The following is a 57,671-nucleotide window of genomic DNA, read 5'->3' on the forward strand; positions in this document are numbered from 1 at the left end:
ATTTTTCAAATCTCACAAGCTTTTTCTAATCTTTTTTTCGAAAATTTCTTTTCGTTTTGATTAGCGGCTTGTCAGTATTTCAGGGAACGTCTTTCGTTGTTGCGGGTGCAAAAGTAGAACCTTTATTTACATTTACAAGCCTTTTTTTTATATTTTTTCCATCTTTTTTACATTTATTTCTTAACTTCCTGATAACACAAGTTTTACAATTCAAACTTTTTTAAAATATTATCAGGTTTTTCTGCATCCCTTTGCTTTTTCCTTATTTTATACCCTTTCACCAATACCGTTTTTGAAGAGTTTTTATATTTTACAGTTGTTTTGACTGGTTTTGCCGCAAAGGCACTAAGACGCAAAGTCTGGTTTTTCTACCGTTTTATTAATCTCGCAGAGCCGCAAAGGCGCTAAGTTTCTATTTTTGGGATGTTTTACTTTTGAAAACTCATGCCCTAGCCCCGATAGAAGTGGAAATCCTTTTATTTTGGGGTTCAGAATAAAAGATTGAAACGGATAGCGGGAAATAGCTCCATCAAAAAAAACTTCAATTCTTAAATTCCAAATTCCAAACTTAAAGGCTTCGACTTCGCTCAGCCGGACAATCAGCATTCAAAACCTAACAACAGTTTCATTCAAACCTTATAGCCTTTTTACTCTTATATATATTATAGTAGAGTTTTCTACTTGTATATGTATATAAATAAACCCCGCAGGTTTTAAAATCATGTCTGGCTATAGAAATAATAGCTACTCTTATATTAGCATACCTAGCTTCTTACATAATAAAGCAATCTTCTACATATATATATTGTATGTATTTTTGTAATCACTTATATTTGCATTCACAAAATTATAAACAATGATCAAGATTACTTTACCCGATGGGTCAATTAGAGAGTTCGCTCAAGGCGTAACTCCAATGGAGGTCGCTAAAAACATTAGCGAAGGTTTTGCAAGAAATGTTATTTCTGCATCTTTTAATGGTACAACTATTGAAACCGAGACTCCATTAACGACCGATGGTAATCTTATATTATATACTTGGAATGATGCTGAAGGTAAAAAAGCTTTCTGGCATTCGACTTCGCACGTAATGGCGCAAGCTCTAGAGGAATTGTACCCTGGGATTAAATTAACTCTTGGGCCGGCAATTGCTAATGGGTTTTACTATGATGTGGATTTTGAAGACCAAAAGATCTCTGAGGCTGATTTTAAAAAGATCGAAGATCGTGTTCTTGAGATTTCAAGAGGTAAACATGAATTTAAAATGCGTCCGGTTAGTAAGGCTGATGCATTAGAGATGTACAAAGACAATGTTTACAAGACTGAATTGATTTCTAATCTTGAAGACGGTACGATTACTTTTTGCGATCACTCTACTTTTACTGATTTATGCCGTGGTGGACATATTCCGAATACTGGAATCATCAAAGCTATGAAAATCATGAGCGTTGCCGGTGCTTACTGGAGAGGTGATGAAAAAAACAAGCAGTTGACTCGTGTTTACGGAACTTCTTTCCCTAAACAAAAAGATTTAACTGAGTATCTTGAACTTCTTGAGGAGGCAAAACGTCGTGATCACCGTAAATTAGGAAAGGAACTTGAATTGTTTGCTTTCTCTCAGAAAGTGGGCCAAGGTTTACCTTTATGGTTACCAAAAGGTGCTGCGCTTAGAGAGCGTTTGGAGCAATTTTTAAAGAGAGCTCAAAAGAAAGCAGGTTACGAGCAAGTTGTGAGTCCACATATTGGACAAAAAGAACTTTACGTAACTTCTGGTCACTATGCTAAATATGGTGCTGATAGTTTTCAGCCGATACATACTCCTGCTGAAGGTGAAGAGTTTTTATTGAAACCAATGAACTGTCCTCACCACTGTGAAATTTACAATGTAAGACCTTGGTCATATAAAGATTTACCTAAGCGTTATGCTGAATTTGGTACTGTATATAGATATGAGCAATCTGGTGAGTTACATGGTTTAACTCGTGTTAGAGGTTTTACTCAGGATGATGCACATATTTTCTGTACTCCGGAACAATTAGATGAAGAGTTCAAAAAAGTAATTGACTTAGTATTATATGTATTTGGTTCGTTAGGTTTTGAAAACTTTACTGCTCAAATTTCATTGAGAGATCAAGAGAATAGAGAGAAATATATTGGTACAGATGAAAACTGGGAGAAAGCTGAAAATGCAATTATCAATGCTGCAGCTGATAAAGGTTTGAATACTGTTGTAGAATATGGTGAAGCTGCATTTTACGGACCTAAGCTTGACTTTATGGTTAAGGATGCTTTGGGAAGACAATGGCAGTTAGGAACAATTCAGGTTGATTATAACCTTCCTGAGCGTTTTGATTTGACATACAAAGGTGCTGATAATGAATTACATCGCCCGGTTATGATTCACAGAGCTCCTTTTGGATCTATGGAACGTTTTATAGCAATTTTACTGGAGCACACTGCAGGAAATTTCCCACTTTGGCTAATGCCTGAGCAGGCTATTATATTGTCTTTGAGCGAGAAATACGAAAATTATGCTAAAAAAGTTTTAGATTTGCTAGAAAATCACGAAATTCGCGCCCTAATTGACAACCGAAATGAAACTATCGGTAAGAAAATTAGAGATGCAGAAATGCAAAAAATTCCATTTATGCTTATCGTGGGTGAGGAAGAGGAGAAAAACGGTACAATTTCTATTCGTCGCCACGGCCAAGAAGGAAAAGGTAATATCACTGTTTCTATCGAAGAATTTGCTTCGATTGTAGACGAAGAAATAAAAAAGACATTAAAAGTATTTACAGTTTAACTTAAATTAGAAAGTCATAGCAATAAAAAGTAACAGAGGTTTTCAACCTCGAGTAGAAAAAAAAGATGCACACAGAATAAATAACAATATTCGTGGTGTACAGGAAGTAAGGTTAGTAGGCGAGAACATCGAACCAGGTGTATTTAAGCTTGCAGAAGCTTTACGTCTAGCAGATCAGTTTGAATTAGACTTGGTTGAAATTTCGCCAAATGCTGAGCCGCCGGTTTGTAAAATCATGGATTACAAGAAATTTGTTTACGAACAAAAGAAGCGTGATAAGGCATTAAAAGCTAAATCTTCGCAGGTTGTAGTAAAAGAGATTCGTTTTGGTCCTCAAACAGATGAGCATGATTATGAATTTAAAAGAAAGAATGCTGAGAAGTTCTTAAAAGAAGGAGCTAAATTAAAAGCATTTGTTTTCTTTAAAGGACGTTCGATCATCTATAAAGATCAAGGACAAATTTTACTTTTACGTTTGGCAACAGATTTAGAAGAGCATGGTAAAGTGGAAGCTATGCCGGTTCTTGAAGGAAAGAGAATGATTATGTTCATTGCTCCTAAGAAAAAGAAATAAGTCGTAAAGCCGAAAGTCTTAAAGCCGAAAGTCAAAAACTGACTTTTAAACTTTAGACTTTTAAACTTTCAGACTAAGATATAAGTAAGTAAGAATAAATTAAAACACTAGGAAAAATGCCTAAAATGAAAACTAAATCTAGCGCTAAGAAACGTTTTAAAGTTACTGGTTCTGGAAAGATTAAAAGAAAGCATGCTTTTAAAAGTCACATCTTGACTAAAAAATCTAAAAAACGTAAATTAGCTTTGACACACTCAGCGCTAGTTCACTCAACAGATATGAAAAGCATCAAACAACAATTAAGAATTATCTAATAATTCTTTAGGTTAAAAAATTATTTATATAACCTTGGAGTATGGCTTTCAAGTTCCTTTGATTCAATTCAGGACGCCTGCTACAAAAACACATTAAAATTATGCCAAGATCGGTAAATTCAGTTGCTAAAAGAGCAAGAAGAAAAAAAATAATGAAGCAAGCCAAAGGTTTCTTTGGTAGACGTAAAAACGTTTGGACAGTTGCTAAGAACGCGGTAGAGAAAGCGATGAGCTACGCTTACCGTGACAGAAAACAGAATAAAAGAAATTTCCGTTCATTATGGATTCAACGTATTAACGCTGGAGCTAGATTAGAAGGAATGTCTTATTCTCAATTCATGGGGAAAGTTAAAGCTAACGGAATCGAATTGAACCGTAAAGTTCTTGCAGATTTAGCTATGAACCACCCAGAAGCTTTCAAAGCAATACTTAATAAAGTAAAATAAACGTTTTATAAACTCAATTTAGATTACTTACTTATCATAAAGAAACCATTCGTTAATTCGGATGGTTTTTTGTTTTTACAATAATCTGCTTTACCTTTAATCCTCTCATAAAACAATTGTAAAATGTTTACGGCACTATTTGATCATATACAAAAATTCATAACATTAGAGCCTTCAGAAATTGATACACTAGAAACGTGTCTTACTATTTCGAAAGTAAAAAAGAAAGAACATCTATTACAAGAAGGCCAAGTTTGTAACACTTTGTATTTTATTCTTAAAGGCTGTTCCAGACAATATATTATCAATTCAAAAGGTACAGAACAAACTTTGCAATTTGCAGTTGAAAATTGGTGGATAACCGATTATTTGAGCTTTCACAACACTACTCCATCGCACTTCTATATTCAAACGGTTGAAAACTGTGAATTAATCGCAATTGAAAAAGGGACTTTAGAATCTCTATTAATTGAAATTCCGAAACTGGAAAGATACTTTAGGATAGTTTCTCAAAAATCATTTGGAGCTGCTCAAATGCGTATTAAATTTCTATTTACAATGTCTGCCGAAGAAAGGTATCATCACTTTAATAATCAAAATCCAGAATTTGTACAACGTGTGCCTCAATACATGCTTGCCTCCTATTTAGATTTTTCTGCAGAATTTATGAGTAAAATCAGGGCTGGAAAAGTATGATTTCAATTTCTTGAAGTAGTTCAAGTTTTTAAAAGGATACATTACTGACCTTTGTAATGAACTTTTAAAACACATAAAAATGAAATCAAGAATTCTTATCCCAGAAGCTGCCCCACAAGCTTATCAAGCTTTAATTAACTTAGAAAAATATATCTCTACTACTTCATTAACTCCAGTTCATAAAGAATTAATTAAAATACGCGCTTCTCAAATTAATGGTTGTGCTTATTGTATCAACATGCACACTGCTGATGCAAGAAAACATGGTATTTCTGAACAGAGAATATACTTAACGAGTGCATGGCGTGAAGCTGATGTTTATACTGAAGAAGAAAAAGCTATTTTAGCTTTAACAGAACAGGTAACTTTAATTAACAATCATGTTACTGACGAAGTTTATCAAAATGCTGCAAACTTATTTGATGAAAAATATTTAGCAGAAATTATCCTTGCAATTATTACTATTAACTCTTGGAACAGATTGGCAATTACTACAGGATTAAGAGCTGTATAATTCCTTTATAAGGATAATTTTTACAACATTTTTAAAATTCTAAACCCTCCTTTCAGAGGGTTTCTTTGTATTTACCTGTAAATGAGCCTTAGATAAATAGAAATTCAATCATTTTACAAAAACAGGTATTTATACTCTTTCATAGGAATTTAGGTTTTCTATTTTTGGTTTATGATTTCAAAATATACTACAATAAATTCATATTCTATGGCAGTTTCTTTTGTCTTTTTTGCGTGCCAGAAGGAGTATTATAAATATTCTAATTTAAAAAACTCACAACTCAAAAATATAACAAGTATAAATCTTCATCGGATTTTTCATTAGTTATTTATAAGTACGGGGAAATACGGAAATCCGTACGAAGGCTATAACTAAGAGAATTAATTTTGAAAAAAGAATAGGTTTCAATCTACTATAAAATAAAATTTGTATGTTCAAAAAGGTTTTAATTGCAGAGGACATAGACAGTATTAGTGCAACAATTATAAAAGTTCTTGAAGAATTAGAAATTCCGGTAATTCATCATGTAAAATATTATGATGATGGTTTATTAAAAATCAGAAAAAGTCTTCTTGATAATGAGCCATATGATTTACTAATTACCGATTTATCTTTTAAAATGGATCATCGAAACACCAACATTTTGAACGGTGAAGAGCTTATTAACTCCGTGAATAAAATACATCCACAATTAAAGAAAATTGTATTTTCATCGGAAGATAAATCATATAGAATAAAAAAGCTTTTTAATGAATCAAAGATCACGGCTTATGTTTCTAAAGGAAGAAACAGTATTGAGGAGTTAAAAATTGCTATGCAAAAGGCTTATAAAAATGAAGAGAAAATACTTTCTTCAGATTTGAGCTTTAGTTTTAATGATAAATCTTTAATTGAAATTGAATCTTATGACATTTCTATTTTAACCTTAATGGCAAGAGGCTATATTTTAGGAAACATTTCAAATGAATTTAAGGCAAAATCGATAACTCCAAACGGAACCAGCAGCATTGAGAAACGAATTAATAAATTAAAAATATATTTTAAAGCTAATAACAATGTGCACTTAATTGCTATAGCCAAAGATTTCGGCTTAATTTAATTCTATTAAACTTTATGAAACTTAAATATAAATTTAATCTGATATCGAAGATCAACACAGCCAGTAACAAAATTATCATAAAAACATTACTGCTTTGTCTTTTCTTGTCTATATGTTTTGCTTATGTTTCTGAAAAAACGGGCTGGCTTGAAATAGACTGGAAGATTATTTTTATACCTGCACTTCTTGTTTTGCAAATAATAATTATTGGAAAAGCTTTACAAAATAGATATAAAAAGCTTTAAGTATTTTGATTTAAAAATATCGAAATGCTTATATTTGATTTTTTAAAGCCTTATGAAAATTCTTATAAATTACGTTCTCTTATTATTCATTTCTTTCCATTCTTTAGCACAGACTAAAATTATTTCCTGGAATTTGGAAAACTTTGGAAAATCTAAATCACAATCTACTTTAAATTTTATAGCTAATACGGTACGCGATTATGACATTGTTGCCATTCAGGAAGTTGTTGCCGGATATGGCGGTTCGCAGACTGTTGCAAAACTTGCTGCACTGCTAAATGAAAAAGGGGCAAAATGGGATTATACTATTAGTGATCCTACAAGTGGAACCAGCTATAAAAAAGAACGCTATGCTTTTCTTTGGAAAACAAATAGAGCAAAATTAAAAGGAGAGCCATGGCTTGAAAAAAAGTATAATCTAGAAATTGATCGTGAGCCTTATTTTGCAACTTTTGAAGTAAATAAAAAAACATTTACTCTGGTCAATTTTCATGCAATCACAAAAAGCAAACAGCCGGAAACTGAAATTAAATATTTTAAATTTCTGCCTCAGCAATATCCCAATCTCAATTTAGTATTTACAGGAGATTTTAATTGTCCGGAGTCCCATACTGTTTTTAATCCGTTAAAGAAAATGGGATATACTTCGATGCTGCAGAAGCAAAAAACTACTTTAAAGCAAAAATGTAATGGAGATGTTTGTCTTGCTTCTGAATTTGATAATACTTTTTACAATCCAAATAGATTAAATCATATCGATTCAGGAGTTATTTTATTCTATAAAAAATTCAATACGCTTCAGGATGCCCGAAAAATATCCGATCATATTCCTATTTGGCTTGAATTTTCGCTGAATTAAATTATGTTTTGAGCTTTTTCTTTTTTGCTGCTGGGAATAAAACGTTATTTAAGATCAAACGATATCCTGGAGAATTAGGATGTAAATCTAAAACAGTTGGCGGATCTCCAACCTGATGCTGAAAATCTTCGGGATCGTGCCCTCCAAAAAAGGTAAACATTCCTTTTCCTTTTTCTCCGTGAATGTATCTTGCTTCACCATTTAGTTCGCAGGTTCCCATCACTAATACATTTGATTTTACTAATGTTTCATTAAAAGAAGTCGTTTGTCCCATAAATCCTTTTACTAATTGGGTATGATTTTGACATAACATACTTGGAATTGGGTCCCATTTTGCAGAAAATTCCATTAAGGTGAAGTAATCTTTTTCCATTGGGACTCTTCTTTTACCAGTCATATCAATATCCGAAAACTCATAAACTTCTGGTCTTCGCTCTAAAATAAAGTCTTTGAATGCAAAAGAGTTTGCATAATTTAGTTTTGATTGATAATTAGATTCACTTGGGTCTCCATCAAACATGGTTTCGCAAATATCAACACCATCTGCTGCAAGCGCAATATCAAAACTATCAGTTGCTGAACACATAGCAAACATAAATCCGCCGCCGATAACAAAATCTCTTATTTTTTTTGCTACTGCGCCTTTTTCCTGAGATACTTTAGAGTAACCCAATTTAGTTGCTAAAGCTTCTGCATCCTTTTTCTGCTCGATATACCAAGGTGTATTTTTATAAGCAGCATAAAACTTTCCATATTGTCCGGTAAAGTCTTCATGATGTAAATGCAGCCAATCATACAGTAATAATTGATCACTTAAAACTTCTTCATCATATATTGGGGTAAATGGAATTTCTGCATAAGTTAATACTAATGTTACAGCGTCGTCCCAAGGTTGTTTTCCTTTTGGAGTATAAACGGCAATTTTTGGCGCTTTTTCAAGAACAACTGATTCCATATTTTGTGATGGACTTGAAATATCATTTAAAATTGAGGCTTCTTCACTATCTGACAGTATCTCAAAACTAACGCCTCGAATTTTACATTCTTTACGAATTTCATCCGCATCCGGTAATAAAAAGGAACCTCCGCGATAATTAAGTAACCAACTGGCTTTGTAATCTCTGCTCAAACACCAATAGGTAATACCGTAAGCTTTTAAGTGGTTTTGCTGCGTTGTTTCATCCATCGGAAGTAAAATAAACGAAGCTTTTGCATTAAGGCAAAGCAATAAAATGAAAATATAAACTAAACTTTTTTTCATCAAAAAATATTTTAAGTAAAGATATAAAGGAAGCTTATAAAATCACAATAGAAGACTGGTTTTATAATAATATAAAACTGTTAATTAACAAGAATACAAAAAAGTTGAAAGATTGAAATTTTGTAAAAAACAGGTAAAAATACGTAAACTATGACAACTTTTTCTGCCTAAATTTGGAATCTAAAATCGACCAAATTAATCGATTAAAATCAAACCAAATGAATTACAACCAAAATAATCAACCAAAAGAATTTAGCATAATGCAAAAAATAGGTATTTGTGTACTCGTTTTTACAATAATCGTTTATTATGTTTTATCCATTCAATTTTTAACAAGTTAAAATTATAATGTCAAAACAGCAATTTCATTTTGAATAGCATAAACAACTAAACCGGCAATATTTCGTGATTCTGTTTTTAGCAATAAATTATTACGATGTCCTTCTACAGTTCGCGGACTTAAAAAAAGATGTTCTGCTATCTCTGTAGTTGTTTTTTGCTGACAGATAAGCTGTAAAATTTCAATTTCACGTGGAGAAAGAAAACTTGTTTCAAGATTCCCTTTCGAGTTTTTAGAAGATACAATAGTTTCCTGAATAGTTTTTAATACATTTTCGTTGTAAAAAAATCCTTTTCTGTTAACTTCATTAATCGTTTTGATTAGATCTTTTGGAGTTGTGTTTTTAATGAGATATGCCACTGCCCCAACCTGAATCATATTTGCAATAAATGATTTTGAATCATAGCTGGTCAGTGCTATAATTTTAATATCGGGAAAAGATTTTCGAATAATTTTTGTTGCTTCGACGCCATTTAAAACCGGCATTTTCAAATCCATGATAATGATATCTGGCTTGACATCATTATTTTGTAATTTGTTAACCAGCTCTTCACCGTTTGAAGCTTCAAAAATAATTTCAATATTGTCTTCTCTTTGCAATAAAAAAGCTATTCCTTTCCGAAACAATACTTCGTCATCGACTAAGGCGATTTTAATTACGGCATTCATTTTGTTTGTTTTTGGTCATTTGGTTTCCCGAAATTACAAAATATGAATTAATAATAACTACAGAACCTTGTTTTATTGATCCTAAAGCATAATTATTTACTAAAATTTATATTAAAAGGTAAAAATTACAGCAATACCTTTATTTATTTCTGAATCTATTTTTATAGTTCCGTTTAAAAAGGAAACCCGGCTGTCAATATTTTTCATTCCAAGTCCTTTTTGATTTTCGCTGTTTTTGCTGTCAAAACCAATTCCGTTATCTTCATAATAACAAGTATTTATTCCGTTATTATCTTTAAACGCAATCCAAATTTCTGTTGCTTTTCCATGACGGAGCGAATTATTCATTAATTCCTGCAAAATTCTAAAAATGTGCAAATGACGATCGATATTATCATCAAAATCTATTTCATTTTTATAATAGGTTTTAACTGATTTACTGCTTTCAAATTCTTCACATAATTCTTCAACACCGGCATTTAATCCGAATTTCTCAAAAACCGGCGGTAATAAATTATGCGCTATTTTTCTGGAATTTTCTAAGGCTTTTGCAGTTAGATTAATAATGTTATCTGTAATCTCGATGGTTTCTGCTTCTGTTAAATTAGGCGCAGAAAGCAGATGAGTATTTAAAGAAACAATATTAAGTTTTGAACTTATATCATCGTGCAAATCTTGTGCAATACGTTTACGTTCTTCCTCTTGTGTCACTATAATGGCGTGAAGCTGTTCTTTTTGATACTGTAATACAAGATCTTTTTTCTCGAGTTCTTTTTGAATTATTTTTTTTCTGGAGAAATAGAAAAATATTATCAATACAACTGCTACAATTATAAAGAAAAGAGAGATATACAATATAATGGCAACAAGTTCTTTTTCAGGGATTGAATGGGTATTCATATCAAAATTCTATATTAAACATTAAGATTTTAAGTTAACCGAACTTTTGTAAAAACTTTTTATCCAATCGTATAAAATGAAAAACTGATAGATTAAAATTAAAAAAGCATTTAATATCCAGGTCAGATATTTAAGTTCGCTGCTAAGTCCTAAAGAAAAATTTCCAATTAAATACAACACTGTGCTTGCTAGTAAGTAAAAGACAAGACCTACGGTAGTATAATAATAACTTTTATTTTCTGTCAGCATATTATAAAAATGAAACAAGGCATAAATTACAATAAGCAGATTAGTCAAAGTAATTTCAAATAAATTAAACTTAAAAAACTCACTTGAATCTATCCAAAATTGTATCGCTAAAACTAACAATGCTATGGTAAGGCTAATTTTTATAAATATTTTTTGGCTCTTTATCTGAGTTAGTGAATTATAAAAAATTCCAAGTAATATCATTTGTCCAATAAAGAACATATTGACAAAAATTAAATTAGTCATTCCAAGGTGATAGCATAGTTCCATACTAAATTGCATAGTAAAGCAAAAAGCTAAATAAGAGACAAAAAAAACATTAGCTTTTCCCTTTCGGAAAAAGCTATATGAATAGACTATTAGGTTTATTAATAAAACGGTATACGTCGAGTATATTAATAATTCTTCATTCATTTTTTATATGCTGAATATTAATATGGAGGACTAGGACGTGTGCCATCGAACACAATATCATCAGCAGATTCTGCTCTATTTTGCTGAGATGATGAATGCCCGTAAACATCTACATATTTACCCGTTTCTTTATCATATTGTGCACCAACAAAAAGTAAGGTTTTTTCTTGTTGATCATTGATACCAATATATGCACGAACAGCATCTGTATTTAGTGCAAGTACATTTTCTAAGCTTTCTCGTGGAATTAAAAAAGATTTTACTTTGTTTTCTCGGGTTTCGATCGTGGTATCATCCTCGTATCTTTTTTCCCACACTTCTGCAGTAGCCAACGGGATTTGGATTGGCCCCGGAAAGTTTTTTTCGCTCATAGTTTTTGAATTTTAATTAGTTAATAGTTTTAGAATTGTTTATGGTTTTGCTAATCTACCGAATTAATTTTTATGTAGAAATATTATTTTGTGAAATTATATATGGACGTGTTTAATCGCTGAATAAAAAAAAATCTTTACAAGCTGGCTGCTCATAAAGATTTTTTTATTTAGAATTTTATTTAAATTAAAATGGAACATCACTGTCGTCATCGTCATCATTTAAATTGCTTCCAAAGGCTTCATTTGCCGAAGGAAGATTATTAGTTATAAACGGATTATCATCATGATTCATTTTTGATGGTAAATCATCATAACTTCCCGAAAATTCATCAAGATTATCAAATTTTCCTAAGTGTCCTAAAAATTTCAAACGGATGTTTTCAATACCACCATTACGGTGCTTGGCTATCATAATTTCGGCTTGACCAGCTGTTGGCGAAGCTTCTTCATCATCCCATTCCTCAATTTTGTAATATTCTGGTCGGTATAAAAACGAAACGATATCGGCATCCTGCTCAATTGCTCCAGATTCACGAAGATCTGATAGTAACGGACGTTTACTAGAACCACGTGTTTCTACAGCACGCGACAGCTGAGAAAGTGCAATAACCGGAACGTTAAGTTCTTTTGCCAAAGCTTTTAAGTTTCGGGAAATTGTCGAAATTTCCTGCTCACGATTTCCTCCTCCTTTATTATTTCCTCCTGCAGTCATCAACTGCAAATAATCTATAATGATAATTTTAATACCGTGCTGCGATGCTAAACGACGACATTTTGCTCTTAAATCGAAAATAGAAAGTGAGGGTGTATCATCAATAAATAAAGGTGCTTTCTCTAAATCTTTCACTTTAGTACTCAACATTGTCCATTCATGAGCCTCTAATTTACCTGTACGTAATTTTTCTGATGACAATCCTGTTTCAGAAGAAATAAGCCTCGTAATTAACTGAACAGATGCCATCTCCAGAGAGAATAAAGCTACTGCATGCCCATATTGAATAGCAATATTTCTAGCCATAGAAAGTACAAATGCCGTTTTTCCCATCGCTGGTCTGGCCGCGATAATAATTAAATCACTTGGCTGCCATCCGGATGTTAATTTATCCAAGTTATGAAAACCAGTTTCTACACCACTTAATCCTTCTTTTTTAGAAATTTCTTCAATTTTCTTTTTAGCTTGTAAAACTAAACTTTGTGCAGTTTCAGAACTACGTTTAATATTTCCCTGTGTTACTTCGTATAATTTAGATTCCGCTTTATCCAATAAATCAAAAACGTCTGCACTTTCATCATACGATTCTTCAATAATTTCTGAAGAAATTCTAATCAAACTTCTTTGAATAAATTTTTGAAGAATGATACGCGAGTGAAATTCGATATGCGCCGAAGAAGCAATTTTTTGAGTAAGCTGAATCAAATAAAAATCTCCGCCTGCTAAATCTAATTTTCCGTTTTTCTTTAACTGAGTTGAAACTGTTAAGATATCGATTGGCTGAGTTTCGGTAAAAAGCTGTAAAATCGCTTCAAAAATATGTCGGTGTGCATCTTTGTAAAAAGCATCGGGCTGCAAAATATCAATTACATCGTCAACCCCCTTTTTATCAATCATCATTGCTCCCAACACAGCTTCCTCCAGATCAAGTGCTTGCGGCGGCAATTTTCCTTTCTCCAGATTAATAATAGTGGTTTTATCTACCTTTACAGGATTTACATTCTTGAAATTTTCCATATAGCGAAAGTAACAAAATTTAAAAAAAAATTGTTATCTAGTTATAACTATTAAATGTTTATAAATATTTTGGTTTTGTTGATAACCAAAAAAAAATCCGAAACCGCAGGGCTTCGGATTTTTCATCATATTATATGAATTTATTCTTTATACTCGCCCATGTTGCTGTATTTGTCCATTCTTTGGGCAATTAGCTCGGCTGTTGATAAGTCTTTCAATTCGTTATATCCTTTGGTAATGTATTCTGCCACTGTTTTAAAAGTAGTTTCGCGGTCGTAGTGCGCTCCGCCTAGTGGTTCAGGAATTACATCATCAACTAATTTTTGTTTTTTCATGTCAGAAGAAGTCAATTTTAAAGCATCTGCAGCACGTTCTTTGTACTCCCAGCTTTTCCATAAAATTGAAGAACATGATTCTGGGGAAATTACAGAATACCAAGTATTCTCTAACATATAAACTTTATCTCCAACACCTATTCCCAATGCTCCTCCAGAAGCTCCTTCACCTACAATAATAGTAATGATTGGCACTTGCAGACGAACCATTTCGAAAATATTTCTTGCAATAGCTTCTCCTTGTCCTCTTTCTTCAGCTTCAAGCCCTGGATATGCACCCGGAGTGTCTACTAAAGTTAAAACCGGGATTCCGAATTTCTCTGCCATTTTCATTAAACGCAAAGCTTTACGGTATCCTTCTGGATTTGCCATACCAAAATTACGGTATTGACGTGTTTTTGTATTAAAACCTTTTTGCTGACCAATAATCATAAACGATTGTCCGTTTACTTTACCAAGACCGCCAACCATTGCTTTATCATCTTTAAAACCTCTGTCTCCATGAAGTTCTAAGAAAGTATCTCCACAGATTGCTCTGATATAGTCTAAAGTATAAGGTCTATTTGGGTGTCTTGACAATTGTACACGCTGCCAAGCCGTAAGGTTTTTGTATATTTCTTTTTTAGTCTCTACTAATTTCTTGTTGATTTCTTTACAAGTTGGCGTAACATCAACGTCAGATTCTTTTCCAATTATAACACACTTTTCTAACTGTTCTTCAAGTTCTTTTATTGGAAGCTCAAAATCTAAATATTCCATGGATTTTTGAATTTTGTTTTTAAATCGAACCGCAAATATAAAAATATTATACTATTCGTGTGATTATTTCGTGTTTAAAATGTAAAAATGTAATTTAAAAATAAGGCAAATACTACACTTTTTCTTTATTCTTATAATGTTTAAAAACACCATTTAAAATAACTGTAATAACAATTATTACAGCTCCTATGTAAAATTCGGTACTCATTTTTTCTTTTCCGCCGAGGATAAAATAGGCCAAAAGAATACCGTAAACCGGCTCTAAATTAGTAGTTAACATTACCGTATAAGGAGTTAAACGTTGCATTACTTTTACCGAAGCTGTAAAGGCATAAGCTGTACAAACAGAAGCCAAAATCAACAACAAAATCCAGTTATTTAATGACATTACAAAAAAGTCTGCATTGAATTTTCCTATCACTAAAAAATAAATGGAGATAAAGAAAACGCCTGCACCAAATTCATAAAATGTAATAACTGAAGGTTCGTGATCTGAGATTAATTTCCCATTCATCAGCGTAAATAAAACTCCAAGAATTATCGATATTAAGGCATAATAAACTCCTGTAAGATATTTAATTTCAACCTGTAATATCAATCCTAATCCGGCAATAATGATTAATCCGAAGAAAACTTCGTACCATAAAATCTTTCTTCCGTAAAAAAGCGGTTCTAATAAAGACGCAAAAAAAGCGCCAAGCGAAAAAATCGACAATGTTATGGAAACATTTGATACGTGAATGGCTTTAAAAAAGAAAATCCAATGGAGTGCAATTAATAATCCAACGAAAATTAATTTAGCAAAAGATTGTGCTGATATTTTAAAAGACTGCTTTTTATAAATGATAAATCCGCCAAGAAAAACTCCGGCAATCAACATTCTAAACCACACTAAATTTTCGGCATCAATTGTTATTAAAGCTCCAAGAATAGCGGTAAATCCCCAAATAAAAACAATTAAATGAAGGTTTAAGTAACTTTTTAAATTATCGTTTCGCATTACGTAATAAGTAAACTGCCAGAATTCCAAAAACAATATTTGGGAACCAAACAGCTAATAAAGGTGAAAAAGTAGATTTTTCGGCAAGAGTACCAAATATTTTATCAAAGAATACAAATGAAAACGCAATCGCGATTCCAATTGCTAAATTCATTCCCATACCGCCGCGGCGTTTCATTGCAGAAACGGATACTGCAATAATAGTCAGGATAAACGCAGAAACCGGAATACTGTATTTTTTATAAAGAACTACTAAATAGGTATTGATGTTTCCTGAACCTCTTTTTCTTTCTTTTTCAATAAAATCAATCAATTTGCCTAAGGTCAATGTTTCTGCTATATAAACAACAGGCGTTAAATCTGCAAGTTCAAACTTAAACTTTATCTTTTTTTCAGGTTCTCTTTCAATTACATCGTTTAAATCAGCAAGAGTCCTTTTTGTATAATCATACAAAATATAGGTCTTTAATTTCGGGTCCCATTTGATGCGACTTGCAGTAATTTTATACGTTAGTTTATCTTTTTCAAAATGCTCTAACGTAAAATTAAATGCTGTTTTAGATTCTTCATTAAAACTGTTTACAAAGATAAAATCATGATCATTGATCTGTCTGTAAACATTGGTGTTTTCACCCCGCATGAGTTCCTTTCCATTTCCTTTCAAATAAGTATACCTAAAATTATTATAACCTTCACTTGCAGCCGGAACAATAAAAAATCCCATCAGCAAAACAAAAATCGAAACAATTGTTGCACCTATAATATAAGGACGTAAAAAACGCGTAAATGAAATTCCTGAACTTAAAATTGCAATAATCTCTGTATTATTTGCCAGTTTAGAGGTAAACCAGATTACCGATAAAAACAGAAATATCGGAAATAAAGAGTTTATAAAATAGATCGTAAAATTGTAATAATAGAACGCGATATCCATAAATGGAATCTTGTTTTCGAGCATCTTATTTACTTTTTCAGAAACGTCAATTACAATTCCAATCGGCGCAAACAAAAGCAGCATCACAGAGAAAGTTCCGAGATATCTTTTTAAGATGTATTTATCTATTATTGACAGCATATGTTTTTTGTTTTTTTTTGTTTCAGGTTTCATGTTTTAAGTTCTCTACAGAACGTGAAACATGAAACCTGAAACTTGAAACTCTTTTTTTAAAGTCTTTGACTCATATTTTTAACCATCATTTCTTTCCATGGTCTAAAATCGCCTGCTAAGATATGTTTTCTAGCTTCACGAACCAACCACATATAGAAACCAAGATTATGAATTGTCGCAATTTGTTTTCCTAAATATTCGTTAGCGGCAAATAAGTGGCGTAAATATGCTTTTGTGTATTCTGTATCTACAAAAGTATGTCCCATTTCATCAATGGGAGAAAAATCAGCTTCCCACTTTTTGTTTTTAATATTGATTGTTCCGTTTGCTGTAAACAACATACCGTTTCTCGCATTACGTGTTGGCATAACACAGTCAAACATATCAATTCCTAATGCAATATTTTCTAATATATTAATAGGAGTTCCTACTCCCATTAAATAACGAGGTTTATCTTCAGGAAGAATTTCGCAGACTACTTCAGTCATTGCATACATTTCTTCTGCAGGTTCTCCTACTGATAATCCTCCAATTGCATTTCCTTGTTGACCAGAATTTGCAATATATTCAGCTGACTGACGACGCAAATCTTTATAAGTACTTCCCTGAACAATTGGGAAAAAAGTCTGCTCGTAACCGTATTTGTAAGGTACTTTTTCTAAATGATTAATGCAGCGGTCCAGCCAGCGGTGTGTCATGTGCATTGATCTTTGTGCATATCTGTAATCACAAGGATAAGGCGTACATTCATCAAAAGCCATAATAATATCAGCTCCAATAGTACGCTGAATTTCCATTACATTTTCTGGAGTAAAAAAGTGGTAAGAACCGTCAATATGCGATTTAAACTTCACTCCTTCTTCTTTAATTTTTCTGTTTGAAGAAAGAGAATAAACCTGATATCCACCCGAATCTGTCAAAATATTACGATCCCAATTCATGAATTTATGCAATCCTCCTGCTTTTTCAAGAATTTCTGTCTGCGGACGTAAATATAAATGGTACGTATTTCCCAGAATAATATCTGGATTAATATCGTCTTTTAATTCACGCTGATGCACTCCTTTTACCGAAGCCACTGTTCCAACAGGCATAAAAATAGGCGTTTCGATTACGCCGTGATCAGTAGTTATACTTCCCGCTCTTGCTTTAGACTGCGGATCTTTTTGTAATAAATCAAACTTCATGTGTTTCTTTTTTCAGTCGGCAAAGATAAGTTAATTTCAGGGAAATTTAATTAATTAGATAATTTGTCCATTATAAAATTGAGTTAATTAAAAAACAATATAAAACCTAAACTACAAAAATTTTTAAATTTGAATAAAATCAACTAAAAATCGTGTACAATGCTGTCAAAGTGAGCGAAGTCGAATTGACAGGCTGAGCGAAGTCGAAGCCTTTCACAATGGAGATAAAAAATAAAATCCGTTTAAAACCGCAAAAATCCGCGTGCCATTAACTCAAACAAAATAAAATGAATCTAGCTCAAAAACTTGGATATCCTGAAAACACAAAACTATTAATCATTCATGCGGATGATGCCGGATTATCACATTCAGAAAATCAGGCAACGATTAAAGCACTTCAAAACGGATCTGTAAACTCATATAGTATAATGGTACCTTGCCCGTGGTTTTATGAAATGGCAGTATTTGCGAAAAACAATCCAAATTATGATTGCGGAATACATTTGACATTAACTTGCGAATGGGAAAATTATAAATTCGGACCTGTTCTTCCAGTTTCTGAAGTTCCGGGTTTAGTCGATCAAAACGGTTATTTTTATAAAATAAGAAAGGATTTTAAAGAAAATGCAAAACCTTCTGAAATCAAAAAAGAACTAATCGCCCAAATTGAAAAAGCTTTGCAATTTGGTATTCAGCCTACACATCTTGACTCGCATATGTGCAGTGTTGGCGTAACTCCAGAAATTTTAGAGATTTATAAAGAACTCGGAAAAACATACAATTTACCTGTTTTCATCCATAAAGATTTTGTAGAATCCATTAGTTTATCTGATGAAAAATATGATTTTGAGAATACTCTTTTAGCAGACAATCTTTTAATTGGATATTATAATGATTTCGAAAAAGGAGAACTTAAAAAATCTTACGAAAAAGCTTTAGACAGTATTACTTCAGGATTTAATGTTTTCCTGCTTCATCCTGCTTTTGATGATTTTGAAATGCAGGGCATTACTGTAAATCATCCCAATTTTGGTTCAGAATGGCGTCAAATTGATTTTGATTATTTTACAAGCGCTGAATGCAAAACGAAATTAAAAGAAAACGGAATTCAATTAATTACCTGGAAAGAGATTGGACAATTAGATGATTTGTCAATTTAGATAATGAGATAATTTTCTATTTTAATGTGAATATTACAATATCCTGTTATTAAAAGTATAAGAAGCAAAAATCATTGATTTCATAACTTTATAAAAAAATATTAAAATAAAGAAATCATGATAAACTCAGAAGAAAAATTAGATCAAATCAGGGATGAACAAATTGAAAGAAATCTGGAAAACCTGGATTATCCGGCAAATGAAGATATTTACAATCAGGAAGATAAATTAGAAGATATTGACCCGGAAGGCATTTCTGGCGAAAGAATCATTAATCAGGACAATCATGAATGGAAACAAAATAGTGATAAACTCGGAAATGATCTTGATATTCCGGGTTCTGAACTTGATGATGATCAGGAAGAAATAGGTTCAGAAGATGAAGAAAATAATTTCTACAGCGAGGGCGATAATAATTAGCTTTATATCGTTCGATTATTCCAAAAGCTCCTTAAGGGGCTTTTTTTTGTTTAGCAAATTACTGGAAATCATAACATCTAAAATGTGGAATTTAAAAATTCTAAACCAAATTGGCTTTTTTTTTAAGATTAATAAAAAAAGAAACAGAATTTAACAATTGTGATAAACTAAAGCAGAAAATCATTTGTCTCCCCGCAAAATAACGATTACTTTTGCAACAGTTTAACTTTTACATATAAAATGAAGCCTAACACACAACAATTAAGCGATTTAACGATCCAAGTAAGAAGAGATATTCTTAGAATGGTACATGCTGTAAACTCTGGCCACCCAGGTGGATCACTAGGTTGTACTGAATTTTTGGTTACACTATACCAAAATATTATGGACCGCAAAGAAGGTTTTGATATGAACGGAATTGGAGAAGATCTTTTCTTCCTTTCTAATGGGCATATTTCTCCAGTTTTTTATAGCGTATTAGCACGTAGCGGTTATTTCCCTGTTTCAGAACTTGCAACTTTCAGATTATTAAACTCACGTTTACAAGGACACCCTACAACTCACGAAGGGTTACCTGGAGTTCGTATAGCTTCTGGTTCGTTAGGACAAGGTTTATCTGTAGCTCTTGGAGCAGCTCAAGCTAAAAAATTAAATGGAGACAATCATTTAATTTATTCTTTACACGGAGACGGAGAATTACAAGAAGGTCAAAACTGGGAAGCTATCATGTATGCTTCTGCTAAAAAAGTAGACAACATAATTTCGACAATTGACCTTAACGGAAAACAAATTGATGGTACAACTGACGAAGTTTTACCAATGGGAAGTATCCGTGCTAAATTTGAAGCTTTTGGCTGGGATGTTCTCGATATCGAAAAAGGAAACGACATTGATGCAATTCTTGCAGGTTTAAATGATGCAAAATCAAGAACAGGAAAAGGTAAACCAGTTTGCATTTTACTACATACTGAAATGGGTAATGGTGTTGATTTTATGATGCATACGCATGCATGGCATGGTAAAGCACCAAACAACGACCAGTTAGCAGGTGCTTTAGGTCAAAACATTTCAACTTTAGCAGACTATTAAAAACCAGCTTTAAGCTTTAAGCAGTATGCTTTATGCCTATTGCCTACAGCCTATTGCGTACAGCAAAATATAAAATGAAAAAATACGAAAATACAGGAAGTAAAGATACTCGTTCTGGTTTTGGAGCGGGAATGACTGAACTAGGTCAAAAAAATGAAAATGTAGTAGCACTTTGTGCAGATTTAATTGGATCATTAAAATTTGACGATTTCAAGAAAAATCACCCGGAGCGTTTTTTCCAAATTGGTATTGCAGAAGCAAACATGATTGGTATCGCTGCAGGTTTAACAATTGGAGGAAAAATTCCATTTACTGGAACTTTCGCTAACTTTTCAACAGGAAGAGTTTACGACCAAATCCGTCAATCTGTTGCTTATTCAGATAAAAACGTAAAAATCTGTGCTTCTCACGCTGGTTTAACATTAGGAGAAGATGGTGCAACTCACCAAATCTTAGAAGATATCGGATTAATGAAAATGTTACCAGGAATGACAGTAATCAATACTTGCGATTACAATCAAACTAAAGCTGCAACATTAGCATTAGCAGATCATCATGGTCCTGCTTATTTACGTTTCGGTCGTCCGGTTGTGCCTAACTTCACTCCTGCTGACGAACCATTCGTAATTGGAAAAGCAATTTTATTAAACGAAGGAACTGATGTTACTATTATTGCAACAGGGCACTTAGTTTGGGAAGCTCTTATTGCTGCTGAAGCTCTTGAAGCAAAAGGAATTTCTGCTGAAGTAATCAACATTCATACTATTAAACCACTTGACGAAGAAGCTATCCTTAAATCGATTGCTAAAACAAGATGCGTGGTTACTGCTGAAGAGCACAACTACCTTGGAGGTTTAGGAGAAAGCGTTTCTGGAGTATTAGCTTTAAACAATCCAACTCCGCAAGAATTTGTAGCAGTACAAGATAGTTTTGGTGAATCTGGAACTCCAGAGCAATTAATGGAAAAATACAAATTAAACAATCAAGCAATTGTTGAAGCTGTAGAAAGAGTTATTAAAAGAAAATAAATTTTTAGTTTTCTTACTTTATAAAAATAAAAAACCTCGAAAGTGATTTCGAGGTTTTTTTATGTCTTATATTTTATTATTTCTTTTGATAAGGATACGATTTATCCAAATGAATTCTTAATCTTCCTGCAGCTGTATAATCTGCTGGTAAAAAACTTTTAGGATTTTCAATTGATTCTGGCTGCCCTTCAGTTTTAAGAGGACCAGTTGGTCTTCTAGGAATTCCTCTTGGCTCCGTTTCGTCTGTATTTGGCGTACTTGGATTGTCTACAACAGGATCAAAAGGATAATACGTACTTGAACCATTAAATACTCCATCTACCCAGCCAATATGGTTTGTTGGTTTTGTAATTTCGTAGTAAGTAGAATAACCATCTCCATCATCATCAGTATCTACACAATCCGGAACACCATCTTTGTCTGTATCATCTGCCACCATTGTTGCCGGCGGAGTTGGATATCTTGCAGTATCTCTAAAATCATAAATATACCCATCTCCATTTAAATCTTCCTGATAATCAAAAACACCATCAAAATCATGATCTAACCTTTGAAGGCTTAACAATTTAAAACTAAACACTAAAGGCGAATAAGCCGGAATAGCATCTTGTCCTGAACCATAATATCCTAATCCGGAAGGTAAAAACATTACTCCCGCACCAAAATCTGTATACGTTATTGTACCATCAGGACCCGGAGCGCTAGGCGTACCTGTTTTAAACTGAGGAAAAATTTCGCCCCATCCATCAATTACAGATTGTGCTGCATACAAATACAATTCAAAACTTCTTCCTACACCATAAGAAGAATCAAATACAGTTCCGTCTAGCAAACTTCCTGTATAGGAAGCAAAAACTTTGTCCGTATTTGTTGGAGAATCTCCACTACCTTTATTTAAAGATAAGTAATACACTTTATAAGTAACATCGTGATTATAAACATCTCTGGATAGTAAAGGATATACTGTTTGATTCATGATTGAAGTTTGTGTTCCTCCTGCCGGAATTTTTTCAATCGTTATATCAAAATTAGCCGTTACTTCTTTTATATAATGAGTATTTAAATATTTAACAATAGAGTCATTGTCAGCTTTATATTGTTCTTTATAATCTCTTAAAGGAACTATTTCCGGATCATCATGGTCTTTACTACAGGAAACTATAGCTATACCCGCAAGTAATAAAATAAAATAATATTTAAATTTATTCATTATTGTTAATTTTTTAGGTGCGCAAGATACAATATTGATTTATTTTTGTAAAGAATTTAACTTGGATTTTAGAAAAATTATGAGAATAGATAAATACTTATGGTGCGTGCGTTATTATAAGACCAGAAACATGGTAACTGAGGCTTGTAAAAAGAACCATGTTACGGTAAATGGGCAAGTTGCAAAACCATCTAAAGAAGTTTTTCCTACTGATAGAATTACTTTTAGAAAAGATCAAATTACACAAATTATAACCGTACTCGATATTCCGGAAAGTCGTGTGGGAGCTAAACTTGTTGATATTTACCGCAAGAATGAAACTCCTGCAGAAGCTTACGAACATTTAGAGTTATTAAAACTCTCCAAAGAACATTATCGTAAAGCCGGAACCGGAAGACCGACTAAAAAAGACCGAAGAGATATTGACGATTATGGAAGTGATTTTATTGATGAGGAAGAAACGGAGTAAATTTCAATTTTAAAATTCCAAAACTTTATAAAAAACACAAAAATTCAAATTGCAAATCCCAAACACTCTAAAATCAAAAGCTCAACATTGGAATTTGGGATTTAAAAAATTTGGAATTTCCTTTATAAAAATTGGAATTTGGATTTTTTATATTGGAATTTAAATTAGTTATATTAGCAAAAAAATAAATCATGAGCAAAAACATCATCTTAAACAATCAGGAAATCGAACACAAAATAAAACGTATCGCTTATCAAATTTACGAGACGTTTGTAGACGAAGAAGAAGTTGTAATTGCCGGAATTGCTTCCAGCGGTTCTGTTTTTGCTCAAAAAATTGCTGCGGTGCTAAGCGACATATCTACTCTAAAAATTTCTCTTTGCGAAGTACGAGTTGACAAACAAAATCCGCAGCTGCCTATTCAGACTTCTTTAACTGCAGAAGAATATTCTAATAAAGGATTAGTCCTGGTTGATGATGTCCTAAATTCAGGAACAACATTAATTTACGCTGTTCGTCATTTTCTGGACGTTCCGCTTAAAAAATTCAAAACTGCGGTACTTGTAGACCGAAATCACAAAAAATACCCTGTAAAAGCCGATTTTAAAGGAATTTCTTTATCTACATCTTTATTAGAGCACGTTCAGGTTGTTTTTGATGAAAACGGAGACAATTATGCCTTTCTAAGCTAAGATTTCTAAAATATCATCAACTGTTTCATCGACGGTTTTATTATCTACCACAACTTTGTTTTGTGCGTGATTGTAATAAAAACTTCTGTCGAATAAATGCTTTGCGATAAATTCTTTCATTTCTTCCTCATCCATATTCGCAATTAAAGGACGTTTACTTTTATTGTGAACTAATCTATTATATAAAGTCTCTATTGAAGCTTTTAAATATATAGATGTAATATCCTCTCTTTGCAATAACAAATGATTATTTGCATAACAAGGAGTTCCTCCGCCTAAACCAATAATGGTGTTTTCTGAAGATTGCAGCAATTCAAGAAACATTTCGTGTTCTAATTTTCTAAAATAAATCTCTCCATGTTGTTCGAAAATCTCATTTATGGACAAATTTGCTTTTTTTTCGATACATTTATCTAAATCTAAAAATGGAATATTTGTAATTTTTGAAAGATTTTGGGCAATTGTTGACTTTCCGCAGCCCATATAACCTAATAAGACGATTTTTTTCATTCTAATAAAACACTATAAATTAGGGGATTGTAAATTTTGTTTAAAAAAAGACAAATTTATAATAAAATTGCTTGCAATTAATAAAATAAACTCCTTATATTTGCACCCGCATTCAAGAAACGAATATGACTCGATAGCTCAGTCGGTAGAGCACATCACTTTTAATGATGGGGTCCTGGGTTCGAGCCCCAGTCGGGTCACAAAATTTGTGATTAACAAAATAAGTTTCTTGAAAGCAATGACTCGATAGCTCAGTCGGTAGAGCACATCACTTTTAATGATGGGGTCCTGGGTTCGAGCCCCAGTCGGGTCACAAAAAGGTCGAGTATTAATTTACTTGACCTTTTTTGCATTTAGGCCACGTGGAGAAACGGTAGACTTGCCATCTTGAGGGGGTGGTGCTCGTAAGGGCGTGTGGGTTCAAATCCCACCGTGGTCACTAAAAAATAAAAAAGCCTGAGAATTTAGATTCTGAGGCTTTTTTATTATATATATCAGTAGATATGGATCATTTTGATTGAACTTCAAAAAGATTGTACATCTTATAAACAGATTTTTTTACTATATTAATTTAATTGATTTTTTAAAATTTTCGAATTCTAAATCTGCTATTTGATTTTGCTCAGAAGATTGATGACAATTAAAATCATAATAGTAGTCATTATGTTCTGCCTTTATAACTTTTAATTCTACTTTTAGTGGCTTATCAAGCTCAACATGTTCAAACATATACTCCGCATCATATTCATAGAATTTACAACCTGAAATTTCATAGGGCTCATATTTTCGGGTTACATTAAAACCATTCAGTAAATTACTGGTGCCCGCTAATGAAAACTCCATTAATTTTTCAAAACTCTCATATTCACAATCTTGTAATTCACTTTTATGTGTGATGTTAAGAGTAATTGTTGGAGAGAATTTTCCTTTATATTCAGGTTTGTCCTGATAATACTTTGTAATAATACATATTGGTTCACCAAGATCTTCATAAACTTCGTCTTTTTCATTCTCCCAGCCATTTGCCAAAATTTGAGAGTCCCTTATTTTCCCAAAATCCTTTATGTCAACATATCCCCATCCTATAGGTTTATAAAATAATATACCTAGTTTTTTATTAACATAAACATCATCATTTATAATAACTGACTGTAATGGATTTATAACCACACCGGTTAAAGCTAAACTAGTAAATTTTAAAAAATTTCTTCTTCCAATTCCCATTTGAATATTATTATATAGATTTTATCATTTCTTTTTCAGCAGCAAATCAAAAACAATTCAATCATTTATTCAAACCCATTTGCTTTTCTCCCCAAATTCTCATTTGATTGATAAAAGGAATTAATTCTTGTCCATTTTCAATAAGCGTATATTCAACACGAGGCGGAACTTCAGGATAAACCTTTCTTGAAATCAACTCATCAGCTTCTAACTCTTTAAGTGTTTGAGTAAGCATTTTTGGTGTTATACCTTCAACAGCTTTTTTTAATTCACCATATCTCATCAAACCATCTTTTAAATACCACAAAATTCTTCCTTTGTATTTTCCTCCTATTCTTTGAAAAGCATAATCAACCGGGCAATATACTTTTATATTTTTTTTCTCCATAACTAATTATTTTGCAAATCACTCATAATCAACAATAGTATACTTTTAGATCCTAAAGAACTAAAATGTACGTACTTGCGATAAAGATATTAAATTACTTTATTTGTTAAGGCTTTTAAGAAGATGAATATAAAAAGTCCGCATTAATTATCTTATTCAATATAGTTTCTCGCAAACCAATACTAATACATATAAATAAAACACTATGAGTAATTTAGCCCCGCAAAATTCAGAAAAGATAAAAGTATTAGAAATCCGGAATTATTTATTAAAACCAAATTTAACCGATAAGTTCCGCGATTATTTTCATTCGAAATTTGTTGTCCCAATGAATGAATTAAGTGGCTACACGTTGGGAGAATTTAAAATTAACGATGTAAATGACCGATTTGTTTGGCTTCGCGGTTTTACAGATATGAAAACCAGATTAGAATTTCTGAATGATTTTTATGTTAATAGCGCAATCTGGAAAGAATATGGCAAAGGCGCAAACGAGATGATGATAAACTCAGATAATGTTTATTTGTTACGACCGTTAAAGAAAGAAATTAATAGTGAACAGCTAAAAACTGACAAAACATTTACTGTTGTTGATTTTTATATTTGTAATAACACACTTGAAAAGGTTATTGAACTATTTGACAATACCTATATTCCTTTTCTTAAAGATTTAAAAATACAAGATGTAACACTTTGGGTAAGCGAAATGACTGAAAATGATTTCCCAAGATTACCTGTTTTTCAAGATAAAAATCTTTTAGTTAGTATTACGCATTACAAAAATGAAAATGAGTTTTATGCCAAACAAAAGGAAATTGATGCTATGCCGGCTGATTTAAAAAATTCGATGCAGGAATTAATAACCATTCAGAATCAATTAGTTCTTTTGAATTTGGACAGCTAAATAGAAATTTATCAATTTCAAGATTTCTTTTACTTTCACAAAAAGCTGATAACAAGAATTGCAAATTCTTATACAAATAATTCGTAAAATATTTTTTTATTAAAGCATCTCAAGTTAAATTAGTTGATTTTTCTTATAAAATTAAAAATCTATGATTAAGATAAATTATAAAATTCAATTTGTTTTATTTGTTATCTGCTTATTCTTTATAGGATTGGGCATATTTGAAGTATCAAATGAAGGATTGAAAACTGGCACTGATCTTTTTTGGCAAATTTCTCACTTTGTTCCATTCGTTATGGGAGCAATAATTTTTGGTGTTAATTTATATTCTAAACGAATTGAGAAATTCAAAATTTAATAAAAAAGCCTCTCAAAGTCATCAAACTTTGAAAGGCTTTAAAATCAGAATAAAATTGTAACCTAAATTTATTCCTTAATTATTTTTTCTACAGAAGTTCCTTTTTCAGAAGTTATTCTGATAAAATACAATCCGTTTGATTTGTTGGATAGATTAATTTTTGAACTGTTTTTGTTTTCAATTACAGACTGAAGAATTCTGCCCTGCCCATCAAATAATTCAATTCTTTTTATGGTATTATCACAATTAATAAACACCTCGCCTTTTGTTGGATTTGGATGTATAGTTATAGTGCTGTCTTTTTCAAAATCCTTATTTCCTAATGATTTAAAAATGGTTTCGGCTGTATTTGTATCAACTGCTTCGTTATAATCAAAATAAATACTGGCATCTTGTTCAACCTCATCTCCAGACTGAAGCGAAGGCAGTGTTTTTATCTTAAATAAAATATTTCCATGACCTCCAACCGGCGGCGCTTTTGAGGTGCTCAATTTAATTTTTGCAAAAACAAATTCGGCTGTATTTCCTTTTATGACAACATGTACTGCATGTGACGCGTCTAATAACTGAAGCGAATTAATATCATATTTACTTTGATCTATAACAACCTTTACAACCACGTTTTCGGCTTCAGCTGTGCCTGTATTTTCAAAATTAATTCCATAATGTAAATAATTACCAATTGTTGATGGAGAAACACTCTCGCCTTCTAAACAAGTAATATCATTTGGATCAAATGAACCCACTATTTCCTGATTAAAAACAAACTGATTATCTGCCGGATTACTATCTCCTGCAATAGGATTTATTGAAGCTGTAAAGTTTAAAATATCTCCAATGTTTGCCGGCGGAACCTGTACCGGACTATTTACATTTAATCCGACATAAATTCTCCTAGTTTCAAATGGAAGTAAATTAGCGTAATTCCAACCAAGATTTCCTGGAGTTTGAACATTTGGTGCCAGCGTTGCTATTCCATAATGCAATACATTTTGATTGTAGGTAAAATTAGCTGTACCATTTAGTGTTTGATTTCCTTTATTTCGTATCAAAATCTCATACCAAGCCATAAATCCCGGTTTTGCAGGATATATAGGCGCAATCACGATTTCTGCATCGCTGTTTGTTCCTAATGCACTTACACAGAAATTTTGCTGTGCGGTGTTATTGTTATTATCTGCAAATGAAACAATCGGTGTTGTTGGCGAAACAGTAAAGAAAGCAGGATTTTCAACCGCTGTTGTTATATTAAAATTTCCGGCATCGGTAAAAAAAGTATATTTTCCGTTTAAATCTGTAAAAGTGGAACTTAGAGAAGAACCATCATTTAAATTCACTTTTACATTAGCTTGTTTTGAATCGGCAGCATCACAGCCATTATTATCCACATCAAAAGCAATTGTTCCGGTTATGGTGTTATAATTTCCGCCTGGATTAAAACTGCAATATGAGTTTACCACAACTGTCGGTAAACCAATACCTACCAAATAACTTTTTGTATCAGCTACATCTGTATCATCCTGACAAACAAAAATTAAATTCGAGTTTCCGTTATTAATAAACAAATCTTCATCTCTCCCATTTTTTGCAAATACCGTTTTAAGATTCGGATTATCATTTGCTGTCAAGGATTGAAAAGCTAAAAAATTCGAAACATCAATATTTTGCAATCCTGTTTTAGTAATATTTAAAACCGTAATATTTGGCGAATCAGAGAAATCAGCTGTCGCTAAAGGCATATCAGAATAAAATACATTTATCAATGCACTGCAATTTGTTAAATCAACTGAATTGATGTTGCTATAACTGCAGTTTAAAAGTTTTAAATTAGTCAATCCAGATAGATTCAATGAAGTTATCGGCGCTTTTTGAACGGCTGTGCCGGCAAGTACAAGCGTTTCAAGCGCAGCACATCCCTGAACATTTATTGAATTCAATGCTTCACTAGTATTACTAATAACTGTAATCGCATTGCAATTTGAAAAGTCGGCGGTCACTAACGGAACATCCTGAATGCTTAAAACTTTTAACTTCGTACATCCTGAAACATTTAGATTTGCAGTTGGATTAGTATCCAATTCTAAAATTTCCAAATTTGTATTTCCTGAAAGATCAACCGAAGGAATTTGATTAGAAACCAAAAAAACATTTTTTAAATTCACAGTACCTGTCAAATTCAAATTTGAAATAGAATTTGTGTTTGCTCTAAGTTGAGTAAGATTTGAAGACGAACTCAAATCTAAAGAAGTTAATTGATTTTTGGAACATTCAATCGTCAAAAGTGCCGAGCATCCTGTGAGACTTAAATTTGTCAATGCATTGTTAAACACATTTAATCCCTGTAATGAACTACAGCCTGATAAATTTAAAGTAGTCAGTAAATTATCCTGAATTAGAAGATTTTGTAAACTGGAGCAATTTGAAAAATCAGCTGTTTTTAAAACCTGATTAGAAGGAAAAGTAGACTGCGGAAAATTAAGCAGCGTGCATCCCGAAGCATTTATATCTTCTAAAGTCGGATTATCCGTTATTAAAAAAGTAGTCAGTTTGCTTAATCCCGAAACATTTAATGTTATTAATTTATTATTTACCGCATTGAAATATTCCAAATTTGGGCAGCCCGTTAAATCAAGTTCCGTTAAAACATTATCTTCTAAATACAATTGGTTCAAAGCAGAAAGGCCGCTGAAATTCAATGAAGCAAAAACCGGATTTTGCTGTGCTACGATATTAGTAAGACTCAAACAATTTGAAATATTCAAAGAAGTCATCAACGGGTTTTCCATAAAAGTAGCGCCCGTTAATCCGTCCATTCCTGAAACTGTCGCAGAAGTCAAAGCTGGACTTTTTACATAAATCGTTTTTAGGTTCGGCATTCCGCTTAAATTGATCGAAGTCGTACTGATACCATTAAAACCCAATTCTGTTACATTCGTGAAACCTTCAATTCCCTGAATATTGGTTACCGCATAAGCATTAGCACCTTCTATCCAAAGTTTGTCAATTAAAGCCGCTTCAGAAACCTGGATCTGATTATCAAAATTAGTATCGATTCTCGTAACAGCAACGCCGCCAGAATAAGCTGTAAAATTTGCCGCACCGCCATTTACAAGCATGTTTTTAAATGTTGGATCGGTAAAATTTAAAATCTGTGCTTTTAGTATTACTGTGAAAAACAGTAAAAATAGGAGTAATTTTTTTCTCATAATTAGTGATATTTTGGTTTTTGGGGAAATCGTTAAAGAGCATTTATTAATTCCTGCAATTTTTCTTTTTTGCTTTGCGCAATCGGAATATTCGAATTATCAGCCATAATCACATAACCGCCATCTGTTTTTATATAAGATTTCAGATAAGACAAGTTGATTAAATGCGATTGATGAATGCGCTCAAATCCATGTTCTGAGAGTAATTCTTCGTATTCCTTAAGCGTTTTAGAAATTAATATGGGTTTGTGATTTTTAATAAAAAACTGCGTGTAATTAATTTTTGCTTCACAGCGAATGATATCCGAAACTTCAAACAAATGAATTCCATCGCTGGTAGAAAGTGCTATACGTTTAAAATTGTCGACTTTTTTTCGGATGTTTTCCAGCAGTAAATCAATGTTTTCGAATGAATTGTTTTTTCCAACAGCTTCTTTAATTTTTGCCATTGTATCTTGCAATTCTTCCGGATCAACAGGTTTTAAGATAAAATCAAGAGCACTAAATTTAAATGCTTTTACAGCATATTGTTCATGCGCAGTGATAAATACAACATGGGCATTTAGTTTTCCGTTTACTTTATTTAGTCTTTCGAGAATATCAAAACCAGTTCCGTCGGTTAAATGAATATCCAGAAAAATAACCTGAGGCCTTAATTTTTCAATCACGGCAATTCCGGTTTTTACACTTTCGGCTTCGCCAACAATTAAAATATCATTTGTATAACGTTCTAAAAGCGCTTTTAGACCAGTTCTCAAATGTTTGTCGTCCTCTATTAATACTGCTGTTATCATTTATTAAAAATTAGGGTATGTATTGAACAGGCAGACGCAAAACGACTTTTGTTCCTGTTTTTTTATTTTCTGATTGTAATTCGGTGATTTCTATTTGTGCAGATTTGGAAGTTATGGATTCCATGATTTCCAAACGTTTTTTTGTAATTCCCAAAGCCATTGATTTATGCGCCGTAACCGAGTTTTCTTTTAAATGCTTCGATTCAGATAAACCAATTCCGTCATCTTTAATCGTACAGATTAGCTGTTCTTTTTCAACATCAAAATCAACTTCAATTTTTCCGGTTCCATCTTTAGGAACAATTCCATGAAGAATCGCATTTTCTACAAAAGGCTGAATCAGCAAAGGCGGTAATCCCATATTAAATTCGACTCTTTCGCTTGATCTTATTTCAAATTCAAATTTGTCATGAAAACGAAGTTTTTCCAATTCCAGATAATTTTGAAGGCTTTCGATTTCTTTATCAATCGGAATTAATGAACCTTTTGAATATTCGAGTGTAAGCCGCATTAATTTGGAGAATTTAGATAAATATTTCAATGCAGAATCGGTTCCGTTCTGAACAATAAAACTCGAAATTGAACTCAAGCAATTAAATACAAAATGCGGGTTCATTTGTAAGTGCAGCGCTTTTTGCTCGTATTCGGCAACTTCTTTTTTCAATGTCAGCTGACGTTTAACCTGCATTCGATTATAAATTACCAATATTAAAGCAATTAAAAGTAAAGCGCCTAAAATGGAGAAAATAACAAACTGGATTTGTCTTTTATTCTTTTCAGATAATAAGGCTTCCTTTTTTCTGTATTCGTAATTCACTTCTGCCAAAGCAAATTTCTGACTTGTTGTTTCATTGATAATACTATCTCGCGCTTGTACATAATTTTTATAATGGTCTAACGCTGCTTTAGGATCATTTAAAGCTTCGTATAATTCGCTTAATAATTTTTCAGAATGATACGTCTGGTCCAGCACTCCTATTTCTTTTGCATAAGCAAGGGATTTCTCTGCAAAAGGCATTGCTTCTTTATATTTTTTTTGATCCTGAAGCAAACCTGCGATATTGTATAAGGAAAGTGAAGCACCAAATTTATTCTGCAGTTCTTCATACAAATTCAATGACTTCATATAATATTCATTAGCCAGTTTTAAATCATTTTCTTTCTTATAATAATCGCCTAAATAATTACACAAAAGTGCATATCCTCGCATATTATCCGTATTCTCAAAAAGCTTTTTAGCTTTGTTATAATACAAAATCGCATTTTTATTCTGACCTGTTTCAAAGTAAATCGCACCAATATTGGTAAGCGTAACAGCAGCATTTTTTTCTCCTGTTTCAGTTTGAATTTTAGAAGCTTTCTTTAAGTATTCTAATGCTTTTGGATAATTTAACTGTGATTTATAAATAATCCCGATATTATTAAGCGCTTTAGAAACATTAGCCTGTTCATCAATTTCCTGATATAACTGCAGTGCTTCTTCGTAATTTTTCAATGCCAGAATTTGATTACTTTGTTCTGAGTAAACCACACCCGAGCTGGCATAAGAACGCGCCAAACCGCTTTTTACTTTTTTGCCTGAATCTTCCTTTAAAACCTTTTTAAATTCTAATTGGGCAGTTTTAAAATATTTTAAAGCATTTGGGTAATTTCCTAAAATGATTGAAGCATTTCCTTTATTTACATAAGCCGTAGCAAGCCCAAAAGTAAAGTCAGATTTCAAACTTAGATTAGTTGCTTTTTGAGCATAAAACAATGTCGAATCAGGATTGATTTCTTTATATAAATCGGCTATTTTATTATACTCATTGACTTTTGAAGTATCAACTTTAGTATAAATAAGCACTCTTTTCAAGCTGTCAATCTTAGCATTTTGAGCGTTCAGCATAAGTCCTGCAAGAAAGAAGAAAAAGAAAATTATTTGACGTAATTTTTGACTCACTATTTTTTATTTTGCTTGTTGTGAGACAAATGTATGATATGTTTTTTAGTAACTGAACATGAATTATTATTTCTCAGGTTTCATTTATTATTTGGTATTTTTCATTTATTACAATTCTAAAAACCTTGGAAATACTAGCCTTACAAGTCATTCCGCAGTTATATTTTACAGACCTAAAATGGATCCTTTTCGATATTTTTTGTAACTTGAGCACTGTTTCTATTTCTTTAAAATTATTTTTATGGCAAGAATACATTTATTTGAATTTGAAGATCAAAAATGGTTTCCTGTTTTTTTAAGAAATTACATAACCGACTTTTTGCAATTCCTGTCAAACAAAACCGGAATGTACAAACCTGTTGTTCCTTTGCTTGTAAATATTCTAAAAACCAATAATGCAGCAACAATTATTGATCTCGCTTCTGGCGGAGGCGGTGGACTTATTTGGCTAAACAATGAATTAAAACAAGAAATTCCAAACTTAAAAATCATTCTGACCGATTATTATCCAAATATCCCCGCTTTTGAATACACTAAAAAACAAGCTGATAATTTTGAATATATAAGCCATTCTGTAGATGCACGAAATGTTCCTGTAGAATTAAAAGGGCTTCGAACTCAGTTTCTTTCCTTACATCATTTTAACCCAAACGATGCCAAACAGATTTTACAAAATGCAGTAAATGCTAAATCTCCAATCGCTATTTTTGAAGTTCAGGAAAGAAGTTTTGCTAGTATTGTCGCCATGATTTTTTCTCCACTAAGCGTTTTATTAACTACACCATTTATCAGACCTTTTAAAATTGGCCGAATTATTTTTACTTATTTAATTCCTATAATTCCACTTTTTGTTTTATGGGATGGTATTGTTTCTTCATTAAGAACTTATTCTGTCGAAGAAATGAATGATCTTGTAAATGACCTGCATAATACAGAATCTTATAACTGGCAGATTAACCGGGTAAAATCCGGTCCTGGAGTGGTATTGTATTTAATAGGAATTGAGAAGAAATAAATATTATCCAAAATACAATTCATAATTAGTAATTATTTTACAAAAGAATTCTTTCACAAAAACAAAACTTTGCTAAATTCGTTTGAAGAATAATTAACCTGCTAATCCCAAATTAGTTTTATGAAAAACCTACTATTATTATCATTTATTATGATAAGCTTTTCGTCGTGGTCACAAACCGCAGAAATTTATTTTAACAGAGCTTTTAACAAAGCTGCAAACGGAAATTACAAAAGCGCAATTACTGATTACACAAAAGCCATTGGCAAAAATTCTAAATTTGTTGAAGCGTATCAAAATCGCGGCGTTGCAAAATACCAATTGAATGACCTACAAGGCGCAATGACCGACTTTAGCAAAACCATTGAACTTGATAATATGAATGCCGATGCTTTTACGGGCCGTGCAAACGTAAACTTCAAACTTTCAAAATTTAAAGAAGCCATTGAAGACTGCACATCATCACTTGGTTTAAACCCAAGAGATTATGTTGCTTACAATTTACGAGGTTTAGCTTACAATAAAATTGGAGACAAAGCCAAATCCTGCAAAGATTTCTTAAAAGCAATCGAATTAGGAAGTCAAAGTGCTATAAAAAACAAAAGCACTTTTTGTAAATAATAAATCAAATTTGTGTTAACAAAAAGTAATCTGCAAAATAATGCCTTTGCAGATTACTTTTTATACCTTATTCATAAAAAAATAGTGTCCGTTTTTTAATAATCTGGTTAGTTGTTACATTTGTTACAAAACTAACCTAACCATGATAAAACACTACTTTTCAAAAACTTACACTCCTTATACCCTTTTCATATTGGTTTTTCTGTTTACAGCCAATGTAAAATCACAAACCTTTACAGACAGTAATTTACCTATTATCATTATTAATACAGACATAGATCCAAACACGAATCAGCCAATTGAAATTCCCGATGATCCAAAAGTTTTGGCAACGATGAAAATCATTAAAAGACCAGACGGAACCCGAAATTATTTAACCGATAGTAATACTGCCGCTTATTTAAATTATAACGGAAGAATTGGCATTGAACTGAGAGGATCCTCTTCACAATCGCTTCCTAAAAAACCGTATGGCTTTACCACTTTAAAAACGAATAATACAAGCAATAATAATGTCAGCTTACTGGGAATGCCGGTAGAAAATGACTGGATTTTAAATTCACTAGCTTTTGATCCTTCTTGTATTCGTGATTATATTTCGTATAATTTATCCCGACAAATTGGCGATTATGCTACGCGAACTGTTTACTGCGAAGTAGTAATCAACAATGAATATAAAGGATTATACATTTTACAGGAAAAAGTAAAATCGAACGTTAACAGAGTAAACGTTATTAAAATGGCTGATACTGATAATACACTTCCAAATGTAAGCGGAGGTTATATTACAAAAGCCGATAAAACAACTGGTGGAGATCCGGTTGCCTGGACGATGTCTTCTTACAACGGTTCTTCTGTAGATTTTATTCATGAATTGCCAAAACCGGAAAACACAACTATTGAACAAAATGATTATATAAAAAACCAGTTTAAAAATCTGGAAATTACAGCCGGCGCACATAATTCTGATTTAGCAGCAGGATATTCATCTATTATTGATGTTCCCTCTTTTGTTGATTATATGATTTTGGCCGAATTAGCTTCAAATGTTGACAGTTATCAATACAGCACTTATTTCCATAAAGATAAAGAAGGAAAACTGCGTGCCGGCCCTATTTGGGATTTTAATCTAACATACGGAAATGATTTGTTTAGCTGGGGATATGACAGAAGCAAATACGATGTTTGGCAATTTTCAAACGGAGACAATGAAGGCGCCAGATTTTGGAGAGATTTATTTACTGACACTACATTTAAATGTTATTTCACTAAAAGATGGAATGAACTTACATTGCAGGGAAAACCTTTAAACTACAACAGCCTTACTCAGTTTATAGACGAAACTGTAAATTATATCAGCGAAGCAAAAGCCAGAGAAAATCAAAAATGGGGAACAATTCCAAACGATGCACTTGAAATTAATAATCTAAAATCATTTTTATCCAATAGAATTTCATGGATAACAGGACAATTAGGAAGTTTTAGCAGTTGCAGCAATATCGAAACTCCTTCGCTTGTTATCACAAAAATAAATTACAATCCAGGCGTTTCAGCAACTTTTCCAACCAGTAATGATCTGGAGTTTATAGAAATTAGAAATACAGGAAACACCACCGTTAATTTAACTGGTATTTATTTAAGCGAATTGGGACTATCGTATCAATTTCCAGCCAATTCAACATTAGCGGCAAATCAGGGTATTTACATTACAAGCAATAAACCTACTTTTGAATCTAAATACGGAGTAACCGCTTTTGGACAGTTCTCCCGTAACTTATCTAATACATCGCAAAAAATAATTTTAGCAGATGGTTTTGGAAACACAATCGATTCAGTAGAATATACAAATGTATCTCCGTGGCCAAATGCAGATGGAAACGGGAGTTATTTACAACTTTCCAGCACTGATCTTGACAATGCGCTGGCGTCAAGCTGGATTGCAGCATCAGATAATAATTTATCTGTTCCTGAAAGTATTGAATTAAAAAATGCCGTTTTATATCCAAATCCTGTAAAAAACACCTTAACCATTCAGGCAGGCAAACCTATTTTAAATTACAAAGTTTATGATGTACTGGGACGTTTATTGTATGAATCTAAACAAGATTCTAATACAATAAAAGCAGATTGGAGTTTGTATCCAAAAGGAATTTACTATATTTCGATTTCCAATGAAAATGGATACAGCACCAAAAAGGTAATCAAACAATAACAGCAAAAAACTGCATGTCACTTTTAAGAAAAATAAATAACCTTCAAACAGATAAAAATTCAGGATTTGGTACTAATGCCGGAAGCTACGGCGGAAGATTTGTAAATAAAAACGGAACTCCCAATATCGAAAAAAGAGGTATGAACCTGCTTCGCCGAATAAGCTGGTACCACACCATGATCGATATGCCCAACTGGAAATTCATGCTTATTTTATTTTCTTTCTATATTATAATCAATTTTATTTTTGCAGTTATTTATTATGCCATCGGTGTTGAACATCTGGACGGAATTTCACCATCAGGAAGTCTTTTAACGCAGTTTGGTCAGGCTTATTTTTTTAGTGCGCAGACTTTTACAACGGTTGGTTACGGACATATCAGCCCAACCGGATTCCTGACAAGTGGTTTATCAGCAGCCGAGGCTTTAATTGGTTTGCTAAGTTTTGCCATTGCAACCGGTTTATTCTTTGGAAGATTCAGCAAACCAACAGCCTTTTTAAAATTTTCGCACAATGCCTTAATTTCTCCTTACGGAGAAGGCAAAGGCTTAATGATAAGGCTTGTTCCTTTTAAAAACACCAATTTTACAGATGCAGTGGCAAAAGTTACTTTAGGTATGAGCATTGAAGAAAACGGTCAGCGAGTAAATAAATTTTATACTCTTAACCTCGAAATAGATCGTATAAATGCGCTTTCGCTGAGCTGGACATTAGTTCATCCCATTGATGAGAACAGCCCTTTGTACAATTTTACCGAAGAAGATTTTAAAAACACACACGGAGAGATTTTAGTTTTCATCACCACTTTTGATGATATGTTTAGCAATACCGTGGCAGCCCGAACTTCGTATACTTTTAACGAAATTATTTACGGTGCAAAATTCCAAATTATGTACAACCGAAGCAAAGATAATACTAAAACGATTTTACATTTAGACAAATTAGATCAGTTTGATACTACAAACTTCTCATAAAGAATCATTTTTATCTAGTTTTTAAGGTTTTTTGAGATTTTATTTTACTTTTGTTTACATAATCGTATCAAATGGTAAACAATATAAAAACTGTTTTCAGTATAAAAGATCTTGAGAATTTATCCGGAATAAAAGCACACACGATTCGCATTTGGGAAAAAAGGTATAATATTTTGGAGCCAATGCGTACTGATACCAATATCAGGCTTTATAATCTGCAAAATCTACAGAAACTTCTTAACATCACATTATTACACGAATACGGCTATAAAATTTCTAAAATAGCAACTTATCCTGAAGAAAAAATTCCGCAGTTGGTCCGTGAAATTATTTCGAAGAAAAACTCTCAAAACTACGCCATTACATCTTTCAAAATGGCGATGATGAATTTTGATCAGGAGCTGTTTTTCAACACGTTTGACTGGCTTATTTCTGAAAAAACATTCAAAGAAGTTTTTAAAGACCATTTTTTACCCTTATTGAAAGAATTGGGATTATTGTGGCAGTCAGAAACAATTACACCTGCAAATGAACATTTTATGAGTCATTTGATCAAACAGAAAATCTTAATTTATACTGAAAGCCTTCAGATTCAAAAACCAACAAAAACAGACCGAATCTTTGTTCTTTCCCTTCCATTAAATGAAATTCATCAAATAGGATTGCTTTATCTTCAATATGAAATTTTATCTAAAGGCTACAAAACCATTTATTTAGGCGAAAGTATGCCAATTGAAAACCTACAGGATTTAACCAAACATTTTGAAAACATCACTTTTGTTTCCTTCATGACAATACAGCCGGATCGCAGCGTTATCAACCAGTATGTCAAGTCAATGGGGCAAAAACTGCTGCAAAAAAATAATGAAATCTGGCTCATGGGTAAAATGGTTGAACATATTGATCACAAAAACCTGCCGGAACGAATCCGTATTTTTGATTCGATGGAAGAAACAATGGAAACAATATAAAAGTTTCGTTTAAAGTTTTTGTATATTTGTTAAACAAAAATGACAAAAACTATTGCAATTATAGGTTCGGGCTTTTCTTCGTTAGCCGCTTCATGTTACTTGGCAAAGCAAGGTAACAAGGTGACTATTTACGAAAAAAACTCAACGATAGGCGGTCGCGCAAGACAATTCAAAAAAAATGGTTTTACATTTGATATGGGTCCAAGCTGGTATTGGATGCCGGATGTTTTTGAACGTTTTTTTAATGACTTCAATAAAAAACCATCAGATTATTACGAGCTTATAAAGCTAAATCCTGCCTATCGCGTTTATTTTGGAATAAATGATTTTATCAGCATTTATGACAATTTAGAAGAGATTAAAGCTACGTTTGAAGAAATTGAAAAAGGAAGCGGTAACCAACTGCAAACCTTTATCGATCAAGCCAAAAGTAATTATGATATTGCCATAAAAGATTTGGTTTATCGTCCAGGAGTTTCTCCACTTGAATTAATTACAAAAGAAACAGCATTAAAGCTTAATCAGTTTTTTAGCAATGTAAGCTCAGATATTCGCAGGAAATTTAAAAATGAAAGGCTGATTCAAATTCTCGAATTTCCCGTTTTATTCCTCGGCGCAAAGCCAACTAAAACGCCTTCATTTTACAATTTTATGAATTATGCCGATTTCGGACTCGGAACCTGGCATCCTAAAACCGGAATGTTTGATGTTATTCGAGGAATCGAAAAATTAGCCGTAGAACTTGGTGTTACCATCCAAACAAATTCTCCTATTGAAAAAATAATCGTTGAAAATAAAACCGCAGCAGGAATTGTTATTAATGGTGAAATTATAAAAGCCGATATTATTTTAAGTGGTGCCGATTATCAGCATACCGAAACTTTACTGGAAAAAAAATATCAGGTTTATTCTCAAAAATACTGGGAAAGCCGAATTTTTGCACCCTCTTCTCTCCTGTTTTTTGTGGGTTTCAATAAAAAAATTGAAAATATTTCGCATCATGCCTTATTTTTTGATGTCGATTTTAATCAGCATGCAGCTGATATTTATGATAATCCAAAATGGCCGGAAGCTCCATTATTTTATGCCAACTTCCCGTCTAAAACAGATCTGACCGCAGCTCCTGACGGAATGGAAACCGGATTTTTCTTAATTCCGCTTGCACCTGGAATTGAAGATAACGAAACACTAAGAGAAGCATATTTCGAAAAGATAATTACTCGTTTTGAGCTACTTACACAACAAGAAATCAGAAATAACATTATATTTAAGGAATCATTTTGTAAAAACGATTTTGAAGCAGATTACAACGCTTTTAAAGGAAATGCTTACGGAATGGCTAATACATTATTGCAAACCGCATTTTTGCGCCCAAAACTAAAAAGCAAAAAAGTACGTAACTTATATTTCACAGGACAATTGACCGTTCCCGGCCCTGGTGTTCCGCCTGCATTAATTTCAGGAAAACTAGCCGCTGAATTAATTCAAAAATCTTTAAGATCTTAAAAAATGAAATCATTATTCGACGCCGTTTCTTTTAAATGCAGCAAACTAGTTACCAAAAACTATAGTTCCTCTTTTTCACTTGCTGTAAAAATGCTGTCACCAAGCATTCGCGATGCTATTTACAGCATTTATGGATTTGTTCGTTTTGCGGACGAAATTGTAGATTCTTTTCATGATTATGATAAAGAAGCCCTGATTGACGATTTTGAAAAAGAATATTATAAAGCAATGGAATTAGGAATCAGCCTAAATCCTATTTTAAATTCTTTTCAGCATACGGTGAAAGAATATAATATTACTGATGATCTGGTTCAGGCTTTTTTAAAAAGCATGAAACTCGACCTTGTAAAATCAACTTATAACACACAAGCCGAATATGCGGATTATATTTATGGTTCTGCAGATGTTGTGGGTTTAATGTGTTTAAAGGTTTTTGTATCAGGAAAAGAACATAAATATCAACAATTAAAAAGCGAAGCCATGCGATTAGGGTCGGCCTTTCAGAAAGTGAATTTTTTGAGAGATTTAAAAGATGACAATACCATCTTAAACCGAACTTATTTCCCTGGCGTTAACCTCAACAATTTCAACGAAGATTCAAAAGCGCAGATCATTAAAGAAATTGAAGAAGATTTTCACATTGCTTATCAGGGAATTGTAAAATTGCCAATCGAAGCCAAATTTGGCGTTTATACGGCATATGTTTATTACAGCAAATTGCTTAAAAAACTAAAAAACACACCGTCCCATGAAATTGGAAATTCAAGAATCAGAGTTTCAAATTATACAAAAGCCGGACTTTTAGCGCAGTCGTTTGTGACTTATAAACTGAAGTTGGTATGATATTCGTTCAGTTTTGTCATTTCGACCGAAGGGAGAAATCGCACGCGGGATTCGACAAAGATTGGTTAATTACATTGCGGAGTTTCTAGTGCGATTTCTCCCTTCGGTCGAAATGACAAACAAAAAAAATAATCTTTAGAGTCAATCTTTTATAAACTAAAGCTAAACTCAAACGATTTTAAATCATAATTTTAATAACAACATTTATAAAATGATTTCTTTTTTAATCTTTTTAGGCGTTTTTCTGTTTATGGAATGTGTGACCTGGCTTACGCATAAATATGTAATGCACGGCTTTATGTGGTATTTTCACGCTGACCATCATCAGCCAAAATACGAGCATACTTTTGAGCGCAACGACATTTTCTTTGTCATTTTTGCTATCCCAAGTATTCTCCTATTTTATTTTGGAGTTCAGGGCGGGTTCAATTATTTGTTTTTCATTGCCTGCGGCGTTACGTTTTACGGAGCCTGTTACTTTTTAATTCACGATGTATTGATTCATCAGCGTTTTAAATGGTTTAAAAACACCAAAAACAAATACCTCATCGGACTCAGAAAGGCACATAAAATACACCACAAACACCTAAATAAAGAAAAAGGAGAATGTTTCGGAATGTTGTTTGTACCCTTAAAATATTATAAAATGTAGCTTATTTGGGTGTTCCAAATGAAACATTTGTAACCATTGATTTAGTTTGAAGATGAAATTATACAAGATAGCAACCGTACAATATGTAAACGCCAAGGTCGAAGACTGCTGGGATTTTTTCTCTAGTCCAAAAAACCTGCAGACTATTACACTCGACAATATGAATTTTGAAATCAAGGATTTTGACGAAAAGCGAATGTATCACGGGCAAATTATAACTTATACTTTGCGACCGCTTTTAGGAATCAAAATTTCGTGGGTTACAGAAATCACAGCCTGCAAAGAAAACAACTATTTTATCGATGTTCAGCGTTTTGGCCCTTATAAATTATGGCACCACAAACACTTTTTTGAACGAACAGCCGACGGCGGAACCAAAATGACTGACGTTGTTCATTATGCGCTCCCACTAGGAATTTTAGGAAGAATTATGAATTGGTTGGTGGTGAAGAATAAATTAAAAACCATTTTTGATTTCCGTTATAACAAAATCGAAGAATTGTTTAATTCAAAATCACAGCCAAAGATTATACAGATAAATGCCGAGCAAAAAAGTATTTAAGCATTTTCTCTATTTGACACATAATAAAGTCGCATAATTTTTAATCTCGCAAAGACGCTAAGTCGCAAAGTTTTGTTGCAAAAACTTAAAAAGAAATACTTGGCGACTTTTCGTCTTTGCGAGCAAATTTCGGCAGTAAAGAAAAAAACTTAAAAAATTAGTCGAGCGAAAACATATAAAATGACAAAACAAAAAGTTTCCTTTTTCTGGTTTAGACGTGATTTACGTTTAGAAGACAATACCGGATTATTTCATGCCTTACAATCCAATTTTCCTGTAATTCCATTATTTATTTTTGATGATGATATTCTGGATAATCTTCCCAAAAACGATGCACGAGTAAGTTTCATTTACGATTCACTTCAAAAAATAAATGCTGAATTAAATACTTTTGAGTCTTCGGTTTTAATCAAAAAGGGAAAAACAAAAGACGTTTGGAAATCACTTCTGGAAGAATTTGATATTCAAAACGTATTCTTCAATAAAGATTATGAACCTTTTGCTATCCAACGTGATACTGCAATTTGTTCTTTATTAAAAGAAAATAATATTGAATGTTTCTCTTTTAAAGATCATGTTATTTTCGAAGAAAAAGAAATTACAAAAGCTGACGGACTTCCGTACACGGTTTATACGCCTTATAAAAATAAATGGCATGAAAAATATCATTTATCAGGATCAGCTCCAGAATATGATTCTAAATCATTTCAATCAAATTTTGCAAAAAATCAATTTCCATTTCCTGAATTAGCAACAATTGGTTTTGAAAGAAGCTCAATAAAAGTTCTGCCGCATAACTTAACACAAATTGCCAATTATAAAGAAACAAGGGATTTTCCTGCTCTTGACAGTACATCTTATCTTTCGCCGCATTTGCGTTTCGGAACCGTGAGTATTCGGAAATTAGTAAACTGGGCAAACAGAAAAAATCAGACTTTTTTAAGCGAATTGATTTGGAGAGAATTCTTTATTCAAATTCTGTTTAGCTTTCCCAATTGTGTCAATCATAATTTCAAATCAGCTTACGACGGAATTCAATGGCGAAATAATGAAGAAGATTTTAAACGCTGGTGTTCCGGAACAACCGGATATCCTATGGTCGACGCCGGAATGCGGCAACTTAACGAAACAGGTTATATGCACAATCGCATTCGTATGGTTGTGGCCAGTTTTTTATGCAAACATTTATTGATTAACTGGCAGTGGGGCGAAGCTTATTTTGCCGAAAAATTACTGGATTTTGAACTGGCTTCAAACGTAGGAAACTGGCAGTGGGCCGCGGGAACAGGCTGTGATGCCGCACCGTATTTCAGAGTTTTTAATCCTGAAATCCAACAAAAGAAATTTGACGAAAAAGGCGAATACATCCGTAAATGGATTCCTGAGTTTGATTTTGGATATAATGAACCTATGGTTGATCATGCCTTTGCAAGAGATCGCGCGATTGCGACATATAAGAAGGGGATCATTAAATAAAATTCCAAATTTTTTAAATTCCAAATTCCAATTATACACAATCTTGTCATCCTGACAAACTAAACAAAAAAACCTTTGTCAAAGTTTAAAACTTTGACAAAGGCGTATATCTATAAATTGGAATTTGGAATTTAAAAAATTTGGAATTTCACAACTTAATACTTCAAATAATTCTCCACAACAATTTTAGCTTTCAAATCGAACATTAAATTATAGAGTCCGAAGAAAGTACGGTTCATGTAAATAAAGTGCTTAGAACCACGATTTCCGTTCATTTTTTTCAAATTTGTATCTTCAGAAAAACGTTTGCCTAATTCTGCAATCGCATTAAAGAAAGATTCATCGGCAAAATCAAAAGTTTCATTTTGAAAAGGTTTCGTGAAAAGTGATAATAAATCATGAAACATATCGGTGAAATATTCCACTTCTGCCGGAGTATCATCTGGACGAAGGATTTCTAATTCGAATAATTTTTTATTAAAAAGCTTCTCGTCTGTAATCACATTTTTATTGATTAACTCAAAATAGGGTGTATAAAACTCTTCTGGAATTTGTTTCATACAGCCAAAATCCAAGGCAATTAATTGGTTTTCATCATTAACCAAAAAATTTCCCGGATGCGGATCTGCGTGTACTTTTCGCAAAACATGAATTTGGTACATGTAAAAGTCCCAAAGCGCCTGCCCTACTTTATCGCCAACTTCCTGATCTGTATTTTTAGCCGTAAATTCAGAAAGATGAATTCCCGTCATCCAATCCATTGTAATGATTTTCTCTGATGAAAATTCAGGATAGTAATTTGGGAAAATGATGTTTTCAATTTTATTACAAGCTTCTACAACTTCCTGACTTTGTTTTAATTCTAACAAATAGTTGGTTTCTTCGATAAGTTTATCTTCAACTTCTTTAAAATATTTGTCTGAATCTTTTCCCTGCAGATTAAACATTCTGATTGCAATAGGTTTTACCAAAGCTAAATCAGAAGAAATACTGTTGGCAACACCTGGATATTGAATTTTAACCGCCAGTTTTTTATCATTTTTCTTAGCCAAATGAACCTGACCAATACTTGCAGCATTTACGGAATTTGCATTAAACTCATCAAAAATTTCATAAGGTGTTTTGCCAAAATTAGTCTTGAAAGTTTTTAAAACCAAAGGTGCAGAAAGCGGCGGAACTGAAAATTGCGACAAAGAAAATTTCTCCACATAAGCCTGAGGCAAAAAGTTTTTGTCCATGCTTAACATCTGTGCTACTTTCAAGGCACTTCCTTTTAAGCTTTTAAGTCCGTCGTAAATATCTTCGGCGTTATTTTCGTTAAGTTTATCGCGGGTTAAATCTGGGTTTACTACTTTTTCAGCATAGTGCTTTATATAATTTACTCCGATTTTGGCGCCGGTTTGAACTAATTTTCCGGCTCTTTCTATTTTTGAAGTTGGAATATAATCGATTGTTTTCATTGTTTGCTGTATATTTTTTCTTTGAATAGAAATTTTCCAAAATCTATTAAATGATTCATTGGTGCAATATTCATTAATTCAAATGATGCATTAACCGATTTTTCGATAAAGATGTCTGTTTTTTCAAAAGCAGCAGATTCATCTTCCATCCAGAATTTAATCGTCAGCATTAATTGTAACCATGCCGATTCCTGAATGGCTTTTTCCTGATATTTCTGCAGTTTTTCTAATTCTAATCTATAATCATCAGTCAGAATTTCTGAAACATATTCTTTGAAACTATTTCTAAGCGTAGTTAACTGAACCAGATTTTTAAGCGGATTTCTATCAATTTTAAGCGATTGTAAAACGTAACTTCTGTTTGCGGTTAAAATTTCGAAGAAGGTAAAATAGAAACTCAGCATTTTATTCTTCATGTCATATTCCTGATATTCTTCGTTTTTGTGAAGTAAGTTAACCGTGTTTTCAAAAAACAATCGGAATATTTCTTTTTCTAAACCTTCTAATGTTCCAAAAAAGGAATAAAATTCCGCTTCGGTAAAATCATTTTCTTTGGCAAAATGATAAACTGATTTTGGTTTTTGGCCTTTTTCTAAAACTTCATCCATGTATTTTGAAACGATATCATCTTTGGTAATTACCTTTTTTTTAGTCGTCATTTTATTTAAAATTTAGAATTTGCCATAAAGGTAAACATTGTTTAAGTACCTTTACTAATGATTAAACGGCAAGCACTGTTAAATATATTATAAACTATTATGGCTCAAAATGTTCTATTAACCGGAGGAAGCGGATTCATTGGAAAACATCTAACAAATGTTCTTATTCAAGCTGGATATTCTGTGTCTGTTTTGAGCCGTTCCCATAAAGAAAATACGGCTGAAATCACGTATTACAAATGGGATTTGAACAAAAATTATATTGATGAAAATGCCGTTCTAAATGCTGATTTTATAATTCATCTTGCCGGCGAAGGAATCGTTGAAAAAAGATGGACAGAAAAAAGAAAAAAAGCAATTTTGGAAAGCCGCATAAAACCAATTGATTTGATTTTTTCGGTTTTAGAAAAAAACAACAAAAAACTTGATGCTTTTATTTCGGCTTCGGGAGTTGGAATTTATGGCGCTGTTACCAGTCATAAAATTTGTACTGAAGAAACGCCTGCAGCCGATGACTTTTTAGGCACAACCTGCCAAATTTGGGAAAATGCAGCTGATAGAATCGAAGCATTAGGCATTCGAACCGTAAAAATCAGAACTGCAATTGTATTGGGAAAAGATGAAGGTTTTTTGAAAAAAGTTAATCCTAATTTTAAAGCTGGTTTTGGTGCCGTTTTAGGATCAGGAAAACAATATTTACCCTGGATTCATATCGAGGATTTATCTCAAATTTATTGCAAAGCAGTTTCTGATGACCAAATGCATGGCCCGTATAATGCGGCTGTGACAGATAACACTACAAATTCGAGGTTTTCTAAAATATTGGCTTCATTATACGGATATACAATCTGGCTGCCTAAAATCCCTCCTTTTATTCTTAAAATTGTTTTAGGAGAAATGAGCGAAGCGGTCCTAACCGGACAAAGGGTTTCATCAGAAAAAATACAAAAAACCGGATTTGAATTTCAGTTTACTGATTTAGAAAAAGCGCTTATAGTAAGTATTCATTAAAATCATTTCAAAGTTAAATACTTCATATCTTCACTTTTTACAACTCCAAGTAAATTCGTATTGGCCGTTTTTGAAATTTTGCTGGCAACGACACTCGGTATTTCTATATTAAAATCTGAAACTGAGATTGGATAATTACACGAAATCTGTATTCCGTCCGGAACTCTTTTTATCAAGGCTTTCATTTCAATGATTTTCGATTTTCCGTGCAGGTAAAGTTTTCCTTTTACGTCATATTCCTTTTCAATTTCATCAACGTTTTTCAAGTCAAATTTTTGAACTTTTCCTTTAAAAACTGATTTTGGATAACGATGGCTTTCAATATAATTTTCATTAAAATGTTCTTGCATTAAATCCATTTTAAAACGAAAATCTTTGATTACAACAGTACAGATCAAAGTACTGGTTTCTGGTTCGAGAATAATAGTTCCGAGTTTATTTACTGCTTTTACTTCTTCAAAAAAAGGAACAGAAGCTTCAAAATTTACAACTGCCGTAGTGGTTTTAAATTTGTCTTGGGCAAGTAATGAAAATGCAGTAAAAAATAAAATAAGCAATGTAGTTCTTTTCATAATCGTCATCAATTAAACAATTATGTCATTCTATTTCTAAGAAGAATTTTACAAGTTAAAAAATAGAACGGCAGTACTCCGTGAAAAAATTTGTAACATAATGTTTATACTTAAAGTTACGAAATTTCAAGATGCGGAGTTCTTGAACTAGTGCTAAATATTTGTGAATATTTTGGTGTACGAAATGGTGGATATAAATGCGAGGTAAAATTTGTTTGAGGTGAAATCAAATGTCCCTACGGGACAAATATTGGAGTCGGAAATTTTATTTTTTCTACCGATGAGATATCTCTACGAGATATTTTTTTGACAGCGAAATAATAAATGCCGTATAGTCCCTACAGGACAAAACGAGATCGGCAATTTATTTTTTTTCTACCGATATGTAATCTCTACGAGATATTTTTTTTGACAGCGAAATAATAAATGTCTTATAGTCCCTAAGGGACAAAACGAGATGGAAACTTTGATTTTTCTATCGATATGTAATCTCTACGAGATATTCTTTTGTGAATATTCTATTTGAACAAAATTCGTTTTTGAAAATTTTAATTTTTTCTACCGATATGTAATTCCTAACGGAATATCTCGTAGAGATTACATATCGGTAGCAAAAAAAAATAACGAATGACCCAAATGTCCCGTAGGGACTATACCGCTATTATTAATGACATTTTATCCATGCATTGGCGTGCAAATCTCCAATAAAAAACCATCTGTATCTCTAACATATGCTACAACTTGTCCCCACGGTTTTTTCTTTGGTTCTGTAACTAAAACGGCTCCAAACGAAGTTGCTTTTTGAACAAGATCGCCAACATCTTCTGTAATAAAACCTAATTCTATTGCAAAAGGTTTGTCTTCTAAACTGCTTTCTATAAAACCTTCGCTTAAATTATGCGATGCCAACTTTTTTGATGCAAACGAAATGGTGGTTTCGCCCGTATTTAATTCTCCATAATCATTATCCGGGCTTATAAATTTTCTTGCGAACCCGAATACATTTTCATAAAACTCTATTGATTTTTCTACGTCTTCAACGTATAAAATTGTATATCCAAACTTTATCATGATTTCTTTATTTAATGAATGATTAATAAAAATGAGATGTCCCTACGGGACAAAATGTGTTGGTACATGTCTTTTTCGTCTACCAACGAGATATTATATTACTAATATAATCATTGAATGAAAAAATTACAACTAAATACGAAAGAAATATCTCAGAGAGATATCTGATCGGTAGAAAAATTTAGCTGATTTCTAAGAGCACATTGTATTTATCTAGGCTTGCTAAGTCTTCGATTGAGTTAATATTGGCAACTTTTTCGTGTTCTTCTACTTCTTTTCTAACCTCGATATGTTTGATTGCTTTTCTAAAACGTCTAACTTCATCTAAATTTGACAAGATCAATCCCGGAACGGGAACACTTTTACCTTCTTTATCTTTGGCAACCATTGTAAAATAAGATGAATTACAATGTTTGATTACTCCGGTTTGGATATTTTCTGCTTCAACACGAATGCCCACAATCATCGAACTTCTTCCCACATAATTTACAGAGGCTTTCATGGTTACTAATTCTCCAACTTCTATTGGTTTAAGAAAGTTTACGGTATCAACAGAAGCCGTCACGCAATAATTACCGCTAAATTTTGAAGCCGAAGCAAATGCAATCTGATCTAAAAGCTGTAAAATATAGCCCCCGTGAATTTTACCGCTAAAATTAGTATGCGACGGAAGCATTAATTCTGAGATGCTGATTTTTGAGGAAGAAACGGGTTTAAAATCTGTAGTCATGTTTTTTGTTTTTGGAAATTTTTATAGTTATTATTTTAAACACATAAAAACATAGTTTTCAAATGGCGTTAAAGGCGTTTCACTTGCATTAACAAATCCCGTCCCGACGATTCGGGATCGGGACTATGTGTTAGAAACTAGTTTCTTTTTCATCCTTTCACACAAAAGTAAAATCTATGTTTATATGTGTTTAAATATTTTCTTGATTCAATAATTCGGTTTCATCCGTATTCAACGCTCTGTTGATGATATTTTCCGGAAGTGATTTCTTGGCTTTTGCGCCCATTTTTTTTAATCTTTCTACACTCGAAATCAAATTTCCTTTTCCGTCAACAAGTTTATTCATGGCGTTTTCGTATTCAGTTTTGGTGTCTTTAATTTTGTTTCCAATTCGAATTAAATCAGTTACAAAACCTTCAAATTTATCGTATAAAGCTCCGGCTTGTCTGGCAATTTCAAAAGCATTTTCCTGCTGTTTTTGATTTGCCCACATACTGTCTATGGTACGCAGCGTTGCTAATAATGTACTTGGCGTAACAATTACAATATTTCTGTCGAAAGCTTTATTATATAAAGTAGAATCTTCGTTGAGCGCAATCGCAAAAGCCGGTTCTATCGGGATAAAAAGCAAAACAAAATCGGGGCTTTCTATTTGATATAAATCATGATAGTTTTTATTTCCGAGTTGCTCAACGTGGCGTTTAATAGACGAAACATGTTCTCTAAGCCAATCTGCTTTTAGTAAATCAGATTCTTCGTTTACCCATTTTTCATAAGCAACAAGCGAAACTTTAGAATCGACAATCATTTTCTTTCCGTCCGGAAGATTGATTACAACATCTGGAAAAACACGGTTTCCTTCGGCATTTACAAAGCTTTGCTGTACTTCATATTCTCTTCCTTTTTCTAAACCAGATTTTTCGAGAACACGTTCTAAAACTAATTCGCCCCAGTTTCCCTGCATTTTACTGTCTCCTTTTAATGCTTTGGTTAAGTTTAGGGTTTCTTTGCTCATTTGAGCGTTCATTTCGCTTAAACCAATAATCTGCTGGCGCAATGCTGCGTGATAATCAATACTTTCCTTATGCGTTTGATCTACTTTTTGTTCAAATACATGAATTTTATCCTGAAGCGGCAGCAGGATATTTTTCATGTTTTCACTATTTTGTTCTGTAAATTTTGCCGATTTTTCTTCGAGAATTTTGTTCGCGAGGTTTTCAAATTCTTTGGTGAACTTTTCCTGAAGTTCGTTTATTTCACTTTTCTGCTCTTTATGTCGTTCCCATAAATTTTCGAAATCGACTTCTTTTTTAGAAAGCTGAATAGCCAGACTGTCTTTTTCTGTTCGGATACTTTCTTTTTCAGAATTGATTAAATGAAGTTGCTTCTGAAAATTATTTCTTTCTGTTTCAAATTGTTCTTTCTGTAATTGAAACTGATTTGCATTTGCAGTAAGTCTTTCTTCTAAACTTACTTTTTCCGCCTGAAATTTAGCAGAAAACAACATTTTCCCTAAGTATATACCCAGAAACAAAGCAATTACAAAAGCCAATAAAAGTGGAAGAAATTCTAACATATCTAAGTTTATTTTAAGTAAAAGTACGCAATAATACGTAGTTCGTGGTTTTAAAAATTAAAATATCACGAATTAGTATGGGGTCTAAATTAAACAAACAATCTAAATAAGATTTACGGAAATCCTTTAAAAAAATAATTTTTAACGCAACCATTTTAAAGCAGCTCCATCTACATTATATAACCTATTAAAAAATAATCATGAAAAAATTAATGTTGAGCTTATTTATCGCTTTTGGATTTAGCGCCTGCTCTCTTAGTAATGACGACCTGAATGTTGACTGTGGAACTAATGTAGATTTACCTTTTTCGGGCTTCCCTGTTTTATGTAATTATAGTGTAAAAACTTTACCTAATAATCCAAGTGCCCTTATTATAACTTCGCAGGAAAAAATGGACGCTTATTTTACAAAACATGCCAATACCTGTACAGTTGCAAGCGATCCAAACATTAATTTTAGTGATAACTATATGATTGCACTTTTTGCAGGTGTAAAACCTACAAATGGTTACGCTATAAAAATCACTTCTATTGTACAAAATAATTGCGAAATCATTGTTAATTTCTACGAAAAAGGACCTCAAACGGGAGAAACTTTAACGCAGACTCCAACTTATCCAACAGATTTTATTTTGATCCCAAAAACAGCAAAAGCAATTTTGTTTAACAGAACAAATGAAAGTCCTGATAATATCGTAATTGGAAGTTTTGGAACTACAAATGATTTTTTTCAGATCAATGACTACAATATTTTAAAATTCCTTGGTGTAACTACCGGAAACTACGAGTTTGAGCAATATAAATACAATGCTAAAACGGTAAGAAGTGAATATACTACATTGTCAAAAACTATCCCTACAGAAATTACAGCAATTAAAGGTCAGACAAAAACCTATGGTACACCAGGTGCTCAGGGCGGCGTTTATTTTGAGCTTCGTCAGGGAATTACAGTAACTAAAATTACTATTGACAATAATGATACTCCAGATATGAGCAGTGAAATAAAAGCTTTCAGAATGGCGCTTAAGGCAAAAATCAACAGCTTAAAATAATACTCATTGAGTAACATCTGTATCTTTTGCCATCCAACAAAAGATACAGATATACTTGATAATCAAAAACTAACACAAAATACCACTAGTTCTAACTATTTACAAAATGTAGTTTTGTAAGCTTTTAAGAACTATTTTTGCAAAACCAAATTAATCCATTTTTTGAAAGACGATTTAGAGAAATATATTAAGCTTTGCATGAAAAATGACAGAGGAGGACAACTGAAAATATATCAGTTGTTCTCTCCTGTTTTATACGGTATTTGCCTAAAATATATGAAAAACGAAGATGATGCCAAGGATGTTTTCCAGGAAGCATTTGTAATTGTTTTTCAAAAAATCAGCCAATATAAATTTGAAGGAAGTTTTGAGGGCTGGCTAAAACGGATTTTCATTAATAAGCTGATTGAAACTTTAAATAAGAAGAAAAAAGAGAGTTTCTTTCTCGATGTTTTTGATCCCGATACTGATTTTGTAGAAGAAGAGGAACTGGACATTATCCCAATAGAACAAGAAAAACTGTTAGAATATATTAGAGATTTACCGGATCAATATCGAACGGTTTTTAACCTCTACGTTTTTGAAAAGATGAAACACAAAGAGATTGCCGAATTACTAAAAATCTCTGAAGGAACATCAAAATCAAATTTAAATAGAGCTAAACATATTTTGCAAAAAAGAATACTGAGCATAAAAAAAAATTTTAAGATAGCATGAAGAAGCAAAAAATAGAAGATATTTTTTCATCAATGGAAGACTTCTCGAGTGTTCCGCCTCCTGAATTGTGGGGTCAGATTGAAGAAAAACTCGACAAACCTAAAAAGAAGAAAAGAGCAATTCTTTGGTGGTCTGCGGCTGCATGCTTATTATTAGGTTTACTGCTCCCATCTGTATTGCATTTTAGTTCTGATAATTCGGGAATTAAAACAATACAGAACAATTCTATTGAAAATAATAATGTGGTTCTGGATCAGAAAAACAAGGATACAGATAAAACCAGAAGTATTGAAAATAAAGAAAATATCCTTGAAAAAGAATCGAATAATAATCGGGTTTCGTCATCAGAAAAAACAACTAATCAATCAGACCAAAATCAATTAAATCAAAATTCAAAAACAGTTAAAGCTCAAACAGGTTCTCAAAACAAAACAAATAATAACAGCTTTGAACCAAAAGTAAATGTCGAAAGAAATAATGCCGTAGCCGAAAAATCATTTGTTCCAGCGAGAGAAAATGGGTTAAATGCAGATTCTAAAAGTCAAATTTCTACCAATAAAAAAGGAAATATAAATCGCGCTGTCGCCGAAAAAACATTTGTTTCAGCTGGAGAAAATGGATTTAATGCGGCATCTAAAAATCAACTTTCGACCACTAAAAAAGAGAATTTAAACAAGGCTGTTGCCGAAAAATCATTTGCCCCAAACAAATCGGATTCTTTTAATTACGGTTCGAAAAGTCAGTCAGACATTGAAAAAAGAAATGCTGATAAGATTTTAGCAGAGAAGAAATTTGCTCCGGCAAAAACAAATAATTTTAATGCTGTTTCAGGGAATCAATTACCGAATTCAATTTTTGAGGATCTTTCTTCTTCAAAAAATAAAAATGCACTTGCACTTAATGCTTCAAATTCTACGACAAAGAGAAATCCAAATGCTTTAAGTCCTTCGTTGAATAAAGAAAATATTCAAAAAACGACTACTGACAAAAGTATTGCAAGTGTTCAAAATGGTAATTCAAAAAACAATACTGCTTTTAGTAATTCAAATGTTTTGAGTAAAAAAGATTCTGTACAGTTAGCTGAACTTCAAAATTTAGAAAAAGGAATTGCTGCTGTTACTCCGGAAGCAGAGAAAAAGAAAAAAGAAGATAAAACATTATCTAAATCAGAAAAATGGGCTTTACAGCTTTTTGCCGGTGTTGCCAATTCTGAAAATTATAAAAACAATAAAACTTTAGGAAACGTAAACGATTCTAAACAAAGTAATTCGTACGGTGTAAAAACACAGTATAAAATCAATAAAAAATGGGCCGTTGCTTCTGGTTTTAAAATCAATGAACTAGGACAAAGTGTGGCAAATGTTTCGTATTTAAGCACAAGAAACCAAGCTCTTTTCAGCTCAAGCGATTATTTTGTAAAAAATGAAAGCGTTCCTCAAATTGCAAGCGATACACGTTATGTTTTAGTTTCAAATACTACAAAAGATGTGCTGCAAAGCGATAATATTGAAACTGGAAATCTGAGCCAAAATCTTCGTTACATCGAAATGCCTTTAGAAGTTTCGTATTCTGTTTTTAATAAAAAGAGAACAAACATAAATCTAAACACAGGCGGATTTGTTGGTAAACTGATTTCGAACAGTGTTGCCATTGATGGAAATTCTATGGGCGAAAACGTAAATGCAAACGATTATGTTTATGGTACCACTTTGAGCAGTACGGTACAATATAGGGTTTATAAAAAAACAAACGTTTTTGTTGAACCTGCTGTTAATTATTATGCAAATCCTTTAAGCAATCAATCTTTCAATCAATTTCAATGGGGATTGAATTTTGGATTGAATGTTAATTTTTAATATCTATAGTTTATTGTTTTTAATTTCAATAGATATAACAAAAAGGCGGTTCAATTGAACTGCCTTTTTTATTGAATTAATGTTTGATTTATTGTATTTTGCAGGAAAAACAAAACAATTAATGACTTTTAAAAATAACTGGAATGATCTAAAATTTGTTCCAAAGAATTTACAAATTGCAAAAGAACTGATTTATGATAGTTGCGGTTTCGAATGTTCTGAACCTCAACCCGAAAAGGAAAGTCAGGAATATGATGCTTTCGATTTTAAAATCGGCGAAAGCCAGATTAAATTTAGATCAGCTAAAATTACGCCTACCAAAACGGGTCAGTTTGTAACTTTATGGAAACGAAATAAAGCCGGAATTATCGAACCTTTTGATTATTCTGATGCAATAGATTTTGTAATTGTAGGTGTTCAAAAAGAAAATCTTTTAGGGCAGTTTATTTTTCCGAAAGAGGTTTTACTTAAAAAAGGAATTTTTACAACAACTGTAAAAGAAGGAATAAGAGCCACGAGAGTTTATCCGCCTTGGGATGAAACGACAAGCAAACAAGCACAAAAAACACAGCAATGGCAATTGGATTATTTTTTGTCCGTTTCTGATCCAATAGATATAAATCGTGCTAAGTTTTTACTTGGTAAATAAATGAAAAACAAAAAGGCAGTTCAAATTGAACTGCCTTTTTGTTTTTTATGTATGTTTTTGTTCCGTAGGAACATTTCATTGGTAGAAAATATATTATTACCATATAATTTACGTTCCGTAGGAACGTTTCATTTTGTTATCATTTTTTTCAATATCATATCAAACGTTCCTACGAAACGTAAATACTGCTTGCTATTGTTTTTTTCTACCAACGAAACATTCCGACGGAATGATAAGCCAATCTATTTCAAAATTGTAAAAGACTAATTTATTAAAAACAAAAATAATTTTAATGAATTAATCTTTAGCTTATTTTTTTAGGATTTTTTCTTTATAAATTACTTTATTGTTTTCTGATAAAGTATAAATGTAAAGTCCCGGATATAAATTACGAACTGACATTACAGTATTTGAAAGTTCCTGACTGCTTTTAATTTCAATAGGATTTCCTAATACACGACCGTTTATGTCGTAAAGTCTTAGTTTTAGATTTCTGTTCTCGCTTGTTTTTACGGCAAAATTTAAATCATCAACAGCAGGATTTGGATATGCTTTTACAAAAAATCCGTTTTTAGATCCAAAATCAGGAGTTGATAAAACATCTTCTTTTAATTCAAAACGAGCAATTACAGGTCCGTGATCTGACGTTGTTGTGGTATAACTTGCGATATCATTACGCGGGTCATAAACTGCAATGGAATTTGGAATATATTCATCACTTAATTCATTAGAAATTATAATGTGATCCAGAAATCCGCCTGAACTTAAAAAACTGTAAGCGCCAGCCTGGCTGATTCCTAAAGTAAGTGCATTGTAGTTATTCGTATCTGTAACAAAACTTTCGTAAGAAGAAGGATTTGGCGTAATAACCGATGCTTTTACATCATCATTGTAATCTCCTAAAATAATTAAATTAGAATTTGAATAATGCGCATCTAAACTGTCTTTTAAAACCTGAGCATCGTATTTACGCATGTTGTAACGTGAAATATCGCTTCCGCTGTTGGCACGTGCGTGAAGATCTACCAGATTGATTTCTTTTGTAAATCCGCCCATATTGGTTTCGATTGTTACCAAATACGGCAAACGTCCTGATGAGAAAAAACTTGAACCATTTCCGCCAGGATAATTCGGTAACGTTTTTGTTCCGGCACGAACTTCGTCATAAAACTCTTTAAACATAACACGAGTCTTTTTTACAGAAGTTGTCTGCGTGTTATAAAGTACAACAAGTTTTTGCGGCGGGAAATTAGGATCTGGTGCGTCAAAAGAATACGACCATGATGTCGAAGTTGTTTTGTCAAATGTTTTTCCGTTGATGTTTATTTTTTGGATTAAAGCATCAATCGACGGATCATCAGAAACTTCCTGAACTACATAAACGTCCGCATTTAGTTTGTTCATTACTTTGGCAACATTATCAATTTGCAAGGCATCATCTGTTGGGCCAAATTCTACTCCGTCTGTTCCTTTTACGTCTGTTCCAAAAAATTCTAAATTGTATGTTACCACATCAAATGTATCTGCTTTTGGTAAAGAAGAACCTGTCAGTAAACCAATTTGCTTGTTTAATCCAGTTCCGGTTACTGTTAATGGACCGGAAATTATTAATTGTTTTGATGAAGGTGTAAATCTTGCATAGATTGTTTTACCATTTGCAGCTTCTGTAGCTTCAACAATTACGCTTGATTGAAATGTAATATTATCTAATGACACTTGATAATCTGCCGGAGCTGTAATTGTAATGTCTCCATAACCTTCGGCTTTAAAAATAAAAGACTGACTTGCCGAAATTGTATTTTGTGCAACATCTCCAAAATTAAGAACAGGATTTGCATTTACATAACCTGTTTCATTCGTAATTGCAACATCATCTAATGACCACTCGGCTGCGAAGTTATTTCCTCCAGCTGTAGTTTCATAAACCCATGCAACATATGTGCTTCCAGTTTTAAATCCGCTTAAATCAATATATTGTGATTGTGTATACGTTCCGGTTACGGTTGGAAATTTGCCATCTATTTCTGCCCAGGTTGCCGTTTCCGGATTGCTTTTTCCATCATAATCTGTAGAAACCATTAATTTTAAACCCGGACCTGCATAAAATTTACGAGAGTAAAAAGATAATAATGCAAAATGTGTAAAGGTATCTAAATGTAATTTTGGCGAAATCAACCAGTCTTTGCTTGCTCCGGTATCTGAAAATCCGTTCAT

56 protein-coding genes and 3 tRNA genes (1 of these 59 running past the window's edge) are annotated in these 57,671 nt (G+C 32.5%); 35 read left to right on the forward strand and 24 right to left on the reverse strand.

All coding sequences use genetic code 11. The features are described 5' to 3' along the window. The first annotated feature begins 856 nt into the window (after positions 1–856). The 9 genes from thrS (at position 857) to APR43_RS20125 (ending at position 7,550) form a co-directional block, all read left to right on the forward strand. Positions 857–2,803 (forward strand): threonine--tRNA ligase, encoded by a 1,947-nt coding sequence (gene thrS / locus APR43_RS20085; protein WP_053474258.1) that lies wholly within the window; start codon positions 857–859, stop codon positions 2,801–2,803. 22 nt (positions 2,804–2,825) lie between these two features. Continuing rightward, positions 2,826–3,377 (forward strand): translation initiation factor IF-3, encoded by a 552-nt coding sequence (gene infC, locus APR43_RS20090; RefSeq protein ID WP_073489566.1) that lies wholly within the window; start codon positions 2,826–2,828, stop codon positions 3,375–3,377. Positions 3,378–3,493: 116 nt separating this feature from the next. Continuing rightward, entirely contained in the window at positions 3,494–3,691 is a 198-nt protein-coding gene (gene rpmI, locus APR43_RS20095; RefSeq protein ID WP_007810722.1) for a 50S ribosomal protein L35, read from the forward strand. Between the two features lie 101 nt (positions 3,692–3,792). Continuing rightward, the gene (gene rplT, locus APR43_RS20100; RefSeq protein ID WP_008464948.1) at positions 3,793–4,137 is read left to right on the forward strand and encodes a 50S ribosomal protein L20; all 345 of its coding nucleotides are present in this window, start codon (positions 3,793–3,795) and stop codon (positions 4,135–4,137) included. A 123-nt stretch (positions 4,138–4,260) separates the two neighbouring features. After that, positions 4,261–4,833: a Crp/Fnr family transcriptional regulator gene (locus tag APR43_RS20105; protein ID WP_053474260.1), complete on the forward strand. Its 573-nt coding sequence runs from the start codon at positions 4,261–4,263 to the stop codon at positions 4,831–4,833. A gap of 79 nt (positions 4,834–4,912) precedes the next feature. Next, entirely contained in the window at positions 4,913–5,347 is a 435-nt protein-coding gene (locus APR43_RS20110; protein WP_053474261.1) for a carboxymuconolactone decarboxylase family protein, read from the forward strand. Positions 5,348–5,777: 430 nt separating this feature from the next. Further along, positions 5,778–6,446 (forward strand): response regulator, encoded by a 669-nt coding sequence (locus APR43_RS20115; RefSeq protein WP_053474262.1) that lies wholly within the window; start codon positions 5,778–5,780, stop codon positions 6,444–6,446. 14 nt (positions 6,447–6,460) lie between these two features. Continuing rightward, the gene (locus tag APR43_RS24800; RefSeq protein ID WP_053474263.1) at positions 6,461–6,691 is read left to right on the forward strand and encodes a hypothetical protein; all 231 of its coding nucleotides are present in this window, start codon (positions 6,461–6,463) and stop codon (positions 6,689–6,691) included. A gap of 52 nt (positions 6,692–6,743) precedes the next feature. Next, entirely contained in the window at positions 6,744–7,550 is an 807-nt protein-coding gene (locus APR43_RS20125) for an endonuclease/exonuclease/phosphatase family protein (protein WP_053474264.1), read from the forward strand. Position 7,551: 1 nt separating this feature from the next. Here APR43_RS20125 and APR43_RS20130 read toward each other — a convergent pair whose 3' ends face one another. The 10 genes from APR43_RS20130 to tgt form a co-directional block, all read right to left on the reverse strand. Beyond that, on the reverse strand, positions 7,552–8,811 hold the full coding sequence (locus APR43_RS20130; RefSeq protein ID WP_053474265.1) for a hypothetical protein: 1,260 nt from the start codon (positions 8,809–8,811) through the stop codon (positions 7,552–7,554). 343 nt (positions 8,812–9,154) lie between these two features. Next, entirely contained in the window at positions 9,155–9,820 is a 666-nt protein-coding gene (locus APR43_RS20135) for a response regulator transcription factor (protein ID WP_053474266.1), read from the reverse strand. A 111-nt stretch (positions 9,821–9,931) separates the two neighbouring features. Then, positions 9,932–10,720 carry a sensor histidine kinase gene (locus APR43_RS20140; protein WP_053474267.1) on the reverse strand — a complete coding sequence of 263 codons (789 nt, stop codon included), beginning with the start codon at positions 10,718–10,720 and terminating at the stop codon, positions 9,932–9,934. Positions 10,721–10,741: 21 nt separating this feature from the next. Then, positions 10,742–11,383: a hypothetical protein gene (locus APR43_RS20145; RefSeq protein WP_082356487.1), complete on the reverse strand. Its 642-nt coding sequence runs from the start codon at positions 11,381–11,383 to the stop codon at positions 10,742–10,744. Between the two features lie 17 nt (positions 11,384–11,400). Continuing rightward, complete coding sequence (locus APR43_RS20150) at positions 11,401–11,754, reverse strand: hypothetical protein (RefSeq protein WP_053474269.1); 354 nt, start codon at positions 11,752–11,754, stop codon at positions 11,401–11,403. Positions 11,755–11,941: 187 nt separating this feature from the next. Continuing rightward, a complete protein-coding gene (gene dnaB, locus APR43_RS20155) occupies positions 11,942–13,486 on the reverse strand; it encodes a replicative DNA helicase (RefSeq protein WP_053474270.1) in 1,545 nt (514 codons plus the stop codon). 140 nt (positions 13,487–13,626) lie between these two features. Beyond that, entirely contained in the window at positions 13,627–14,580 is a 954-nt protein-coding gene (locus tag APR43_RS20160; protein ID WP_053474271.1) for an acetyl-CoA carboxylase carboxyltransferase subunit alpha, read from the reverse strand. Positions 14,581–14,692: 112 nt separating this feature from the next. After that, positions 14,693–15,580 carry a DMT family transporter gene (locus APR43_RS20165; protein WP_053474272.1) on the reverse strand — a complete coding sequence of 296 codons (888 nt, stop codon included), beginning with the start codon at positions 15,578–15,580 and terminating at the stop codon, positions 14,693–14,695. Then, the gene (locus tag APR43_RS20170) at positions 15,567–16,655 is read right to left on the reverse strand and encodes an LptF/LptG family permease (protein ID WP_053474323.1); all 1,089 of its coding nucleotides are present in this window, start codon (positions 16,653–16,655) and stop codon (positions 15,567–15,569) included. Before APR43_RS20170 ends, APR43_RS20165 begins: the two co-directional genes overlap by 14 nt. Before the next feature lie 89 nt (positions 16,656–16,744). Next, a complete protein-coding gene (gene tgt / locus APR43_RS20175; protein WP_035649585.1) occupies positions 16,745–17,875 on the reverse strand; it encodes a tRNA guanosine(34) transglycosylase Tgt in 1,131 nt (376 codons plus the stop codon). A gap of 287 nt (positions 17,876–18,162) precedes the next feature. On the opposite strand from tgt, the gene APR43_RS20180 reads away from it, so the two are divergent. The 4 genes from APR43_RS20180 to APR43_RS20195 all read left to right on the forward strand — a co-directional run bounded on the left by APR43_RS20180 (position 18,163) and on the right by APR43_RS20195 (position 21,572). Beyond that, entirely contained in the window at positions 18,163–19,035 is an 873-nt protein-coding gene (locus APR43_RS20180) for a polysaccharide deacetylase family protein (protein WP_053474273.1), read from the forward strand. Positions 19,036–19,152: 117 nt separating this feature from the next. After that, positions 19,153–19,455, forward strand: coding sequence for a hypothetical protein (locus APR43_RS20185; RefSeq protein WP_053474274.1), 303 nt, complete (start codon positions 19,153–19,155; stop codon positions 19,453–19,455). Positions 19,456–19,695: 240 nt separating this feature from the next. After that, positions 19,696–20,544 carry a transketolase gene (locus APR43_RS20190; protein WP_053474275.1) on the forward strand — a complete coding sequence of 283 codons (849 nt, stop codon included), beginning with the start codon at positions 19,696–19,698 and terminating at the stop codon, positions 20,542–20,544. A 74-nt stretch (positions 20,545–20,618) separates the two neighbouring features. After that, the gene (locus APR43_RS20195; protein WP_053474324.1) at positions 20,619–21,572 is read left to right on the forward strand and encodes a transketolase family protein; all 954 of its coding nucleotides are present in this window, start codon (positions 20,619–20,621) and stop codon (positions 21,570–21,572) included. 76 nt (positions 21,573–21,648) lie between these two features. On the opposite strand, the gene APR43_RS20200 is transcribed toward APR43_RS20195, so the two are convergent. Continuing rightward, positions 21,649–22,782 carry an FKBP-type peptidyl-prolyl cis-trans isomerase gene (locus APR43_RS20200; protein WP_053474276.1) on the reverse strand — a complete coding sequence of 378 codons (1,134 nt, stop codon included), beginning with the start codon at positions 22,780–22,782 and terminating at the stop codon, positions 21,649–21,651. Positions 22,783–22,861: 79 nt separating this feature from the next. On the opposite strand from APR43_RS20200, the gene APR43_RS20205 reads away from it, so the two are divergent. Both APR43_RS20205 and APR43_RS20210 read left to right on the forward strand, forming a co-directional pair. After that, on the forward strand, positions 22,862–23,251 hold the full coding sequence (locus APR43_RS20205) for an RNA-binding S4 domain-containing protein (protein ID WP_053474277.1): 390 nt from the start codon (positions 22,862–22,864) through the stop codon (positions 23,249–23,251). 191 nt (positions 23,252–23,442) lie between these two features. After that, positions 23,443–23,943 carry a phosphoribosyltransferase domain-containing protein gene (locus APR43_RS20210; RefSeq protein WP_053474278.1) on the forward strand — a complete coding sequence of 167 codons (501 nt, stop codon included), beginning with the start codon at positions 23,443–23,445 and terminating at the stop codon, positions 23,941–23,943. Here the strand turns inward: APR43_RS20210 and APR43_RS20215 are convergent. Beyond that, on the reverse strand, positions 23,935–24,453 hold the full coding sequence (locus APR43_RS20215) for a shikimate kinase (protein WP_053474279.1): 519 nt from the start codon (positions 24,451–24,453) through the stop codon (positions 23,935–23,937). The genes APR43_RS20210 and APR43_RS20215 overlap by 9 nt on opposite strands. Before the next feature lie 127 nt (positions 24,454–24,580). On the opposite strand from APR43_RS20215, the gene APR43_RS20220 reads away from it, so the two are divergent. The 3 genes from APR43_RS20220 (at position 24,581) to APR43_RS20230 (ending at position 24,892) form a co-directional block, all read left to right on the forward strand. Then, positions 24,581–24,653 (forward strand) — tRNA-Lys (locus tag APR43_RS20220). Positions 24,654–24,693: 40 nt separating this feature from the next. Next, positions 24,694–24,766, forward strand: a tRNA-Lys gene (locus tag APR43_RS20225). A 43-nt stretch (positions 24,767–24,809) separates the two neighbouring features. Continuing rightward, positions 24,810–24,892 (forward strand) — tRNA-Leu (locus APR43_RS20230). A gap of 122 nt (positions 24,893–25,014) precedes the next feature. Here the strand turns inward: APR43_RS20230 and APR43_RS20235 are convergent. Both APR43_RS20235 and APR43_RS20240 read right to left on the reverse strand, forming a co-directional pair. Continuing rightward, on the reverse strand, positions 25,015–25,677 hold the full coding sequence (locus tag APR43_RS20235) for a hypothetical protein (RefSeq protein ID WP_053474280.1): 663 nt from the start codon (positions 25,675–25,677) through the stop codon (positions 25,015–25,017). A gap of 61 nt (positions 25,678–25,738) precedes the next feature. Beyond that, positions 25,739–26,065, reverse strand: a complete 327-nt coding sequence (locus APR43_RS20240; protein WP_053474281.1) for a winged helix-turn-helix transcriptional regulator — start codon at positions 26,063–26,065, stop codon at positions 25,739–25,741. A gap of 205 nt (positions 26,066–26,270) precedes the next feature. On the opposite strand from APR43_RS20240, the gene APR43_RS20245 reads away from it, so the two are divergent. Together APR43_RS20245 and APR43_RS20250 are read left to right on the forward strand one after the other, a co-directional pair. Then, a complete protein-coding gene (locus tag APR43_RS20245) occupies positions 26,271–26,969 on the forward strand; it encodes a hypothetical protein (RefSeq protein ID WP_053474282.1) in 699 nt (232 codons plus the stop codon). A 151-nt stretch (positions 26,970–27,120) separates the two neighbouring features. Further along, positions 27,121–27,330 carry a hypothetical protein gene (locus APR43_RS20250; RefSeq protein WP_053474283.1) on the forward strand — a complete coding sequence of 70 codons (210 nt, stop codon included), beginning with the start codon at positions 27,121–27,123 and terminating at the stop codon, positions 27,328–27,330. A 68-nt stretch (positions 27,331–27,398) separates the two neighbouring features. On the opposite strand, the gene APR43_RS20255 is transcribed toward APR43_RS20250, so the two are convergent. From APR43_RS20255 to APR43_RS20265, 3 genes are read right to left on the reverse strand one after another with little or no spacing between them, the layout of a single operon-like run. Then, the gene (locus APR43_RS20255) at positions 27,399–30,536 is read right to left on the reverse strand and encodes a T9SS type A sorting domain-containing protein (RefSeq protein WP_053474284.1); all 3,138 of its coding nucleotides are present in this window, start codon (positions 30,534–30,536) and stop codon (positions 27,399–27,401) included. A 32-nt stretch (positions 30,537–30,568) separates the two neighbouring features. Further along, a complete protein-coding gene (locus APR43_RS20260) occupies positions 30,569–31,330 on the reverse strand; it encodes a LytR/AlgR family response regulator transcription factor (protein ID WP_053474285.1) in 762 nt (253 codons plus the stop codon). A 10-nt stretch (positions 31,331–31,340) separates the two neighbouring features. Next, on the reverse strand, positions 31,341–33,272 hold the full coding sequence (locus APR43_RS20265) for a tetratricopeptide repeat protein (protein WP_123924612.1): 1,932 nt from the start codon (positions 33,270–33,272) through the stop codon (positions 31,341–31,343). 241 nt (positions 33,273–33,513) lie between these two features. On the opposite strand from APR43_RS20265, the gene APR43_RS20270 reads away from it, so the two are divergent. The 10 genes from APR43_RS20270 to APR43_RS20315 all read left to right on the forward strand — a co-directional run bounded on the left by APR43_RS20270 (position 33,514) and on the right by APR43_RS20315 (position 44,104). Further along, positions 33,514–34,287 (forward strand): hypothetical protein, encoded by a 774-nt coding sequence (locus APR43_RS20270; RefSeq protein ID WP_053474287.1) that lies wholly within the window; start codon positions 33,514–33,516, stop codon positions 34,285–34,287. 120 nt (positions 34,288–34,407) lie between these two features. After that, positions 34,408–34,908, forward strand: a complete 501-nt coding sequence (locus tag APR43_RS20275; RefSeq protein ID WP_053474288.1) for a tetratricopeptide repeat protein — start codon at positions 34,408–34,410, stop codon at positions 34,906–34,908. A 142-nt stretch (positions 34,909–35,050) separates the two neighbouring features. Next, complete coding sequence (locus APR43_RS20280) at positions 35,051–37,120, forward strand: CotH kinase family protein (RefSeq protein ID WP_053474289.1); 2,070 nt, start codon at positions 35,051–35,053, stop codon at positions 37,118–37,120. A 14-nt stretch (positions 37,121–37,134) separates the two neighbouring features. Continuing rightward, positions 37,135–38,094 carry an ion channel gene (locus tag APR43_RS20285; protein WP_053474290.1) on the forward strand — a complete coding sequence of 320 codons (960 nt, stop codon included), beginning with the start codon at positions 37,135–37,137 and terminating at the stop codon, positions 38,092–38,094. A 71-nt stretch (positions 38,095–38,165) separates the two neighbouring features. Further along, positions 38,166–39,065, forward strand: a complete 900-nt coding sequence (locus APR43_RS20290) for a MerR family transcriptional regulator (protein ID WP_053474291.1) — start codon at positions 38,166–38,168, stop codon at positions 39,063–39,065. A 39-nt stretch (positions 39,066–39,104) separates the two neighbouring features. Next, positions 39,105–40,571 (forward strand): phytoene desaturase family protein, encoded by a 1,467-nt coding sequence (locus APR43_RS20295; RefSeq protein WP_053474292.1) that lies wholly within the window; start codon positions 39,105–39,107, stop codon positions 40,569–40,571. 3 nt (positions 40,572–40,574) lie between these two features. Beyond that, the gene (locus APR43_RS20300; RefSeq protein WP_053474293.1) at positions 40,575–41,414 is read left to right on the forward strand and encodes a phytoene/squalene synthase family protein; all 840 of its coding nucleotides are present in this window, start codon (positions 40,575–40,577) and stop codon (positions 41,412–41,414) included. 211 nt (positions 41,415–41,625) lie between these two features. Beyond that, the gene (locus APR43_RS20305) at positions 41,626–42,066 is read left to right on the forward strand and encodes a sterol desaturase family protein (protein WP_053474294.1); all 441 of its coding nucleotides are present in this window, start codon (positions 41,626–41,628) and stop codon (positions 42,064–42,066) included. A 52-nt stretch (positions 42,067–42,118) separates the two neighbouring features. Beyond that, entirely contained in the window at positions 42,119–42,628 is a 510-nt protein-coding gene (locus APR43_RS20310; RefSeq protein WP_053474295.1) for an SRPBCC family protein, read from the forward strand. A gap of 180 nt (positions 42,629–42,808) precedes the next feature. Beyond that, positions 42,809–44,104 carry a cryptochrome/photolyase family protein gene (locus APR43_RS20315; RefSeq protein WP_053474296.1) on the forward strand — a complete coding sequence of 432 codons (1,296 nt, stop codon included), beginning with the start codon at positions 42,809–42,811 and terminating at the stop codon, positions 44,102–44,104. A gap of 155 nt (positions 44,105–44,259) precedes the next feature. Here the strand turns inward: APR43_RS20315 and APR43_RS20320 are convergent, their stop codons facing one another. Next, positions 44,260–45,564 (reverse strand): ABC1 kinase family protein, encoded by a 1,305-nt coding sequence (locus APR43_RS20320; protein ID WP_053474297.1) that lies wholly within the window; start codon positions 45,562–45,564, stop codon positions 44,260–44,262. Beyond that, the gene (locus APR43_RS20325; RefSeq protein ID WP_053474298.1) at positions 45,561–46,223 is read right to left on the reverse strand and encodes a TetR family transcriptional regulator C-terminal domain-containing protein; all 663 of its coding nucleotides are present in this window, start codon (positions 46,221–46,223) and stop codon (positions 45,561–45,563) included. The genes APR43_RS20320 and APR43_RS20325 overlap by 4 nt, the downstream gene beginning before the upstream one ends. A gap of 99 nt (positions 46,224–46,322) precedes the next feature. Here APR43_RS20325 and APR43_RS20330 point away from each other — a divergent pair, with 99 nt between their 5' ends. Continuing rightward, positions 46,323–47,234: a TIGR01777 family oxidoreductase gene (locus APR43_RS20330; protein WP_053474299.1), complete on the forward strand. Its 912-nt coding sequence runs from the start codon at positions 46,323–46,325 to the stop codon at positions 47,232–47,234. Positions 47,235–47,236: 2 nt separating this feature from the next. Here APR43_RS20330 and APR43_RS20335 read toward each other — a convergent pair whose 3' ends face one another. The 4 genes from APR43_RS20335 to rmuC all read right to left on the reverse strand — a co-directional run bounded on the left by APR43_RS20335 (position 47,237) and on the right by rmuC (position 51,183). Then, a complete protein-coding gene (locus tag APR43_RS20335; RefSeq protein WP_053474300.1) occupies positions 47,237–47,806 on the reverse strand; it encodes a YceI family protein in 570 nt (189 codons plus the stop codon). Positions 47,807–48,481: 675 nt separating this feature from the next. Then, positions 48,482–48,877: a VOC family protein gene (locus tag APR43_RS20340; protein WP_053474301.1), complete on the reverse strand. Its 396-nt coding sequence runs from the start codon at positions 48,875–48,877 to the stop codon at positions 48,482–48,484. 181 nt (positions 48,878–49,058) lie between these two features. Further along, positions 49,059–49,607 carry an acyl-CoA thioesterase gene (locus tag APR43_RS20345; protein WP_053474302.1) on the reverse strand — a complete coding sequence of 183 codons (549 nt, stop codon included), beginning with the start codon at positions 49,605–49,607 and terminating at the stop codon, positions 49,059–49,061. A gap of 190 nt (positions 49,608–49,797) precedes the next feature. Next, positions 49,798–51,183: a DNA recombination protein RmuC gene (gene rmuC, locus APR43_RS20350; protein ID WP_053474303.1), complete on the reverse strand. Its 1,386-nt coding sequence runs from the start codon at positions 51,181–51,183 to the stop codon at positions 49,798–49,800. A 200-nt stretch (positions 51,184–51,383) separates the two neighbouring features. Between rmuC and APR43_RS20355 the strand changes: the two genes are divergently transcribed. From APR43_RS20355 to APR43_RS20370, 4 genes are all read left to right on the forward strand, one after another. Further along, positions 51,384–52,235, forward strand: a complete 852-nt coding sequence (locus APR43_RS20355; protein ID WP_053474304.1) for a protease complex subunit PrcB family protein — start codon at positions 51,384–51,386, stop codon at positions 52,233–52,235. Positions 52,236–52,397: 162 nt separating this feature from the next. After that, a complete protein-coding gene (locus tag APR43_RS20360; RefSeq protein ID WP_053474305.1) occupies positions 52,398–52,952 on the forward strand; it encodes an RNA polymerase sigma factor in 555 nt (184 codons plus the stop codon). Next, positions 52,949–54,808, forward strand: a complete 1,860-nt coding sequence (locus APR43_RS20365; RefSeq protein ID WP_053474306.1) for a hypothetical protein — start codon at positions 52,949–52,951, stop codon at positions 54,806–54,808. Before APR43_RS20360 ends, APR43_RS20365 begins: the two co-directional genes overlap by 4 nt. A 121-nt stretch (positions 54,809–54,929) precedes the next feature. Further along, positions 54,930–55,457 (forward strand): MepB family protein, encoded by a 528-nt coding sequence (locus APR43_RS20370; protein ID WP_053474325.1) that lies wholly within the window; start codon positions 54,930–54,932, stop codon positions 55,455–55,457. Positions 55,458–55,766: 309 nt separating this feature from the next. Here APR43_RS20370 and APR43_RS20375 read toward each other — a convergent pair whose 3' ends face one another. Next, a protein-coding gene (locus APR43_RS20375; RefSeq protein ID WP_053474307.1) for a T9SS-dependent choice-of-anchor J family protein crosses the window boundary here: on the reverse strand, positions 55,767–57,671 show its 3' portion. The gene runs 1,506 nt beyond the window's last position; only the last 1,905 of its 3,411 coding nucleotides appear in the window; its start codon lies off the right edge, out of view — the gene reads right to left on this strand; it ends in the stop codon at positions 55,767–55,769.

Origin of the sequence: Flavobacterium sp. NLM (assembly GCF_002210235.1) — a bacterium.
In the GTDB taxonomy this organism is placed as follows: Bacteria; Bacteroidota; Bacteroidia; order Flavobacteriales; family Flavobacteriaceae; genus Flavobacterium; species Flavobacterium panici.

What these genes read in the sequence shown, in the direction of transcription:
- rplT (WP_008464948.1), top strand. Translation starts at nt 3,793, where the DNA reads ATGCCAAGATCGGTAAATTCAGTTGCTAAAAGAGCAAGAAGAAAAAAA.
- APR43_RS20215 (WP_053474279.1), bottom strand. Translation starts at nt 24,453, where the DNA reads ATGAAAAAAATCGTCTTATTAGGTTATATGGGCTGCGGAAAGTCAACA.
- APR43_RS24800 (WP_053474263.1), top strand. Translation starts at nt 6,461, where the DNA reads ATGAAACTTAAATATAAATTTAATCTGATATCGAAGATCAACACAGCC.
- APR43_RS20210 (WP_053474278.1), top strand. Translation starts at nt 23,443, where the DNA reads ATGAGCAAAAACATCATCTTAAACAATCAGGAAATCGAACACAAAATA.
- APR43_RS20365 (WP_053474306.1), top strand. Translation starts at nt 52,949, where the DNA reads ATGAAGAAGCAAAAAATAGAAGATATTTTTTCATCAATGGAAGACTTC.
- APR43_RS20185 (WP_053474274.1), top strand. Translation starts at nt 19,153, where the DNA reads ATGATAAACTCAGAAGAAAAATTAGATCAAATCAGGGATGAACAAATT.
- APR43_RS20170 (WP_053474323.1), bottom strand. Translation starts at nt 16,655, where the DNA reads ATGCTGTCAATAATAGATAAATACATCTTAAAAAGATATCTCGGAACT.
- APR43_RS20195 (WP_053474324.1), top strand. Translation starts at nt 20,619, where the DNA reads ATGAAAAAATACGAAAATACAGGAAGTAAAGATACTCGTTCTGGTTTT.
- rmuC (WP_053474303.1), bottom strand. Translation starts at nt 51,183, where the DNA reads ATGTTAGAATTTCTTCCACTTTTATTGGCTTTTGTAATTGCTTTGTTT.
- APR43_RS20110 (WP_053474261.1), top strand. Translation starts at nt 4,913, where the DNA reads ATGAAATCAAGAATTCTTATCCCAGAAGCTGCCCCACAAGCTTATCAA.
- APR43_RS20355 (WP_053474304.1), top strand. Translation starts at nt 51,384, where the DNA reads ATGAAAAAATTAATGTTGAGCTTATTTATCGCTTTTGGATTTAGCGCC.
- APR43_RS20115 (WP_053474262.1), top strand. Translation starts at nt 5,778, where the DNA reads ATGTTCAAAAAGGTTTTAATTGCAGAGGACATAGACAGTATTAGTGCA.
- APR43_RS20370 (WP_053474325.1), top strand. Translation starts at nt 54,930, where the DNA reads ATGACTTTTAAAAATAACTGGAATGATCTAAAATTTGTTCCAAAGAAT.
- APR43_RS20235 (WP_053474280.1), bottom strand. Translation starts at nt 25,677, where the DNA reads ATGGGAATTGGAAGAAGAAATTTTTTAAAATTTACTAGTTTAGCTTTA.
- APR43_RS20285 (WP_053474290.1), top strand. Translation starts at nt 37,135, where the DNA reads ATGTCACTTTTAAGAAAAATAAATAACCTTCAAACAGATAAAAATTCA.
- APR43_RS20275 (WP_053474288.1), top strand. Translation starts at nt 34,408, where the DNA reads ATGAAAAACCTACTATTATTATCATTTATTATGATAAGCTTTTCGTCG.
- APR43_RS20140 (WP_053474267.1), bottom strand. Translation starts at nt 10,720, where the DNA reads ATGAATACCCATTCAATCCCTGAAAAAGAACTTGTTGCCATTATATTG.
- APR43_RS20240 (WP_053474281.1), bottom strand. Translation starts at nt 26,065, where the DNA reads ATGGAGAAAAAAAATATAAAAGTATATTGCCCGGTTGATTATGCTTTT.
- APR43_RS20150 (WP_053474269.1), bottom strand. Translation starts at nt 11,754, where the DNA reads ATGAGCGAAAAAAACTTTCCGGGGCCAATCCAAATCCCGTTGGCTACT.
- dnaB (WP_053474270.1), bottom strand. Translation starts at nt 13,486, where the DNA reads ATGGAAAATTTCAAGAATGTAAATCCTGTAAAGGTAGATAAAACCACT.
- APR43_RS20165 (WP_053474272.1), bottom strand. Translation starts at nt 15,580, where the DNA reads ATGCGAAACGATAATTTAAAAAGTTACTTAAACCTTCATTTAATTGTT.
- rpmI (WP_007810722.1), top strand. Translation starts at nt 3,494, where the DNA reads ATGCCTAAAATGAAAACTAAATCTAGCGCTAAGAAACGTTTTAAAGTT.
- APR43_RS20295 (WP_053474292.1), top strand. Translation starts at nt 39,105, where the DNA reads ATGACAAAAACTATTGCAATTATAGGTTCGGGCTTTTCTTCGTTAGCC.
- APR43_RS20245 (WP_053474282.1), top strand. Translation starts at nt 26,271, where the DNA reads ATGAGTAATTTAGCCCCGCAAAATTCAGAAAAGATAAAAGTATTAGAA.
- APR43_RS20325 (WP_053474298.1), bottom strand. Translation starts at nt 46,223, where the DNA reads ATGACGACTAAAAAAAAGGTAATTACCAAAGATGATATCGTTTCAAAA.
- APR43_RS20255 (WP_053474284.1), bottom strand. Translation starts at nt 30,536, where the DNA reads ATGAGAAAAAAATTACTCCTATTTTTACTGTTTTTCACAGTAATACTA.
- APR43_RS20125 (WP_053474264.1), top strand. Translation starts at nt 6,744, where the DNA reads ATGAAAATTCTTATAAATTACGTTCTCTTATTATTCATTTCTTTCCAT.
- APR43_RS20305 (WP_053474294.1), top strand. Translation starts at nt 41,626, where the DNA reads ATGATTTCTTTTTTAATCTTTTTAGGCGTTTTTCTGTTTATGGAATGT.
- APR43_RS20300 (WP_053474293.1), top strand. Translation starts at nt 40,575, where the DNA reads ATGAAATCATTATTCGACGCCGTTTCTTTTAAATGCAGCAAACTAGTT.
- APR43_RS20290 (WP_053474291.1), top strand. Translation starts at nt 38,166, where the DNA reads ATGGTAAACAATATAAAAACTGTTTTCAGTATAAAAGATCTTGAGAAT.
- APR43_RS20340 (WP_053474301.1), bottom strand. Translation starts at nt 48,877, where the DNA reads ATGATAAAGTTTGGATATACAATTTTATACGTTGAAGACGTAGAAAAA.
- APR43_RS20280 (WP_053474289.1), top strand. Translation starts at nt 35,051, where the DNA reads ATGATAAAACACTACTTTTCAAAAACTTACACTCCTTATACCCTTTTC.
- APR43_RS20310 (WP_053474295.1), top strand. Translation starts at nt 42,119, where the DNA reads ATGAAATTATACAAGATAGCAACCGTACAATATGTAAACGCCAAGGTC.
- APR43_RS20200 (WP_053474276.1), bottom strand. Translation starts at nt 22,782, where the DNA reads ATGAATAAATTTAAATATTATTTTATTTTATTACTTGCGGGTATAGCT.
- APR43_RS20250 (WP_053474283.1), top strand. Translation starts at nt 27,121, where the DNA reads ATGATTAAGATAAATTATAAAATTCAATTTGTTTTATTTGTTATCTGC.
- APR43_RS20160 (WP_053474271.1), bottom strand. Translation starts at nt 14,580, where the DNA reads ATGGAATATTTAGATTTTGAGCTTCCAATAAAAGAACTTGAAGAACAG.
- APR43_RS20270 (WP_053474287.1), top strand. Translation starts at nt 33,514, where the DNA reads ATGGCAAGAATACATTTATTTGAATTTGAAGATCAAAAATGGTTTCCT.
- APR43_RS20145 (WP_082356487.1), bottom strand. Translation starts at nt 11,383, where the DNA reads ATGAATGAAGAATTATTAATATACTCGACGTATACCGTTTTATTAATA.
- APR43_RS20135 (WP_053474266.1), bottom strand. Translation starts at nt 9,820, where the DNA reads ATGAATGCCGTAATTAAAATCGCCTTAGTCGATGACGAAGTATTGTTT.
- APR43_RS20260 (WP_053474285.1), bottom strand. Translation starts at nt 31,330, where the DNA reads ATGATAACAGCAGTATTAATAGAGGACGACAAACATTTGAGAACTGGT.
- APR43_RS20345 (WP_053474302.1), bottom strand. Translation starts at nt 49,607, where the DNA reads ATGACTACAGATTTTAAACCCGTTTCTTCCTCAAAAATCAGCATCTCA.
- APR43_RS20330 (WP_053474299.1), top strand. Translation starts at nt 46,323, where the DNA reads ATGGCTCAAAATGTTCTATTAACCGGAGGAAGCGGATTCATTGGAAAA.
- APR43_RS20180 (WP_053474273.1), top strand. Translation starts at nt 18,163, where the DNA reads ATGAATCTAGCTCAAAAACTTGGATATCCTGAAAACACAAAACTATTA.
- APR43_RS20335 (WP_053474300.1), bottom strand. Translation starts at nt 47,806, where the DNA reads ATGAAAAGAACTACATTGCTTATTTTATTTTTTACTGCATTTTCATTA.
- APR43_RS20190 (WP_053474275.1), top strand. Translation starts at nt 19,696, where the DNA reads ATGAAGCCTAACACACAACAATTAAGCGATTTAACGATCCAAGTAAGA.
- APR43_RS20320 (WP_053474297.1), bottom strand. Translation starts at nt 45,564, where the DNA reads ATGAAAACAATCGATTATATTCCAACTTCAAAAATAGAAAGAGCCGGA.
- APR43_RS20205 (WP_053474277.1), top strand. Translation starts at nt 22,862, where the DNA reads ATGAGAATAGATAAATACTTATGGTGCGTGCGTTATTATAAGACCAGA.
- APR43_RS20130 (WP_053474265.1), bottom strand. Translation starts at nt 8,811, where the DNA reads ATGAAAAAAAGTTTAGTTTATATTTTCATTTTATTGCTTTGCCTTAAT.
- APR43_RS20315 (WP_053474296.1), top strand. Translation starts at nt 42,809, where the DNA reads ATGACAAAACAAAAAGTTTCCTTTTTCTGGTTTAGACGTGATTTACGT.
- tgt (WP_035649585.1), bottom strand. Translation starts at nt 17,875, where the DNA reads ATGAAGTTTGATTTATTACAAAAAGATCCGCAGTCTAAAGCAAGAGCG.
- thrS (WP_053474258.1), top strand. Translation starts at nt 857, where the DNA reads ATGATCAAGATTACTTTACCCGATGGGTCAATTAGAGAGTTCGCTCAA.
- APR43_RS20105 (WP_053474260.1), top strand. Translation starts at nt 4,261, where the DNA reads ATGTTTACGGCACTATTTGATCATATACAAAAATTCATAACATTAGAG.